Source organism: Microbacterium sp. (genome assembly GCF_044508325.1).
Taxonomy (GTDB): Bacteria; Actinomycetota; Actinomycetes; order Actinomycetales; family Microbacteriaceae; genus Microbacterium.
The window spans coordinates 1-56,228 of sequence record NZ_JBIQHX010000015.1 but is presented as its reverse complement, the minus strand read 5'-3'; the positions used below and the strand labels follow the sequence as shown (position 1 = coordinate 56,228).

Annotated in this window: 56 protein-coding genes (1 of these 56 running past the window's edge); 9 read left to right on the top strand and 47 right to left on the bottom strand. The window is 68.8% G+C overall.

Annotation, left to right across the window (positions count from 1 at the left end):
* Positions 1 to 1,004 carry the 5' portion of a histidine kinase gene (locus ACIWQI_RS12275; protein ID WP_396657778.1) on the bottom strand. The gene continues 754 nt to the left of window position 1, outside the view, so 1,004 of the gene's 1,758 nt are visible here — the first part of the coding sequence; it begins with the start codon at positions 1,002 to 1,004; its stop codon lies off the left edge, out of view.
* Between the two features lie 146 nt (positions 1,005 to 1,150).
* On the opposite strand from ACIWQI_RS12275, the gene ACIWQI_RS12270 reads away from it, so the two are divergent.
* Positions 1,151 to 2,539, top strand: coding sequence for an alpha/beta fold hydrolase (locus ACIWQI_RS12270; protein ID WP_396657777.1), 1,389 nt, complete (start codon positions 1,151 to 1,153; stop codon positions 2,537 to 2,539).
* Positions 2,536 to 3,729 (top strand): serine hydrolase domain-containing protein, encoded by a 1,194-nt coding sequence (locus tag ACIWQI_RS12265; protein ID WP_396657775.1) that lies wholly within the window; start codon positions 2,536 to 2,538, stop codon positions 3,727 to 3,729. Before ACIWQI_RS12270 ends, ACIWQI_RS12265 begins: the two co-directional genes overlap by 4 nt.
* Positions 3,730 to 3,735: 6 nt before the next feature.
* On the opposite strand, the gene ACIWQI_RS12260 is transcribed toward ACIWQI_RS12265, so the two are convergent.
* Positions 3,736 to 4,647: an EamA family transporter gene (locus tag ACIWQI_RS12260; protein WP_396657774.1), complete on the bottom strand. Its 912-nt coding sequence runs from the start codon at positions 4,645 to 4,647 to the stop codon at positions 3,736 to 3,738.
* Positions 4,644 to 5,954 carry a serine hydrolase domain-containing protein gene (locus ACIWQI_RS12255; protein WP_396657773.1) on the bottom strand — a complete coding sequence of 437 codons (1,311 nt, stop codon included), beginning with the start codon at positions 5,952 to 5,954 and terminating at the stop codon, positions 4,644 to 4,646. The genes ACIWQI_RS12260 and ACIWQI_RS12255 overlap by 4 nt, the downstream gene beginning before the upstream one ends.
* A 52-nt stretch (positions 5,955 to 6,006) precedes the next feature.
* On the opposite strand from ACIWQI_RS12255, the gene ACIWQI_RS12250 reads away from it, so the two are divergent.
* Positions 6,007 to 6,318, top strand: coding sequence for a DUF2470 domain-containing protein (locus ACIWQI_RS12250; RefSeq protein WP_396657772.1), 312 nt, complete (start codon positions 6,007 to 6,009; stop codon positions 6,316 to 6,318).
* Positions 6,319 to 6,381: 63 nt separating this feature from the next.
* A complete protein-coding gene (locus ACIWQI_RS12245; protein ID WP_396657771.1) occupies positions 6,382 to 7,041 on the top strand; it encodes a heme oxygenase (biliverdin-producing) in 660 nt (219 codons plus the stop codon).
* 42 nt (positions 7,042 to 7,083) lie between these two features.
* Here the strand turns inward: ACIWQI_RS12245 and ACIWQI_RS12240 are convergent, their stop codons facing one another.
* The gene (locus ACIWQI_RS12240; protein WP_396657769.1) at positions 7,084 to 8,448 is read right to left on the bottom strand and encodes an ATP-dependent RecD-like DNA helicase; all 1,365 of its coding nucleotides are present in this window, start codon (positions 8,446 to 8,448) and stop codon (positions 7,084 to 7,086) included.
* 44 nt (positions 8,449 to 8,492) lie between these two features.
* Here ACIWQI_RS12240 and ACIWQI_RS12235 point away from each other — a divergent pair, with 44 nt between their 5' ends.
* Positions 8,493 to 9,557 carry a hypothetical protein gene (locus ACIWQI_RS12235; protein WP_396657768.1) on the top strand — a complete coding sequence of 355 codons (1,065 nt, stop codon included), beginning with the start codon at positions 8,493 to 8,495 and terminating at the stop codon, positions 9,555 to 9,557.
* A gap of 20 nt (positions 9,558 to 9,577) precedes the next feature.
* Here ACIWQI_RS12235 and ACIWQI_RS12230 read toward each other — a convergent pair whose 3' ends face one another.
* The 28 genes from ACIWQI_RS12230 to ACIWQI_RS12095 all read right to left on the bottom strand — a co-directional run bounded on the left by ACIWQI_RS12230 (position 9,578) and on the right by ACIWQI_RS12095 (position 36,563).
* Complete coding sequence (locus ACIWQI_RS12230) at positions 9,578 to 11,548, bottom strand: cytochrome c oxidase assembly protein (protein WP_396657815.1); 1,971 nt, start codon at positions 11,546 to 11,548, stop codon at positions 9,578 to 9,580.
* A gap of 163 nt (positions 11,549 to 11,711) precedes the next feature.
* A complete protein-coding gene (locus tag ACIWQI_RS12225; RefSeq protein ID WP_396657766.1) occupies positions 11,712 to 11,999 on the bottom strand; it encodes an HU family DNA-binding protein in 288 nt (95 codons plus the stop codon).
* Positions 12,000 to 12,272: 273 nt separating this feature from the next.
* A complete protein-coding gene (rpsN, locus tag ACIWQI_RS12220) occupies positions 12,273 to 12,578 on the bottom strand; it encodes a 30S ribosomal protein S14 (RefSeq protein ID WP_396657765.1) in 306 nt (101 codons plus the stop codon).
* Between the two features lie 4 nt (positions 12,579 to 12,582).
* A complete protein-coding gene (rpmG, locus tag ACIWQI_RS12215; RefSeq protein ID WP_029145259.1) occupies positions 12,583 to 12,753 on the bottom strand; it encodes a 50S ribosomal protein L33 in 171 nt (56 codons plus the stop codon).
* Positions 12,753 to 12,989, bottom strand: coding sequence for a 50S ribosomal protein L28 (gene rpmB, locus ACIWQI_RS12210; protein ID WP_228179498.1), 237 nt, complete (start codon positions 12,987 to 12,989; stop codon positions 12,753 to 12,755). Before rpmB ends, rpmG begins: the two co-directional genes overlap by 1 nt.
* A gap of 144 nt (positions 12,990 to 13,133) precedes the next feature.
* The gene (locus tag ACIWQI_RS12205; RefSeq protein WP_396657764.1) at positions 13,134 to 13,841 is read right to left on the bottom strand and encodes a DNA-3-methyladenine glycosylase; all 708 of its coding nucleotides are present in this window, start codon (positions 13,839 to 13,841) and stop codon (positions 13,134 to 13,136) included.
* On the bottom strand, positions 13,838 to 15,265 hold the full coding sequence (locus ACIWQI_RS12200) for a hypothetical protein (RefSeq protein WP_396657762.1): 1,428 nt from the start codon (positions 15,263 to 15,265) through the stop codon (positions 13,838 to 13,840). The genes ACIWQI_RS12205 and ACIWQI_RS12200 overlap by 4 nt, the downstream gene beginning before the upstream one ends.
* Positions 15,255 to 16,061 carry a DUF1980 domain-containing protein gene (locus ACIWQI_RS12195; RefSeq protein ID WP_396657760.1) on the bottom strand — a complete coding sequence of 269 codons (807 nt, stop codon included), beginning with the start codon at positions 16,059 to 16,061 and terminating at the stop codon, positions 15,255 to 15,257. Before ACIWQI_RS12195 ends, ACIWQI_RS12200 begins: the two co-directional genes overlap by 11 nt.
* Positions 16,054 to 17,031, bottom strand: a complete 978-nt coding sequence (locus ACIWQI_RS12190) for a permease (RefSeq protein ID WP_396657758.1) — start codon at positions 17,029 to 17,031, stop codon at positions 16,054 to 16,056. Before ACIWQI_RS12190 ends, ACIWQI_RS12195 begins: the two co-directional genes overlap by 8 nt.
* Positions 17,032 to 17,086: 55 nt before the next feature.
* A complete protein-coding gene (locus ACIWQI_RS12185) occupies positions 17,087 to 17,575 on the bottom strand; it encodes a Fur family transcriptional regulator (RefSeq protein ID WP_396657756.1) in 489 nt (162 codons plus the stop codon).
* 17 nt (positions 17,576 to 17,592) lie between these two features.
* Positions 17,593 to 19,011 carry a GMC oxidoreductase gene (locus tag ACIWQI_RS12180; RefSeq protein ID WP_396657754.1) on the bottom strand — a complete coding sequence of 473 codons (1,419 nt, stop codon included), beginning with the start codon at positions 19,009 to 19,011 and terminating at the stop codon, positions 17,593 to 17,595.
* Positions 19,012 to 19,075: 64 nt separating this feature from the next.
* Positions 19,076 to 19,753, bottom strand: a complete 678-nt coding sequence (locus ACIWQI_RS12175) for a cyclase family protein (RefSeq protein ID WP_396657752.1) — start codon at positions 19,751 to 19,753, stop codon at positions 19,076 to 19,078.
* 28 nt (positions 19,754 to 19,781) lie between these two features.
* On the bottom strand, positions 19,782 to 21,206 hold the full coding sequence (locus ACIWQI_RS12170; protein WP_396657750.1) for an amidohydrolase: 1,425 nt from the start codon (positions 21,204 to 21,206) through the stop codon (positions 19,782 to 19,784).
* 130 nt (positions 21,207 to 21,336) lie between these two features.
* Positions 21,337 to 22,167 carry a creatininase family protein gene (locus ACIWQI_RS12165; protein WP_396657748.1) on the bottom strand — a complete coding sequence of 277 codons (831 nt, stop codon included), beginning with the start codon at positions 22,165 to 22,167 and terminating at the stop codon, positions 21,337 to 21,339.
* Positions 22,164 to 22,640 carry a hypothetical protein gene (locus tag ACIWQI_RS12160; RefSeq protein WP_396657746.1) on the bottom strand — a complete coding sequence of 159 codons (477 nt, stop codon included), beginning with the start codon at positions 22,638 to 22,640 and terminating at the stop codon, positions 22,164 to 22,166. Before ACIWQI_RS12160 ends, ACIWQI_RS12165 begins: the two co-directional genes overlap by 4 nt.
* Positions 22,637 to 23,401: an amidohydrolase family protein gene (locus ACIWQI_RS12155; protein WP_396657744.1), complete on the bottom strand. Its 765-nt coding sequence runs from the start codon at positions 23,399 to 23,401 to the stop codon at positions 22,637 to 22,639. The genes ACIWQI_RS12160 and ACIWQI_RS12155 overlap by 4 nt, the downstream gene beginning before the upstream one ends.
* The gene (locus tag ACIWQI_RS12150) at positions 23,398 to 24,426 is read right to left on the bottom strand and encodes an ABC transporter ATP-binding protein (protein ID WP_396657742.1); all 1,029 of its coding nucleotides are present in this window, start codon (positions 24,424 to 24,426) and stop codon (positions 23,398 to 23,400) included. Before ACIWQI_RS12150 ends, ACIWQI_RS12155 begins: the two co-directional genes overlap by 4 nt.
* Entirely contained in the window at positions 24,423 to 25,466 is a 1,044-nt protein-coding gene (locus tag ACIWQI_RS12145) for an ABC transporter ATP-binding protein (protein WP_396657741.1), read from the bottom strand. Before ACIWQI_RS12145 ends, ACIWQI_RS12150 begins: the two co-directional genes overlap by 4 nt.
* Entirely contained in the window at positions 25,444 to 26,145 is a 702-nt protein-coding gene (locus ACIWQI_RS12140; RefSeq protein ID WP_396657740.1) for an alpha/beta fold hydrolase, read from the bottom strand. Before ACIWQI_RS12140 ends, ACIWQI_RS12145 begins: the two co-directional genes overlap by 23 nt.
* Positions 26,146 to 26,147: 2 nt before the next feature.
* Complete coding sequence (locus ACIWQI_RS12135) at positions 26,148 to 27,242, bottom strand: ABC transporter permease (RefSeq protein WP_396657739.1); 1,095 nt, start codon at positions 27,240 to 27,242, stop codon at positions 26,148 to 26,150.
* Positions 27,239 to 28,111: an ABC transporter permease gene (locus ACIWQI_RS12130; protein ID WP_396657738.1), complete on the bottom strand. Its 873-nt coding sequence runs from the start codon at positions 28,109 to 28,111 to the stop codon at positions 27,239 to 27,241. The genes ACIWQI_RS12135 and ACIWQI_RS12130 overlap by 4 nt, the downstream gene beginning before the upstream one ends.
* A gap of 55 nt (positions 28,112 to 28,166) precedes the next feature.
* Positions 28,167 to 29,849, bottom strand: coding sequence for an ABC transporter substrate-binding protein (locus ACIWQI_RS12125; protein WP_396657737.1), 1,683 nt, complete (start codon positions 29,847 to 29,849; stop codon positions 28,167 to 28,169).
* A 194-nt stretch (positions 29,850 to 30,043) separates the two neighbouring features.
* Positions 30,044 to 30,661 carry a hypothetical protein gene (locus ACIWQI_RS12120; RefSeq protein ID WP_396657736.1) on the bottom strand — a complete coding sequence of 206 codons (618 nt, stop codon included), beginning with the start codon at positions 30,659 to 30,661 and terminating at the stop codon, positions 30,044 to 30,046.
* 14 nt (positions 30,662 to 30,675) lie between these two features.
* On the bottom strand, positions 30,676 to 31,146 hold the full coding sequence (locus ACIWQI_RS12115; RefSeq protein WP_396657735.1) for a RidA family protein: 471 nt from the start codon (positions 31,144 to 31,146) through the stop codon (positions 30,676 to 30,678).
* Between the two features lie 45 nt (positions 31,147 to 31,191).
* A complete protein-coding gene (locus tag ACIWQI_RS12110; RefSeq protein ID WP_396657734.1) occupies positions 31,192 to 32,658 on the bottom strand; it encodes an aldehyde dehydrogenase family protein in 1,467 nt (488 codons plus the stop codon).
* A 16-nt stretch (positions 32,659 to 32,674) separates the two neighbouring features.
* A complete protein-coding gene (locus tag ACIWQI_RS12105; RefSeq protein WP_396657732.1) occupies positions 32,675 to 34,138 on the bottom strand; it encodes a glutamine synthetase family protein in 1,464 nt (487 codons plus the stop codon).
* A gap of 58 nt (positions 34,139 to 34,196) precedes the next feature.
* Complete coding sequence (locus tag ACIWQI_RS12100) at positions 34,197 to 35,534, bottom strand: Rieske 2Fe-2S domain-containing protein (RefSeq protein ID WP_396657730.1); 1,338 nt, start codon at positions 35,532 to 35,534, stop codon at positions 34,197 to 34,199.
* Positions 35,535 to 35,615: 81 nt separating this feature from the next.
* Positions 35,616 to 36,563, bottom strand: coding sequence for a PDR/VanB family oxidoreductase (locus ACIWQI_RS12095; protein ID WP_396657729.1), 948 nt, complete (start codon positions 36,561 to 36,563; stop codon positions 35,616 to 35,618).
* 136 nt (positions 36,564 to 36,699) lie between these two features.
* Between ACIWQI_RS12095 and ACIWQI_RS12090 the strand changes: the two genes are divergently transcribed.
* Positions 36,700 to 37,419 carry a GntR family transcriptional regulator gene (locus ACIWQI_RS12090; protein ID WP_396657728.1) on the top strand — a complete coding sequence of 240 codons (720 nt, stop codon included), beginning with the start codon at positions 36,700 to 36,702 and terminating at the stop codon, positions 37,417 to 37,419.
* A 66-nt stretch (positions 37,420 to 37,485) separates the two neighbouring features.
* Here ACIWQI_RS12090 and ACIWQI_RS12085 read toward each other — a convergent pair whose 3' ends face one another.
* The 4 genes from ACIWQI_RS12085 to ACIWQI_RS12070 all read right to left on the bottom strand — a co-directional run bounded on the left by ACIWQI_RS12085 (position 37,486) and on the right by ACIWQI_RS12070 (position 42,832).
* Positions 37,486 to 38,892, bottom strand: a complete 1,407-nt coding sequence (locus tag ACIWQI_RS12085; RefSeq protein ID WP_396657726.1) for an aminotransferase class III-fold pyridoxal phosphate-dependent enzyme — start codon at positions 38,890 to 38,892, stop codon at positions 37,486 to 37,488.
* An 84-nt stretch (positions 38,893 to 38,976) separates the two neighbouring features.
* Complete coding sequence (locus ACIWQI_RS12080; protein ID WP_396657814.1) at positions 38,977 to 40,452, bottom strand: gamma-glutamyltransferase; 1,476 nt, start codon at positions 40,450 to 40,452, stop codon at positions 38,977 to 38,979.
* Between the two features lie 29 nt (positions 40,453 to 40,481).
* Complete coding sequence (locus ACIWQI_RS12075; protein ID WP_396657725.1) at positions 40,482 to 41,576, bottom strand: FAD-dependent oxidoreductase; 1,095 nt, start codon at positions 41,574 to 41,576, stop codon at positions 40,482 to 40,484.
* Positions 41,573 to 42,832, bottom strand: a complete 1,260-nt coding sequence (locus ACIWQI_RS12070; RefSeq protein ID WP_396657723.1) for an aminotransferase class V-fold PLP-dependent enzyme — start codon at positions 42,830 to 42,832, stop codon at positions 41,573 to 41,575. Before ACIWQI_RS12070 ends, ACIWQI_RS12075 begins: the two co-directional genes overlap by 4 nt.
* Before the next feature lie 100 nt (positions 42,833 to 42,932).
* On the opposite strand from ACIWQI_RS12070, the gene ACIWQI_RS12065 reads away from it, so the two are divergent.
* On the top strand, positions 42,933 to 43,742 hold the full coding sequence (locus ACIWQI_RS12065) for a class II glutamine amidotransferase (protein WP_396657812.1): 810 nt from the start codon (positions 42,933 to 42,935) through the stop codon (positions 43,740 to 43,742).
* Here ACIWQI_RS12065 and glsA read toward each other — a convergent pair.
* Together glsA and alr are read right to left on the bottom strand one after the other, a co-directional pair.
* Positions 43,671 to 44,912, bottom strand: a complete 1,242-nt coding sequence (glsA, locus tag ACIWQI_RS12060) for a glutaminase A (RefSeq protein WP_396657722.1) — start codon at positions 44,910 to 44,912, stop codon at positions 43,671 to 43,673. The genes ACIWQI_RS12065 and glsA overlap by 72 nt on opposite strands.
* Positions 44,913 to 44,919: 7 nt before the next feature.
* Positions 44,920 to 46,056, bottom strand: coding sequence for an alanine racemase (gene alr / locus ACIWQI_RS12055; RefSeq protein ID WP_396657721.1), 1,137 nt, complete (start codon positions 46,054 to 46,056; stop codon positions 44,920 to 44,922).
* A gap of 180 nt (positions 46,057 to 46,236) precedes the next feature.
* Here alr and ACIWQI_RS12050 point away from each other — a divergent pair, with 180 nt between their 5' ends.
* Entirely contained in the window at positions 46,237 to 46,728 is a 492-nt protein-coding gene (locus ACIWQI_RS12050; protein ID WP_396657719.1) for an Lrp/AsnC family transcriptional regulator, read from the top strand.
* A 6-nt stretch (positions 46,729 to 46,734) separates the two neighbouring features.
* Here the strand turns inward: ACIWQI_RS12050 and ACIWQI_RS12045 are convergent, their stop codons facing one another.
* From ACIWQI_RS12045 to ACIWQI_RS12015, 7 genes are all read right to left on the bottom strand, one after another.
* Entirely contained in the window at positions 46,735 to 47,595 is an 861-nt protein-coding gene (locus ACIWQI_RS12045; protein WP_396657717.1) for a metal ABC transporter permease, read from the bottom strand.
* Entirely contained in the window at positions 47,592 to 48,404 is an 813-nt protein-coding gene (locus ACIWQI_RS12040; protein ID WP_396657715.1) for a metal ABC transporter ATP-binding protein, read from the bottom strand. Before ACIWQI_RS12040 ends, ACIWQI_RS12045 begins: the two co-directional genes overlap by 4 nt.
* Positions 48,401 to 49,354: a metal ABC transporter solute-binding protein, Zn/Mn family gene (locus ACIWQI_RS12035; protein WP_396657713.1), complete on the bottom strand. Its 954-nt coding sequence runs from the start codon at positions 49,352 to 49,354 to the stop codon at positions 48,401 to 48,403. The genes ACIWQI_RS12040 and ACIWQI_RS12035 overlap by 4 nt, the downstream gene beginning before the upstream one ends.
* A gap of 64 nt (positions 49,355 to 49,418) precedes the next feature.
* Entirely contained in the window at positions 49,419 to 50,813 is a 1,395-nt protein-coding gene (locus ACIWQI_RS12030) for a dihydrolipoamide acetyltransferase family protein (protein WP_396657712.1), read from the bottom strand.
* A 116-nt stretch (positions 50,814 to 50,929) separates the two neighbouring features.
* Positions 50,930 to 52,039, bottom strand: coding sequence for an alpha-ketoacid dehydrogenase subunit beta (locus ACIWQI_RS12025; RefSeq protein ID WP_396657711.1), 1,110 nt, complete (start codon positions 52,037 to 52,039; stop codon positions 50,930 to 50,932).
* Positions 52,036 to 53,160, bottom strand: coding sequence for a thiamine pyrophosphate-dependent dehydrogenase E1 component subunit alpha (locus ACIWQI_RS12020; RefSeq protein ID WP_396657710.1), 1,125 nt, complete (start codon positions 53,158 to 53,160; stop codon positions 52,036 to 52,038). Before ACIWQI_RS12020 ends, ACIWQI_RS12025 begins: the two co-directional genes overlap by 4 nt.
* Positions 53,161 to 53,164: 4 nt before the next feature.
* Positions 53,165 to 54,271, bottom strand: coding sequence for a histidinol-phosphate transaminase (locus tag ACIWQI_RS12015; RefSeq protein ID WP_396657709.1), 1,107 nt, complete (start codon positions 54,269 to 54,271; stop codon positions 53,165 to 53,167).
* A 174-nt stretch (positions 54,272 to 54,445) separates the two neighbouring features.
* On the opposite strand from ACIWQI_RS12015, the gene ACIWQI_RS12010 reads away from it, so the two are divergent.
* The gene (locus tag ACIWQI_RS12010; protein WP_396657708.1) at positions 54,446 to 55,033 is read left to right on the top strand and encodes a hypothetical protein; all 588 of its coding nucleotides are present in this window, start codon (positions 54,446 to 54,448) and stop codon (positions 55,031 to 55,033) included.
* A gap of 19 nt (positions 55,034 to 55,052) precedes the next feature.
* On the opposite strand, the gene ACIWQI_RS12005 is transcribed toward ACIWQI_RS12010, so the two are convergent.
* Positions 55,053 to 55,430 (bottom strand): type II toxin-antitoxin system death-on-curing family toxin, encoded by a 378-nt coding sequence (locus tag ACIWQI_RS12005; protein ID WP_396657706.1) that lies wholly within the window; start codon positions 55,428 to 55,430, stop codon positions 55,053 to 55,055.
* The gene (locus ACIWQI_RS12000) at positions 55,427 to 55,999 is read right to left on the bottom strand and encodes a virulence RhuM family protein (RefSeq protein ID WP_396657705.1); all 573 of its coding nucleotides are present in this window, start codon (positions 55,997 to 55,999) and stop codon (positions 55,427 to 55,429) included. The genes ACIWQI_RS12005 and ACIWQI_RS12000 overlap by 4 nt, the downstream gene beginning before the upstream one ends.
* Positions 56,000 to 56,228 lie beyond the last annotated feature (229 nt).

The following is a 56,228-nucleotide window of genomic DNA, read 5'->3' as shown; positions in this document are numbered from 1 at the left end:
CCGGCGAGCAGGATCTCGACGCTCGAGCGTCCGCTGGCAGGATCCGGCAGGGCGGTCGACGCACCGGCCGCGTCCACCCAGCGTTCGCTCTCCTGCAGCCAGAACACGAGCTCGACGGAGTCGTCGCCGAGGAACCGACCCAGCGCGTCGACGAGCGCCGGCCGGGCGCCGCCGGTGTCGCCCAGCCAGGCGCTGAGCTCTTCGAGCTCACCGGTCCGGGCGAATCCTCCGCGAAGCACTCCCAGCGCGAAGGCGATCGGCACGCCCGCGAGCACGATGAACTGCAGAGCGGTGCTCGTGATCGGCGACAGACCGAGCAGCGGCTCGATCACCGTCGACCGAGCCGGGATGAACAGCACCGCCAGCATCCCGTACGCGAAGAGCGGGCCGAGCACCCTGCGATGCGCCGGGTCGGCCCTGGCCAGGCGCCCCGCAAGGATCACCGCGGTGGCGACGGCGACCGCGAGACCGGCGGCGCGCTGGACCCACTCCCCGGCCAGGATCAGGTCCGGGCGATCCGCGATGACCAGCGGCTCAGGAGCGGCACCGTCGAAGAGGTAGAGCGGCGCCTGCAGCACCAGCGAGACCCCGTACGCGGCGATCACCGTCACCAGGGACGCGCGCCCCCGGAGCCGTCCGGACGGGAATGCGTGCAGCAGGTGGATGGTGACGGCGAGGACCGTCGTGGCGAAGATCACGCCGAGGACTTCAAGGCCGGGGATGCCGGTGTTCGCCAGGCTTGCGGCGTAGACGGCGAATCCGCCGATGACGATGAGCGGACCCATCCGGTTGCTGGGGCGACGCCGCCAGGCCAGGATCCCCGCCGCGACGTAGACCCAGAAGTCCACCATGAGCAGCAGGTGCAGCCACCACAGATCGCCAGCGGACGGCAGCACCAGGGCCAGCTGGACGGCGCCCAGACACGCGACGCAGCCGGCCAGCAGCCACAGTGCCAGGTTGAGCGATCGCGCGCGCTGCGAGCGTGCGGCGCTGGGGTTGCCCATCTGACGAGCGTACGGCGCATGCCGGTGCGCAGACGATAGACCCAGGCCGCCAACGACTGGCGACTCAGGTCTATCGCGCGTCATCCCCGATCCGCGGACGCTGGAATGGCCGGGACCGAACACGATCATCAAGGAGCGGTGGAACCATGAGCAAGCAGCGGACGGGCCTGGTGCGACGGAACTTCCTCCGCGGTGCACTCGCCTCGGCGGTGGTCCTGCCGATCGGGACGGCATTGGCTGCCTGCACGGTCAGCGCGTCGGGATCGACAGCGCCTTCCGCATTCGGCGCCACAGGCACGGCTGCGGCGCTGAAGCGCCCGCGCGGGGCCCTCTTCGACAGCGCGTTCCACGATCGCTTCGGGCAATGGCCGCTGGGCTACATCTCCAGCGGCGGGCCGGAGATGGGTGACATCATCGCCGTGGCAGACGTCGTCGGCGCCGGTGACGATTCGGCCTTCTACGACGCCTGGATCGCCTCCGGCGACACGTACAACGCTGACGCAGAGGCCGCACTCGCCGCCGGGCATCGAGTGAGCGCCAGAGCCCTCTTCCTGCGCGCCAGCTGCCTGTACGCCGCCGCGTACCACCCGCTGTTCGGCACGCCAGTCGATCCGCGCCTGCTGGCGGCGTTCGACAAGCAGATGACAGCCTTCCAGCGGGCGATGGAGCTGTCCGCGGTCCCGGTGCACCCGATCGAGATCCCCTACGAGGACACGAAGCTGCCGGCATATCTGATTCCCGCCGTCGGCCACGAGGCCGAGGTGCGGCCGCTGCTCATCCTGAACAACGGCTACGACGCGACGATCACCGACATGTACTTCGCGTCGGGGGTCGCCGCGCTGCGGCGCGGGTACCACATCCTGATGTTCGATGGCCCGGGTCAGGGGGCGATGCTGTACAAGCAGGGACTGCCGCTGCGACCAGACTGGGAGGTCGTCGTCTCGGCCGTCGTCGACTACGCCGAGAAGGTCAGCGTCGTCGACCCGAAGAAGATCGCGCTCAGCGGCTGGAGCCTCGGCGGCTACCTCGCCCCCCGCGCCGCAACCGCGGAGCGCCGGCTCGCGGCATGTGTCGCCGACCCCGGGCAGTGGGACATCGGCGAGGCGTTCCAGGGCTTCGCACTGAAGCTCGGCACCAGCAAGGAGGCGGTCGCCGACCTCGACAAGCTGGAGGACAAGACGATCGATGCCATGTGGTCGGCTATCCAGGAAGACCGCGAGCTGTACTGGAGCATCGTGCAGCGCGGATTCTGGGCCAACGACGTCTCCGATCTGCGCGCATTCATCCATAGGTCGATGCAGTTCACGCTGAAGGACAAGGTCACCGAGATCCGCTGCCCGACGCTGCTGACCTCGGCGGAGAACGATCCGCTCGCCGACGCCACGAAAGCCTTCTACGACGCGCTGACCTGCCCGAAGAAGCTGCTCGCGTTCACCGCGGCCGAGGGGGCCGGCGAGCACACCGAGATGAACAACCGCTCGCTGGTCAACCAGCGGGTGCTGGACTGGCTCGACGAGACATTGGAGATGCGATGAGATCACCGCTGGACACGCGGCGCCACGCCCGACTGGCAGCGCTGGCCGTGGCATCCGCGCTGGTGCTGGTGTCCGCAGGCTGCAGCGCTGAGCCCACGCCCGCGGACTCCGACTCCACGACGAGCCCCACCCACACCCTCGACGCCGCGACGATCGAGCAGTTCCAGAAGGCGCTGGACGACACCCGCGCAGCGGGAGGCTTCCCCGGAGTCATCGCCACGGTGATCTCGCCGCAGGGAACCTGGATCGGCACTTCGGGCGTCGCGGCGGCGGGCACGGATCGGATCCCGACGCCGACCGACAGAACCCGGGTCGGGAGCCTGACCAAGACCATGACCGCCACCATCGTGCTGCAGCTGGTGGAGGAGGGCGAGGTCTCCCTCGACGACACCATCGAGGAGTACGTCCCCGGGATGCCCAACGGCGACATCGCCACACTGCGCCAGCTCACCGACATGAGCAGCGGCATCCCCTCGTACACGGGCGACCCGCAATGGCAGCAGCAGGCGTTCGCCGACCCCGAGAAGCACTGGACCCCTGAGGAGCTCGTGGGCTTCGTCAAGGACGCACCGGCCGACTTCGCGCCCGGCCAAGGATGGGCGTACTCGAACACCAACTACGTGCTGCTGGGCATGGTCATCGAACAGGTCACCGGGCAGCCGATCACCGACGTCTTCGCACAGCGGATCTTCGAGCCGCTCGGGATGACCGACACCTCCTTCCCGACCGACACGAATGCTCTCCCCGATCCGCACCTGGACGGCGTGACCGGCCAGGGCCAGCCGGACGGGCAGACCGCCGATGCGACGAACTTCAGCCCATCGATCGCGTACACCGCAGGTGAGGTGATCTCCACCCTGGAGGACCTGCAGAAGTGGGGGGATGCGCTGTTCACCGGTGAAGGCATCCTGAACTCGGACACCCAGCAGCTGCGCCGCGAATCGGTCATCCGCGACATTCCGCCCGCCTACTCGGACACCGTCGGCTACGGATTGGGCATCGGCGTCCACGGCGATTGGTGGGGCCACGACGGGGCGATCCCCGGATACACCACGTCGCTGTCGTACAGCGACGCGCTCGACACGACCATCATCGTCATCACCAACAGCGATGTGCCGTTCGACATCGCCGGTGCGACGGCGACCCCCGCGCCCGCCGTGCTCGCGGCCTTGACAGCCCTGCTCGACTGAGGCCGATCAGGCGACCGGCTCGGCGAAAGGCTCGTCCGGGGTCTCGGTGGCGGCACGGCGGCCCGCGGCATCCCGCTCCGCCCGCGCCGCGGCACGCACGGCGCCCATGCTCGCCGCGATCACCAGGCCGATGCCGACGAGCTCCAGCCAGTTCAGGTGCTGAGCGAGCAGCACCCACCCGGCGAGGGCTGCGGTGGCAGGACCGAGGCTCATCAGGATCGCGAAGGCGGATGCCTCCAGCCGCCGCAGCGCGATCAGCTCGAGCGCATACGGGATCGTCGAGGAGAGCACCGCGACGGCGGCGCCGAGCCCGATGAGCACCGGATCGAACAGGGCGGGCCCGGCATCGGCGATGCCGAACGGCAGGGACAGCAGCGCACCGAAGGTCATCGCCCAGGCGAGGCCGTCGAGCTTCGGGAACTCCCTGCCCACGCGGGCCGAAGCGAGGATGTAGAAGGCCCAGCTCACCGCGGCGCCGAGCGCGTAGAGCACGCCGATCGGGTCGAGCCGCTCCCAGCCGCCGCCGGCCAGCGCCGCGACGCCGGCCAGGGCCAGGACGGCCCACAGCCACGCCGACGCGCGGCGGCTCGCCACGATCGACAGGGTGAGGGGTCCGAGCACCTCGATGGTCACCGTCACGCCGAGGGGGAGGCGCTCGAGCGCGAGGTAGAAGAGCCCGTTCATCACGGCGAGCACGAGCCCGAAGCCCAGGACCGCGAGCCATCCCGCGCGGGTCCGGCCGCGCAGCGACGGCCGGGCGATGATCAGCAGCAGCACCGCCGAGAAGACCAGCCGGAGCATGACCATTCCGAGCGGTCCCGCCTGCGGGAACAGCTTCGTGGCCAGCGACGCGCCGACCTCCTGGCAGGCCAGGCCCACGACGACCAGCGCGACGGCGACGCCGGCGCTGCGGGTCACGACTCCGGGACGGGGCAGATGGCCGCCTTCGCGATCACCTCGTGGTACTGCTCTGCCGTCCACGGCAGGCCGAACTCGGGGGCGGTCTGGCCGGCCGCCGCCGGCGCCTTGGAGGCGATCGCCGCGAGCTCCCAGGCGAGGTAGGCGGGGGTGGCCGACGAGGCGGCGGAGTTGTTCAGCACCACGGCGACCGTGAGTCCCGTGCCGGGGTCGGCGAATGCCCCGGTCAGGTAGCCGGGGACCGAACCGTACTGGCCGATGAGCGATCCGGCCTGGAACGCTCCACCGGTGTAGGTGAACCAGGAGGCGCTGCTGACAGGCTTGGGGTCGGACCAGCGGTCCTGCGCGGCCGATCCCTCCTCGGCGAGGGCACCCACCGCGAGAGCCTGCATGTAGCGGCCCAGGTCGTCGATGGTGGAGACCACACCCGAGTCGGTGAAGCCGGTCGTGGTGGACACCGGCGTCATATCGAGCGGCTCGGTGCAGTTCATCACGCCCTCGGCATCCTTCACGGTGAGGTTGCCCGACAGCGCGCTGCGACCCGCCCACTTCCCCTTGCCCTCGGGGAGTGTCGTGTGCTCCAGGCCCAGCGGCTCGAAGACCACCTCGGCGAGCAGCTCGGAGGCCGGCTTGCCCGTCACGCGCTCGAGCGCGAGCCCCAGCAGCACATAGCTCGCATCGGAGTCGCGCCAGGCGACCCCGCGCTCGGTGCGCTCCTGTCCGAGTCCGTAGGCGGCGAGCTCACGGGGGTTCCACGCGCGCGTCGGGTTCGACAGCCACAGCGGCTGCAGACGGGCCTGGTACGAGCCGATGCCGGCCGTGCCGTTGCACAGCTCGAGAAGCGTGACGTCGATGTCGGGGATGCCGCTGACATAGTCCGACACCGGGTCGTCCAGCGCGACCAGCTCGTCGTCCACGGCGGCGTAGAGCGCGTCGCAGGTCATCGCGCGCGTCACATCGCCGATCCGGAACGTCATGTCGGTGCTCACCGGGGTCTCCGAGGTCGGCGAGACCGTGCCCACTCCCGTCACCCAGGTGCCGCTCCACGGCACCCACACGCCCACGATCGCCCCCGACGAGCCGGTGGCCGCCATCGCGTCGGCCACAGCCGTCTGCAGCTCGGTCAGCGTCGGCTCGGGGAGCTGGCCCTCCACCTGCGACGGCGCGGGGATCTCGATGGCCGGATCGGGCGCGCAGGCGGACAGCGCGAGCCCGGCGACGGCGAGCGCTCCGAGCGCGGCGACGGCGCGTCGCTGCAGAGTGCGTGCACTCGAGCCTGCCGCCATTTCACCCCCGTGGATCTTCATCGAGTGTAGACGAGCGCGGGCCCGTTCCCCGCCCGATCGCTACGGTTGGAGGATGCCCCACAGCTTCGAGCCCGCCGTCGTCGCCGCCGTCCTGCGGCACATGAACGACGACCACACCGACGACAGCATCCTCATCACGCGCGCCTTCGGTCCCTTCGACGACGTCGTGACCGCGACGATGGTCGGGCTCGACGGCGATGGAGGGGACTGGGAGGTCGAGCGTCTCGACGGCACGCTGGCGCCGGTGCGCGTGTCCTGGCCGAGCGGCTCGATCACCGAGCGGCCCCAGATCCGCCGCGAGGTCGTGGCACTGTACGACGCGGCCTGCGCCCGCCTCGGCGTCGAGCCGCGACCACACGACTAGGTGCCGGACACCGGGCGGGGCCGCGGAGTTAGGTTCTGCTTACCTGAAGGTATAGTGGGCTCCATGGCCGACCCGATCCCGTTCTCCACCGCGCTCCGAGAGCGCTCGTCCCGCGCCCACTCCGGCAGCGAGAGCGCCGGCTTCATGGCCGGTCTGCTCAAGGGCGAGGGCACGCGCGAGGACTACATCGCGCTGGTGACCCAGCATTACTTCATCTACCAGGCGCTCGAGGCGGCGACCGACCGCATGCGCAGCGACCCGGTGGCATCCGCCTTCATCACCGACAAGCTCACCCGCCTCCCGGCGCTCGAGGCCGACCTCGAGTTCCTCGTCGGGCCCGACTGGCGCGAGCAGATCCGGCCTCTGGAGACCACCACCCGCTACGTCGAGCGCATCAACCGCGTGGGCGCCACCTGGCCGGGCGGATTCGTCGCGCACCACTACACCCGCTACCTCGGCGACCTGTCCGGCGGCCTGCACATCGGCAAGGTGATGGCCCGCCGCTTCGGCTTCGAGACCAACGGCATCGGCTTCTATCTCTTCGACGAGATCGCCGACCCGCGGGCCTTCAAGGACGTCTACCGGGCGCAGCTGGACGCCGCGCCGTGGGACGAGGCCGAGAAGGAGCGCGTCATCGACGAGGTGCTGCTGGCGTACCGCTTCAACACCGAGCTCTTCGAGGAGCTCGCCCGCGCCGGCGATCAGGCCATCGCCGTCGCGTGACGACGCGTCGGCTGCGACTGCGTATCGACTCGCGTCGGCCGCTCAGCGTCCGGGAGCGGCGGACATGAAGCGCTCGACGTCGGGGTCGACCCGGATGTCGCTCGGGCGCAGCGGGCGGGTCAGGTACAGACCGTCGAGGGATGTCAGCCGGCTCAGCGCCACATAGGTCTGGCCCGGCGCGAAGGCGCCCGACCCGAGGTCGATGACCGCGCGATCGTAGGTCTTGCCCTGCGACTTGTGGATCGTGACGGCCCACGCCAGCCGCAGCGGGAACTGCGTGAACTCGGCGACGATGTCGCGGCTCAGCGACCGCGAGCCGGGGTCGTACGCGTAACGGAACCTCTCCCACACGGCCGGCTCGACGTCGTGCTCCTCACCGTCGAGCTCGACGCGCACCGTGCCGCCGCGGATGCGGGTGACGGTGCCGATCGACCCGTTCACCCACCGCGGAGGCTCGCCGAACGAGTTCGTGTCGTTGCGCAGGAACATGACCTGCGCCCCGACCTTCAGCTGCAGCTGAAGGTCGGCGGGGTACACGTCGCCGCGCCCGAAGTCGCCGTTGATCTCCGCCACGGCGGTCTGGGCGCGCCCGGGCAGCGCGTCCAGATGCCGGCGGTTGATCGCGTTCACGATGTCGTTGCGGGTCGCCAGCGTGATGATGGGCGGCTCGTCCGGGCCGGGCTCCGGCGGCCGCCGCGCCCCGGTGTCGTTCAGGATCTGCGCGATGTCGGCGGTGACCCGCCCGTGCCGCACCGCGTTGAGCATCGCGGTGAAGCGCGGGTCGGACTGGCGATGGATGTCGCGCAGCTCGCGGATGTGGAGGTCTGCGCCGTACGTGCCGACCTCCAGCAGGCCGTCTCCGCCATCGGCCGGGTGCCCCGCCCACACGTGCGCGTCGAAGAACCAGAACGAGCGGTAGTGGTCGCGGACGTAGCGCGCCTCGTCGCCGCGCGGCGGAACCGGCGCGAGCTGGTACGGGTCGCCGAACATCACCACCTGTACGCCGCCGAAGGGCTCGCCGCGCCGGCCGCGCGCCCGCCGCAAGGCGGAGTCGACCGCGTCCATGAGGTCGGCGTTGACCATCGACACCTCGTCGATGACGAGGGTGTCGATCGCGTTCAGCAGCTTGCGGGTGACGTCCGACTGCGGCTGCTCCGTCCGGCCGATGAGGCCGATCGGCAGCCGGAACAGCGAGTGGATGGTCTGCCCCTCGACATTGAGGGCAGCCACCCCCGTGGGGGCGCAGACGGCGATCTGCTTCGAGGTGTTCCACGCCAGATGCTGCAGCAGCGTCGACTTGCCGGTGCCGGCGCGACCGGTCACGAAGACGTGGTCGCGGGTGTCCTCGATGTGGCGGAACAGCGCCTCCTGCTCGGGAGCGAGGGCGGGCACGGTCACCCGATCCATGCTTCCACAGCATTCCACGAGCCGGCGCTTCCTAGACTGGGCCTGTGGACCAGGGGGCGGTTGGTGACGCGGGCGCATCGCGCCCGCGCGGCCGTCTCGCCCTCGACCTCACGCTGCTGGCCGTCGCGGGGGCTCTCCTGCTCGGCGCCTTCGGCGTCGGAGTGGCGTTCCTGTACCAGCAGCTGTACAGCCCCAAGGCGTTCGTCGAGAACTACCTCTCGCTCCTGAGCGAGGGGCTCGCCGCCGACGCGCTCGCCGTGCCCGGCGTCTCGGTGAATTCGGCCGACCTGGAGTCGTCGGGTCTTCCGCGGTCGGCATCTGATGCGCTGCTGCGCCAGGCGGCTCTCGGATCGCTCTCCGACATCCGCACCTTCGCCGAGACCACCGAGGGCGATGTCACCGAGGTGCGCGTCTCGTACACCGCCGGCGGCCACCCCGGATCGACCACCTTCCTCGTCGAGCGCAACGGCTGGATCGGCGTCGCACCGGCGTGGCGCTTCGCCCGCAGCCCGCTGGCGGTGCTCGATCTCACCGTGCGCGGCTCGATGCAGTTCCAGGTCAACGGCTTCGAGGTCGACAAGCGTCAGGTCTCGCCCGACGGGGTGGATGCCGCGCCCCTCGACCCCGTGCAGCTGCTGGTGTTCTCGCCCGGCGCGTACCGCATCGCCGTCGACACGGCGATCTCTGCGACCTCGGGCGTCGATGTGCTCGCCGACCAGCCGCTGGCCAACGTCCCGGTGCAGATCCAGGCCGAGCCCACCGAGGAGTTCGTCGCGGTCGTCCAGCAGCGGGTCGACGAGTTCCTCGCCGAGTGCGCGACGCAGCGGGTGCTGCAGCCGACGGCGTGTCCGTTCGGATTCGTCGTGACCGACCGCATCGAGGGCGACCCGGTCTGGAGCATCGCGGAGAATCCCGTGATCACCCTCACGCCCGACGGTGGGAACTGGACCATCCCGGCGACGTCCGCGAGCGCACACATCGACGTCGACGTCGTGTCGCTGTTCGACGGCACGGTCAGTCACGTCTCCGAAGACGTGGAGTTCCTGCTCAGCGGCACGATCACCGTGCAGCCGGACGGCTCGGTCTCGATCCGGGTGGCCGGGGCGTAGCGCCGGCGGCGGCATCCCGATCACTCGCCCCGGCGCGCGTCCTCTGCTGCCAGCTTCGCGAGGTAGGCGTTGTACTCGGCGAGGTCGGCATCGCCTGTGCGCTCGGCCTGCCGGTCGCGCCGGCGCTGGATGCGCTCGTCGCTGCGACTCCACTGGATCGCCACCGTGACCCCGAGCACGAGAGTCGGCAGCTCCCCGATCGACCAGGCGATGCCGCCGCCGACATACTGGTCCTCCAAGGGCGGCGCGCCCCACGTGCGACCCATCGCGCCGAACCATTCGGCGAGCATGAGCCCGGACTGCATCATGATCGCGATGCCGAAGAACGCGTGCATCGCCATGATCACCAGCAGCAGCGCCAGTCGGCCCGGATACGGCAGGCGGTAGGGCACCGGGTCGATGCCGATGAGCGTGAGCACGAACAGGTACCCGGTGACGAGGAAGTGCACGATCATCCACTGGTGGCCGAGGTGGTCGTACATGGCCCAGCGGAACAGATCGGTGAAGTAGAACATCCACAGGCTGACGATGAACAGCCCCGCGGCCACCCACGGGTTCGTGATGACGCGCGCGTATGGGCTGTGGACGGCCCACAGGGTCCACTCGCGTCCGCCGCGGGTGCCGTCGTCGCGCTTGCGGATCGCCCGCGCGGCGAGGGTGATCGGCGAGCCCGGCACGAGCAGCACCGGGATGACCATGCCGAGCAGCATGTGGCCGATCATGTGCACGCTGAACAGGTACTCCTGGTACACGTTCACCGGCCCGCAGGTGACCCACAGCAGAAGCAGCAGACCCGCCGTCCACAGCACGGTCCGGTAGAGCGGCCACCTGTCACCGCGCTTGTGCAGGCGGCGGACGCCGGCGTAGTAGAAGAAGAGGGCGAACGCGACGAACAGCAGCCAGAACAGGTCGATGTCCCACGCGGTGAGCCAGCGGTCGATGGTGAGCTCGGGCGGAACCGGCTTGCCGGTCAGCAGCTGCGCCGGGCTCGGGATCGCCGGCAGCGTCTCCTCCAGCGGCGGCGCGGTGCGGCTGAGGGCCACCGCCGCGCCGCTGGCGACGCCCATGAGGGCGAGCTCGAGGGCGACCAGTCCCCAGAACGGACCGCTGCCGGACGCGCCGGACGAGGGCGCCAGACGCCCGAGCAGCCGCCGGCGGTACCAGGCGCCGAGGGCGCCCATCGCCACCAGCGCCGCCACCTTGACGGTGAGGATGAGACCGTACGGCGAGAGGAGCGCCTCCCACTCCTGCAGGGCGATGATCGAGCGGGCGACGCCCGAGACGGCGACCACGATGAACGCGAACAGGGCGATGCTCGAGTAGCGCGCCATGAGGGTGGCGAGCACCTGGCGGTCAAGCACCGGGCGCACGATGACCGCGAGCACGAGGCCGCCGAGCCACAGGGCGGCCCCGACGGTGTGCAGCGCGAGCGAGGTGACCGCGGTGTCGTGGGTGCCGAGGTCGCCGCTGTGCCCCTGCGTGGCCATCGGCACGAGCGCGACGATCGCCAGGATCGCGACCAGCAGGGTCGGCGTCCACGACCGTACGGCGAAGGTGAGCACCGTGAGCACGGCACCGGCGATGACGGTGATCAGCCAGGCGCGCCCGAGCTCCTGCTCGGTGAGGAAGCGGCCCAGCTGCGCTCCGAACTCGGGCCCGGCGTCCAGCTGCGGGTTGAAGACGTTGAGGAACGTCAGGAAGGCGGTCAGGCCCGCAGCGACCGTGAAGATCGCGGCGGAGAGGGATGCCACGCCCAGCGCGGTGTCGAACGCCCTTGTGCCGGCCTTCAGCGCGAACAGGGCGAGCACGAGTGAGCCGACCATGCCCGCGGCGGTGAGGTTCACGACCAGCTGCGCGATCGGCAGACCCCAGCGCACCACCGGACCCGGGTCGTCCAGGCGCAGCGGCGCCGCGCCCCCGCCGTAGGCCAGCAGGATCAGGAGCACGACCAGCGCGACGACGACGAGGATCGCAGGGCCCAGGGCGCGCAGCGCGCGGGGCCGGTTCGGCGACGCCGTCGGGTCTCCGCCCGGCGCGCTGACGCGGGGCGGAGCGGCTGTGGGGATCACCCCTCCAGCCTACGTTTCCGCCGGGCGGCCGGTGCCACGCAGAAGGGGGATGCCTCGCGGCATCCCCCTTCCGGTGGCTCGGGTCTTACTTGACCGCGGCCTTGAGCTTGGAGCCTGCGGTGACCTTCACGCGCTTGCCCGCCGGGATCTTGATCTCGGCACCCGTCTGCGGGTTGCGGCCCGTGCGCGCAGCCGTGGCGACCTGCTCGAAAGCGATCCAACCGGGGATCGAGACCTTCGAGCCCTTGGCGACGGCCTCCGCGACCGTGGAGAAGAGGGAGTCGAGCACGCCGGACACTGCGGCCTGGCTCTGACCGGTCGCGCTGGCGATGCTCGCGACGAGTTCGGTCTTGGTGATGGACTTGTCGGCCATGTGATGTCCTCCAAGGCGGCGGATCCGCCGCCTCTGTTCAATGCGGACCGGATGAACGTTCGCCCCCCGGCTGGTCGATCGACCGCGTCGAATGTATCAAGAAACCGCGGAATCACGCGGATTTTCAGGCATCTCCGGCCATCTCTCGGGCGTGTCGCGGTGGCCGTGTGGCCGATGTGACGAATGTGACGAACGCCTCGGGCACAGACGCCGAAGGCCGGACCCCGATGCGGGGGTCCGGCCTTCGTGAAAGCGATGGTTTCGCCGCGGTGCTTACCAGCTCGACTTGGTCACACCGGGCAGCTCGCCCTTGTGCGCCATGTCGCGGAAGCGGACACGCGAGATGCCGAACTTCGACAGCACGCCGCGGGGGCGGCCGTCGATGACGTCGCGCGAGCGCAGTCGCACCGGCGACGCGTTGCGCGGGAGCTTCTGCAGGCCGATGCGAGCGGCCTCGCGCTCCTCGTCGGTCGACTTCGGGTCGACCAGGGCCTTCTTCAGCTCGGCGCGCTTGGCGGCGTAGCGGTCCACGACCTCCTGGCGCTGCTTGTTGCGGGCGATCTTGCTCTTCTTCGCCATGAGCTCAGCGCTCCTCTCGGAATTCGACGTGCTTGCGCACGACGGGGTCGTACTTCTTCAGCACGATGCGGTCGGGGTTGTTGCGGCGGTTCTTGCGCGTCACGTAGGTGTACCCCGTGCCGGCGGTCGACCGCAGCTTGATGATCGGACGGACGTCCTGAGCCTTCTTCGCCATCAGAGCTTCACACCCTTCGCGATGAGGTCCTTCACGACCGACTCGATGCCGCGCGCGTCGATCACCTTGATGCCCTTGGCGGACACGTTCAGGGTGACCTTACGACCGAGCGAAGGCACGTAGTAGGTCTTCTTCTGCACGTTCGGGTCGAAGCGGCGCTTCGTCCGGCGGTGCGAGTGCGAGATGTTGTGACCGAAGCCGGGAACTGCTCCGGTCACCTGGCACACTGCTGCCATGAGTGATGTCTCCTCTGTACCGTGACACCGGACGATGCCACCCAAGATCCCTTGTCTGCACCCCCGGGCGCCTCGTCTCACGGAGACCCGCTGAACGACCGACAGGGGTACGAACTGCACGCTGGAGTGCGTGCAGACAAAGAGTCAGTCTAGCATGCGTGCAGCATCGGCCGCGCCGCGGCCCCAGCGGAACGCCGACACGGTCGGGTCGCCGGGGATCCAGAAGCGCCAGGGGTAGGCGTCGGTCCCCGCGATCCCCGCCACGCCGACGCGGGGCCCGGTCGCGAAGTCGGCGACCGGCTCGGACCGCAGCCACAGCCGGGCCACCGCGCCGTCGCGCGGCTCCCCCGCCACCGCGTCGATGCCATCGTGCAGGGCGTGCCGCAGACCCAGCGCATCGCCGACCCGGCCGGGCCCGCGCGCCAGGTCGCGGTCGACTCGGGCCGCCGGGCGGCGGGTGCGCGCGACATCCACGCCCTCGACGATCTGTCCCGCACGCAGCAGCACTCCGCCCGCCTCGCCCTGGGCGCCGCACACGACGTTCACGCATGAGTGGATGCCGTGGCTCAGATACACGTACAGGTGTCCCGGCTCACCCCACATCGTGGCGTTGCGCGCGGTCGGGCCCATCCGCGCGTGCGAGCCCGGGTCCGGAACCGGTCCCGTGCCGCGGCCGTGGTACGCCTCGACCTCGGTGACCCGCAGGGTGACCTCGGCGCCGTCGACCGCCGTGCGCAGGTGCGCACCCAGCAGCAGCGGTGCGACCTCGAGCGGCAGCGGCACGAGGTCGGCGCGGCGGGCCGGGCGGAGCCGGTCGCCGCGCCCGTCGACGGGGAGGGATGCCTCGCTCATTGCGACAGCGGGGGCGGGGTCAGGCACCACGACAGGTCGAACCCGGCGAGGGCGGGCAGGGCCGTGCCGTCGGCGAGGTCGACGATGTGCGTCTCGACGGAGCGGGGGATCGGCATGAGGTAGGCGTCGTACGGGTTTCCGACGAGATCGGGCGCGACCGTGATGGCGACGTAGCGGCCGCTGGGCGACACGCACGTCTGCAGCACCGCGTCACCGGCCGGGGCGGTGAACAGCCTGGTCGGCGTGCCGTCGCCGGAGACCCGGTGCACGTGCGTGCCGGCGTCGTCGCCGTCGAGCACGAGGTGCTGGCGCACGGTGTCGGCGCCGAGGCCGGTGCCCGCGGTCGGGATCGGCGTGACGACTCCCTGCAGTCCGTCGACCGCGGCGTCCACGAGCGGCTGCGACGTGCCGTCGGTGAGGTCGACCTCGACGAGGCCGTCGGGGGTCTGCACGACCGCCACCGAGGAGCCGCGGGCGATGCCGTCGATCTGGATGCCGGTGCCCAGGTCGACGGCACCCGATCCGTCGGCCGCGCTCAGCAGCAGCCGGCCGTCGTAGGGAAGCATGAGGATGCTGTCGGTGTCGGGCACGAAGCGCCAGTCGGCGATGCGCTGCTCGTCGCCGGGCACCGTCACCGCAGTGGGCGCGGCATCCGCGTCGGCGTCCCTGGCCGAGGCGATGTAGAGGGCGCTCTCGAGCGTGCCGCCGCTGCCCAGGTCGGCGTCCGAGAACGTGTAGCCGATGAGCTCGCCGCGGTCGGCCGCCTGCAGCGACATGACCAGTCCCTCGCCGGGCAGGGCGAGGTCACGCGGGTTCTGCCCGTCCAGGTCGGTGACGATCAGCCGCGCGTGACCGGCGTCGTCGAGGGTCGAGATCACGAGGTGGGCGCTCGTGGCCCGGTAGTCCTCGATGTGGTCGGCCTCGAAGATCGTGTGCGCGCTGCCGCCCAGGTCGGTGCGGAAGATCGTGTCCATCCGATCGGTCCGCTGCAGCAGATACGCGGTGACCGGCGGAGTGGTGAAGGTGCGGGTGATGGTGGCGGCAGGTCCGCCGCCGACGCCGGTGACCTCGCGCACCGTCACCGTGTAGTCGGTCTCGTCGTGCAGCGGCAGCGCGAAGCGAAGCCCGATGTTCCGGCCGGAGGTGTCGACGGTGAACGGCGCGTCCGGGGTCACCTCCACCTGAGTCGGATCGATCTCGCGCAGCGCCTGGTTCGTTGTGATGATGAGGCGGGAGCCGGAGGTCGCGACCGCCGCGGCCGGATCGACCTGCACGTCGGTGACCCGCGGACCCTGGACGGCGCTCGCCGCGGCACCGGCCAACCCGAGCACCGCGAGGACCCCGAGCACCCCGGCGAACGTGCCGAGGTACGCGCGCCGGCGCCGCGCGTCGCGGCGGCGCCGCCGGGTCGGCTCAGTACTCATACGGGTCCTTCGGCTCATCGATGAGCGTGACCTCGGCGGCAGCGACCTGCAGGGTGCCGTCGGTCGCCGAGCGCACGGTGCCGGTGACGGTGACCCACTGCCCCTCGACGAACTCGGGGGCCGCGCTTCGCTCGGAGGCCGCGCTTCGCTCGGAGGCCGCGCTTCGCTCGGGGGCCGCGGCGATCGGAAGGCTCGCCACTTGGGCGTCGATGACGCAGTGGGTGATGACGAGGCGCGTGAGATCGAAGGTGCCGTCCTCGCCCGGCGTCACGAAGCCGGTGAGCGTCACCTCTGTGCCCTCGAAGGCATCCGGATTCGTCGCCGTCGCGAACACGCTCGCCCAGTCTCCGACGCCGAATGCCGACGTGTCGCCTCGCGTGGCCAGGGTGACCAGCTCGGTGTCGCCGAACAGCGGGGCCGCTCCCACGTCGCGGCTGGCCGCGACCTCGGCGGAGAGGGATGCCGGCGGCACCAGCAGCGCCGCCACGACCACGCCGCTGGCGACCACGCCGCCCGCCACCGACGCGGCGAGTCCCACGCGGCCCGAGGCCGAGGCGGCGTGATCGTGGCTGTGATCGCCGCCGTGGTCGTGGCCGTGGTCCTGTTCAGCGCCCAGCGGCAGCGCGAACGACGCCACGGCGCCCACCAGCAGCAGCACCGCCATCGGGATCGCGAACCAGTTCGACGAGGGACTGATGTACAGCGCGAGCCGGTCGGTGAGAGCGAGCACGATGGTGACCACGGCCAGGGCCGAGGCGAGCCCGACGCCCAGCCAGCGGGTGGCGACGCTAGACAAGGAGGTTCACCCCCACCCCGATCGCGAAGGCGGACAGCAGCACGATCGCGACGACCCCGGCGATGAGCCGGGTCGTGAAGGTGGTGCGCAGCAGGGCGATCATCTTGACGTCGACGATGGGGCCGACGATGAGGAAGGCGACGATCGCGCCGGGCGTGAACGTCGAGGCGAACGACAGCGCGAAGTACGCGTCAACGTTCGAGCAGATCGCGACGACCATCGCGAGCGCCATCATCGCGGCGATCGAGTAGACGGGGTTGGAGCCGATCGCGAGGAGGGCGTCGCGCGGCACGAGGACCTGGATGGCGCCGGCCAGCGCCGACCCGATGACCAGCGCCGGCATCACCGCGCGCAGCTCGATGATGAACTGCGCGAGCGTGCGCCGCCACTTGGTCCCCGGCGCCCCTCCCGGTCCCTGGGCCTGTTCCAGGGCACAGGTGTCGCGGAAGCGATCGGTCAGGAGCGCATCCGGGTCGGGATGCCGGCTGTACAGCCAGCCGATGAGGTTCGCGATCGCGTACCCGCCGAGCAGGCGGGCGATGAGGATGCCGTCGCTGAACCCGAAGGCCTGGTGCGTGGTGATGATGACGATGGGGTTCACGATCGGCGCGGCGATGAGGAACGTGAGCGTCTCGGCCGGCGCGAACCCGCGCATCAGCAGACCGCGGGCGAACGGCACGTTGCCGCACTCGCACACCGGGATCAGCATGCCCAGCAGAGACAGCACCATCCGCCGCGCCCATGCGCGTTTGGGCATATACCGCTCGATGACGCCGGCCGGCACCCACACCTGGACGACGATCGACAGCACGACGCCCAGCGCGATGAACGGAAGCGATTCGATGAGGACGCTGAGCGCGAGGGTCAGGCCGTCCTGTGCGCGGGTGGGCAACTCGGGCATGAACCCGGGCACGACCGCCACGATGCCGAACAGCACGGCGAGCACGCCCGCGCCGACGCCCACCGCCATCCAGCCCCGCGACGAACGCCCGATGCGGGGCGGCGTTGCGTGCGGGGCGCCGGCCTCAGCCGTGCGCACGCTCGGTCACCGGGGCATCCGCCTGCGCACGGGCGCAGGGCGTGCACAGCCCGAAGATGTCGACCACATGCTCGGCCTGCGTGAAGCCGTGCTCGGCGGCGGTGCGCCGCGCCCACTGCTCGACCTCGGTCGCCTCGATCTCGACGGCACGGCCGCACGAGCGGCAGATCAGGTGGTGGTGGTGGCCGGGGGTCACGCAGGCGCGGTAAAGCGCCTCGCCCTCGGGGCTCTGCAGCGAGTCGGCCTCGCCTTGCGCGGCGAGCCCGGCGAGCGCACGGTACACCGTGGCCAGGCCGATCCCCGTGTTCTCGTCGCGGAGCGCGGCGTGCAGGGACTGCGCGCTCACGAAGCCCCGCGCCTCGGCGAGGGCCTCGCGCACGCGCTCACGCTGCCACGTGTTCCGCTGCACCTTCTGCTCGACCACGGCCCCCACCCTACCCGCGGCCACCTGGGCGGCGGCGGAGAGCTCCGGCATCCCTCATCCGGCCCGGGTCACCCCAAGTCGGACGCGAGCTGCTCCGCCGCGCGCCACGCCAGCGCCTCGACCGTCTCCACCGGTCCGCGGCCGCCCGTGGTGGGGAAGGTCGAGGACCCGACCACGACGAGCCCCGGCACCGTATGGAATCTGCCGTATGAATCCACCGAAGAGGTCAGTGGATCGGTGCCCATACGCACGCCGCCGTACAGGTGGGTACCCACCGGCTGCGGTGTCAGAGGGGCGCCCCAGGTGTGTGCGGCGCCGGCGGCGCGCAGCCATTCCGCCATCCGCTCTGACAGAAGGCTCCATCGCTGGTGGTCGTCTGCATGCAGCTGGTAGGTGATGCGCGGAACTGGACGTCCGATCGGATCGCGGTGCTCGGGGTCGAGGTCGACCATATTGCTGGACCTCGGCAACTGATCGGGTTGTGCCCACACCGCCCCTATCGACGCGTGACGCTCCCGCACCCATGTGCGCGGATCAGCGCGGACACCGAGCTGCAGCCCCGCAGCCATGCCCTCCGCTCGAGCGGAGTCCCAAGGCCCGGTCATCGCCGCCTGCAAGATCGAACCCCCGATGACATCTCGACCGGCCGCCAGATTCCGGTCCCCTTCGAAAACAGACACCGCGGTGGCCGTGGCGGGCCCGGCGGCATCGCGCCCCAGGTCCAGACCGGGAAAGAACCCATGAACGACGAACGTATTGTGAGACATGAACCAGCGGCCCACGGTTCCTTGCCCATCGATGCCGGAGAGCAGCAGAAGCCGGATCGATGGAATCACCGAACCGGCGAGCACGACCGCATCGCACTCGAGCGTCCGTGATGCGCCGTCAGCATCCACATAGCGGACACCGGATGCCGCGCCGGAGGAGCTTCTCAGTATCTCTGTGGCGACGCCCGGGATCCGCTGAATCGGGAGCGGCTCCAAGAGCGGCGACATGTCAGTCTCAGCCGCAGCAGGCGCCGCGAAGGGCCGCCATCCGAGGCCCACCGCTGCGGCCGCCATTCGGTCGGTCCAGCCGGTCCCGGGGCGGGGCCCTACCCTGGTGAGATCCTCGACGCGCTCGTAGTATTCGTCCAGCTCATATGGCTCGATCGGCCAATCCATCAAGTCCACATCCGGTGGCATCTCCGGGCCGTCCGCGCTGCGGTTCAGACTCAGAGCGCGTACGGCCCACGCATCGAGCCGATAGGCCTGCGGCGCCGCGAGCCGCTTGGACCCGCCCACACCATCGGCACCTGCCGGCCAGGCACCGAGTTGGGCGACGTCGCCGGCGTGCGACCGAACCGTCGGTCGCGGAGAGATCAGCCGAGACCGGGCGCTGACTCCCATCTCGGCTTGGATCGCCACCACGGACCGCCCCGCCCGCGCGAGGATCCGTGCCGCGACGATCCCTGCCGGACCGAGACCGATGACGACGGCGTCAGGCACTTCGCATCCCGGTCATTCCCGCGTCGAGCAACGACTTGGCGCCGACTCGCCGTCGCTTGACGGACTAGTCCTCGTCGCCGGGTCCGAGCGGCAGAAGCACTGTCGGCGCAGGCGCTGCCTCTCGGCCTTCGAACGGCACGGGCAGGCAGACCATGCGGTAGTCGCCGGCCTCCACGTTCGCAAGGTTCGCGTTCTCCAGAATCACAACCCCCGCCGAACACAGGATGATGTGTGTCGGCCAGTCGTCTGTATGCTTCGGGGCCTCGATCGTCATGTAGTCATTGCCGGCGAACCGCACACCGCGGTCTACCAGCAGCTGCGCTCCCGTCGGACCCAGCCCGACCCAGGTCTCCGACTTCTCGTTCCTGGTCAGGGCGTCCGAGGAATTGCGGGTCTTGAACAGCACGCGCTTCGCATCGCCCAGGCCGGCCGACTCCAGGTCCTCCGCAGTGATCTCCTCTTCGACGTGCTGGAGATCCAGCACCCGCACCCGCCCGACCGTGTCGTCGAGGCTGAGCTGATCAACCGTCGCCGAATCATCGATGAAATGCGACGGCGCGTCGACGTGCGTACCCGTGTGCGCACCGATGAGCCACCGGGATACATCGGAATAGAATCCGTCCGCCCTGGTCTCGACCATCTCGTAGGTCGGCCGCCGCCCCCAGTGGAGCATCTCCGGATGGATCGGAATATTGATATCGATCGGCTCCATCTCCTGGATTCCCTTCCCTTCACTTTGCATCCTATTCTACATGCAATGCATCCAATTTCTATCGAACTGCGGTGCCCCCGAGCACTGCCTCCACTCGAGCGATCTGACCATCCGGGCCGAAGCTCCCGAGGAGCAGGTCCGCCCGAACGCCCGGCGAGAGCTTTCCCGCGTCACGGCCGATCACGGCGGCGGCGTCGCCGGTATAGAAGCGCAGCGCCGCGTCCAGCCCCGTGCTCGGAACGAGTTCTCGGATAGCCACCAACGGGTCCAGTTCGCACCCCGGCCCATCGCTGCCGCCGCCCACGAGCGCGCCGCTGGCGAGCCAGTCTGCGACGCGCACGATCTTCTCATCTGCCTGGGGGCCGAATCGAGCCTGCAGGCCGCTACGCGCATTGTGATGAAGTGCCGGATGCACCGAGACCCCGATCCCGAGGCGTGCCGCTCGCTGCATCGACGATCGCTCCTGTTCGAGGTATGCGTGAATCAGGTGCATTCGTCCCCGGGGCCACGGCGCCCCGGACGAGGCGCTCTCGAATGCGTCAAGGGCGAGTTCGACAGCCCGTGGTCCCACGGTGTGCACGGCGAGCCCCTTTCCCCGCTTCCAGGCCCAGTCGGCGTAGTCGTGGAGAGTCCTCGACGAGGTCACCTGCATTCCAGGGGAGCCGGTGTCCGGCCAAGGATCGCGCCGCAGGGCTGTTCCGAGGCCTCCGGCCCCGTCCAGGAACAGCTTCACCGGCCCGAGACCCAGCTGCTCGGGCGCGGCCTCCGCCGCTCCCGTCTCGAGCGCCTGCTGCCACAGTGCGTCGGGGTCGATGTGGTCGCCTCCCAGCGGGAAGACGACGGTCCGCACGCGAAGCACCCCCCGCCGAGCGGCTTCGGCATACGCCGCGATCTCATCGATCGAGAGCGCCGGATCCGCCACCGTCGTCACACCTACCGCGAGCAGTCGCTTGTGCGCCGCGCTGATCCAGGCGCACACCTCGTCGAGCGAAGGTGAGGGGATGACACCCTCTACCAGAGCGGCTGCGGGGCGCTCGCACAGCAACCCGGTCGCTTTGCCGTCCGGCCCACGGTCGATGTGTCCTCCGGGTGGGTTCGGCGTATCCGACCCGATCCCCGCCAGTTCGAGCGCGGCGGAATTGGCGAGGGCGTCATGCCCGCGCCGGTCCAGGTACAGCGGACGCCCGGCTGCTGCCGCATCGAGCTCCGCGAGGCTGGGGAGTCGGCGCTCAGCGAGATCGCTCTCGGCGACGCCGGCGGAGCCGAGGATCCATCCCCCCGGCGGCACCGTCTCCGCCCGTTCCCGTATCGCCTGGCACATCGCGGCGACGCTCGGAGCGCGATCCAGGTCCAGACGGAACTGGGCTCGCCCAAGCCAGAGCGCGTGGATGTGCGAGTCCACGAACCCGGGAAGCACGACATCCGCCTCCCGGACTTGTGAACTGTCGGGCGCCTCCGCGAGAACCTGCTCGCGCGAGCCCACGGCACGTACGACACCGCCGGCGACCGCGACTGCTTCCGCCCATCCCGATTCCGTGCCGGTGAACACGCGACCGACGTAGACGTCGGCAGAGCTGCTCTCAGACCCGCTCATCTCGCCGTTCACGCCGCGGTCATGCGCGGTTCGCGCGATCCGGGGCCGGCTCGCGGATCGCCGCACTGATCGCACGCGCAGTGGTGAGCACGCAGCGATCGAACTCGGCCCGACCGTGCTCGGCGTTGGCCTCGTGCACGTCACGCCCCCACACGCCGGTCTCACTCACCTGATCCATCCGGTAATCCCAGAAGGAGTCCACATCCCGGTGGCCGACGGCCACGCTCATGTCCACCAGGTCCGGGCGGAGGTGCAGCATGACGCTCGTTTCGAAGTAGTTCGCGTGCATGAGGGCCCGGCCGAACTGCACCTTGCCGTCGACCTCCGGACCCGGATACATCGTGACGTAACCGAGAGCGCGAACGCGAGCATCCGGATGCCGCACCCGCAGTTTCTCGGCCGACACATCGAGCGCACCGTTGTTCCAGATGTGTCCGTTCAAGAGGATGAACTGCCGGACTCCGCTCACGTAGAGGGAATCGATGAGATCCTCCATGACCTGAATCATCGTCTCAGGCCGCAGCGACAGCGTGCCGGGGTAGTCCCCGTGTGATCCGGACACGCCATAGGTCACCGTGGGTACGACCGGTACGCCGGTCAGCGCGGAGACCGCATAGGCGACGGCCGTGTCGATCTCACTGTCGACGCAGAGCGGCAGGTGCGGGCCGTGCTGCTCTGTCGCTCCGACCGGAATGATCACCGCGCCCGTCGCATCCACGACCTCTCGGATCTTGGGCCAGGGGATCTCACCCCAGACAACCGGCTCGCCAGAGCCGCCCAATTGCGCAGCCAGCTTCTCGACGTCCAACCCCGTAGCCGGAAGCCTTCCTCCGCCAGCGTGTGCGTTCACCACATTCTCCTTCTCTTCATCGGCAACAGCTCGCGCGCGAGCATCGGTTCGACCTCTCCGTCGCTGTCCGTCGGCGCCGCCCAGACTCGCGCTTCGGGGGCGTAGTCGGTGATGAGCTCGGCACATACTCCGCACGGCTCGATGAGGTGAAGCGTTCCGGTGGGACGACGCAGCACGCTCACGATGGACGCGACTTCGAAGGGCTCGCCCCGAGTCGCGCACCCAGCCAGGGCCGCTCCGAGCGCGACACCCTCGGCACAGACCGAGCTGCGTCGCGAGGAGCCTTCGACATGCACACCCGTGTAGATCCGTCCCGAGGACGTGCGAACCGCGGCAACGACCTCATGCCGGCCTGAGACATAGATCCTCTCGAGGAGGTCTCGGGCCACGATGACCAGTTCGCGGTCGTCCGGGGTCATGCTCCGGGGCGGGTCGCGCAACTCGGGTCGAGTCTGGGGCTGCGGGGTGCTCACACCTCCATCCTCAGGATGCGCGCGAAGTTCAACCCCTCCACCAGTGCGCGATCCGCTTCATCCGGAATGGCCTTCGCGATCTTCATGCGCTCCAGGTCGAAGTCCGAACCGGGCCACTCCGAACCGAGGAGGATCTTCTCGGGACCGACACGGGCATATGCTCGCTTCACATCGGCGATCAGGGTCGCCGATGTCTCCAGGTAGATGTTCGGACGGCGCTCTGCCACGATGATCGCTTCGGGAACATTCCACACCGCGCCCATGTGAGCGATGATCGTGGGCACGTCAGGGTGGTCCTTTGCGATCTCCTCGATCGCCAAGGGTGCGCAGAACGCGTCGTCAAGAGCGTTGATCAGCACCGGCAGGCCAAGACGAGCACAGGCGCGGAACACGGGATCGAGCAACCCGTGGTCTGCGACGTGGTAGCCGTGCATGCTCGGGTGGAGCTTCAGGCCCTTGATGCCCATCTCGGCCATCCGCTCGATCTCCTGGATGGCATCATCAGCCTGCGGCATGACCTGCCCGAAGCCGATGAAGCGGTCGGGGTGATCGGCCACGAGTCCCGCGATGAAGTCGTTCTCGATGCGCTGGGCCAGGGAGCACACCATCGCCATGTCGACGCCTGCAGCATCCATGCGATCCAGGATCCGGCGCGGGTCGAACGGCACATATGTCGGCGGCTCTTCGCCGGGACGGGCGCCGGTCAGGTAGTCCGAACGACCCCGCACGTCTTGGGTGGTGTTGTAAGCGTCGATGATCATCGAATCACGTCCTCCTTGTATCTCTTGGTCTTCCACGCGTCGGCTTGCTCGCCGTCTGCTTGGCGCGCCGCCGCGGTCTGGATCTGGAGCGGGAAATGGCAGCTCACCTGTCGCCCGTTCGCAGTCATCCGAAGCTCCGGCGTTTCGGTGACGCAGCGCTCCTGCGCATACATGCATCGGGAGCTGAACCGGCACCCAGGCGGCGGGTTGCCGGGGTTCGGAAGTTCGCCGCGGAGCACAATCCGCTCGCGCTTCTCTTCACCGGGAGCGCCGAGTTCCGGCACGGCAGACAGCAGGGCCTCACTGTACGGGTGAAGCGGGCCGGCGAAGAAGGCGTCTCGATCAGCGATTTCGACGATCGTCCCCAGATACATCACCGCGATGCGGTCGGCGACGTGCCGAACGACTCCGAGATCATGGGAGATGAACAGGACGGTGAGCTGCTGCTCCCGCTTCAACTGGACCAGGAGATTGATGACCTGCGCCTGCACGGAGACGTCGAGCGCGGACACGGGCTCGTCGGCCACGATGAAGCGCGGGTTCGGTGCGATCGCTCTGGCGATTCCGATGCGCTGCCGCTGACCGCCCGAGAACTCGTGCGGACGGCGATCACCCAGCCCCGACAGTCCCACACGGTCGAGCAGTTCCGAGGCCTCGGCCAGCGCCTCCTTCTTCGTCCGCTTCCGCAGGTGCCGCAGCGGGTCAGCGACGATGTCCCTCACCGATCGGTGCGGGTTCAGCGAGCCGAGGGGATCCTGGAAGATCATCTGCAGGTCAGCGCGGGTCTTCCGCAGCTCGGCACCACGCATCTTGGAGAGCGCCTTGTCTCCGATGCGCACCTCGCCAGACGTTATCGGCTCAAGCCGCAGCAGCGCCCGGCCGAGCGTCGACTTTCCGCATCCCGACTCTCCCACGAGCCCGAGCGTCTCACCCTCGAGGATGCTCAGGTCCACGTCGGCGACTGCAGTGAGCGACTTCCCGTACGTCACTCTGAGCTTGTCAACACTGATCAGCGGTGAACTCATGCTTCCCCCATCACTCGAACCGATGCCGTCGATCCAACCGGCACCGTCTCGCCGAGCCAGCAGGCGGTTCGATGACCCTCACCGTCACGGCTCTCCAGTGTCGGAGCTTCGCGACACTTGTCGTGGGCGAAGGCACAGCGAGGGGAGAACGAGCATCCTTGCGGGCGTTGCGCGCCGAGGGGCGGTGCGCCCGGGATGGCGGGCAGCAGGTCGGGCACCGCACTGGAGATCTTCGGCGTCGACGCCATGAGGCCCTGCGTGTAAGGGTGCTGAGCGTTATAGAGCACCTCATCGCGCGGTCCGATCTCGACGATCCTGCCCGAGTACATCACGGCCACACGATCAGCGATGCCGGCGACGACGCCAAGATCGTGCGTGACCAGAATGATCGACGTGCCGTGCTCGCTCTGCAGTCGCTTCAGGAGGTCGAGGATCTGCGCCTGAATGGTGACATCCAAGGCCGTCGTCGGCTCGTCCGCGATGAGAACCCTCGGATCGTTTGCCAGCGCGATCGCGATCATGGCGCGTTGACGCATGCCGCCGGAGTACTCGTGCGGATATGCGCTGAAGTTCTGTTCTGGGCGCGCGATGCCCACTTCCCGCAGGAGGTCGATCGCCATCGCTCGAGCTTCTGACTTCGAGACCCGCTGGTGCTGGCGGATCATCTCGACGACCTGGTCTCCTACACGTTTGAGCGGGTTCAGCGCCGCCAGAGCATCTTGGAACACCACTGCGATGTCGCGCCCACGAACGTCGCGCATCTCACGTTCCGAGGCAGCCACGAGGTCACGACCTGCGAAGTCCACGGACCCCTCGATCCGGGTGCGCCGCCCGCGATTCAGGCCGACGAATCCCATCGACATGGCCGACTTGCCGGAGCCGGACTCACCCACGAGCGCAAGCACCTCACCCGGATACAGCTCGAGATCGACGCCATCGACCGCCGGGATCACCCCTTCCCTCGTCGCGAAGCCGACTTTGAAGTCCCGTACCGTCATGATCGGCTTCGCCGCGGTGTCACTCTGTGTGCTGGTCTGCATAGCGCACCTCCCCGATGGCCCGCTCGATCACATCGACCACGACCTGCGGTGCGACATGCGGCAGGAAGTGACTGGTTTCGACTTCGACCGTCCGAGCTCCTGCGCGGCCGCTCATGTCACGCTGGATCTCGGCGGGAAGCGTCCTGTCAGCGGTCGCGATGATGCTCCAGGTCGGCTTCCGTGCCCACGCGGGCGATGCCACCGATTCCGTGAATATCGCATTCTCGGAGAGTCCGAGTTCAGAGCTCAGCGCCTCGCGCAAGCCTTCCGGGACGTCCGGTGCGATCTGCTCCCAATACTCGGGTGAGCGGTGGGTGAACCAGCCGCCATTCTCCGTCCGCCGCATGTAGCGGGACGCCTCGGCCGGCGCGTACCGCTCGACGATCCCATTGACGGTCTCCCCGGCATCCGGCATGAACGCCGCCACGTAGATCAGCGCCTTCACCGACTGATGATTGCCCGCCTCGGTGATGACCGCGCCACCGTACGAATGCCCGACCAGGATCACGTCTGCGTCCAGGCTGTCGATGTGGGCGGTCGTGCCTCGGACGTCCTCGGTCAGGCTGGACAGACCATTCTGTATCGCAGTCCATGAGTGTCCGCGGCTCTGAAGCAGCGGGATCACCTCGCTCCACGTCTGCGGTGTTCCGCCAGAACCATGGATCAACAGGATGTGCATGCCTATGCCTTCCGGAGCCTGGGGTCGAGCACCAGATACAGGAGATCGACGATCACGTTCGTGAGGATGAACAGGAACGCGACGATCAGCACAGCGCCTTGGACCAGCATGTAATCGCGCTGGTTCACAGCACTGACGATGAGGTTGCCCACCCCCGGGTACGCGAACACCATCTCTGTGATCACCGAACCGCTCAGGAGTGCCCCGAACTGGAGACCGAGCACCGTGACGACGGGGAGGGCCGAGTTGCGAAGGACGTGTCGACGGAGGATCACCGGCTCGGACAGGCCCTTCATCCGAGCTGTGCGGACGAAGTCGTCGTTGAGAACTTCCAAGACCGATGCGCGCGTCATGCGGGTGATGAATCCTGCCATCGCTATGGCAAGCGTGGTCGCCGGGAGTATCAGGTGAACCAGCCAGGGCCCGATGAGTTCGGGGCGGCCCTGGATGATTGCGTCGATCAGAACGAAGCCGGTCGTCGGCACATAGCCCAGAGAGGCGGGCATGCGCCCGAGCACGGGGAGCCAGCCGAGGCCCACCGAGAAGATCATGATCCCCAGGATCCCGAGCGCGAACCACGGGAGTGAGAAGCTCACCGTCGAGAACCAGAGGATCACATTGTCGGTCGTCCGCCCGCGTCTGACTGCGGCGATGATTCCGGCGATGCCCCCGACCAGCACGGCGATGAACATCGCCGCGATCGTGAGTTCGAGCGTTGCAGGCAGTCGAGTGGCCAGCACGGTGGTGACATCTTGACCCGCGAAAGCGGAGTACCCCAGATCGAGCCGCAGAACCGCGCCGATGTAGTCGAGGTACTGCAGCCACAGTGGTTTGTTGAGCCCGAGCTGCTCGGCGATGTTGTCGATGTTCTCCTGCACCTGCTGCTGAGTGAGTCCATCGGTGCCGGCGGTTCCCAGTGCCGTCGCGGGCGAGCCGGGCACGAGGCGCATGCAGAAGAACACCACGGTGATCACGGCAAGAACCAGGAAGGGAACGACGAGCAGGCGACGGAGGATCACGCGGCCCAGCCCGCTCCGTCGGCTGGCAGCCTTCGGGGCGCGGAGCAGCAACGTCTTCGTCTGGGACGCGGTGCTCACAGATCCCTCCGAACGTCGAATCGATCTCTCAGGTCATCGCCCACGAAGTTGCAGGCGACCACGAACATGAGCGTCAGGAGCGCAGGCAGAAGCACCAGCGACGGCGCACTGTAGATGAACTGCTGTCCGTCCTGCACCATGTAGCCCCAGTCGGCAGTCGGCGGCTGGATTCCCAGGCCGATGTACGACATGCCGGCAGAGAACCCGGCGGCGATCGCGATCGTGGTCATGCACTGCACCAAGAGAGGGCCGGTCAAGTTCGGCAGGATCTCTGCGAACAGCATCCGCGGGGTGCGCACTCCGGACAGTGCCGCAGCCTTCGTGTAGTCCTTGGCCGCCTCACGGGCCGCCAACGCGCGAACGAGTCGGGCGAAGTTCGGGGCCATGGCGATCGCGATTCCGATGATGAGAGCAGTCGGCCCCGGCTGCAGCATGGATACAAGGAGGATGATCAGCAGGATCGATGGGAACGCAAGCACCAGGTCCGTGCCGCGCATGACGGCCTGCTCCGTCCATCCCCTCGCGTAGCCCGCGATGAGCCCCATGAGTGTCCCCACCACCGCCGCGATCGCCGTGGACGCGAGCGCCACGCCGATGAGGGGGCGAGCGCCATAGACGAGCCGTGTGAGCACATCACGCCCGAGGTCGTCTGTCCCGAGCGGATGACCGGGACTTCCGACCGGCAGGAATGGGTCGCTTGTCTGCGCGGTCGGGTCGGTCGTCACCAGAATCGGGCCGATGAGAGCGACGAGGATCAGGCCGACCATCACCACCCACGCCACCAGGGCGGTCCAGGTGGAGCCGAACGGCCGGCTCCACCCGGACCTGCCGACCCGAGCCGGCGACGCAATCGATGCTGTGTTACTCACTTGCGAGTCCTAGCTGCAGGCATACGCGCGATCCGAACGCGCCTCCGGGTTCGGATCAGCCAATGCTGGCCTTGTCCATGTAGCAGCGGTGTGCAGCCAGCGCATTCACGTTCATGCCCTTGACGTTGTTCTGGCTTGCGACCGGGTTGGTGAATGCGACCAGCGGGGCAACCGCGGCAACCTCGTCGGCGAACCGGCGCTGCATCGCGGTGTAGAGCTCCGTGCGCTCCGGTCCGTTCGGAGTCTGACGCGCCAGCGAGGTCTGCTCCCGCATGAATTCCGCCATCTCCTGGTACTCGTCGAGCGTCCCCCACCCGGCGACAGCCGTGCCGTAGATGCTGTCGGGTCCAGCCACCGCACCGACCATGTTGTCGGGGTCCGGGACATAGGAGTTCCGCTCCCAGATCATGAGGTCGTGGTACGGGTCCTCGGCATCCATCAGGCGCGAGAAGTAGGCCGATGGCTCCACGGTCTGCGTCTCCACCTTGAGACCGATCTCGATGAGGTTCTGCTCGATGATCTGCATCGCGGTAGGGTGCCAGCTGTCGCTCGCTGCGAGGATGCGGACGGTTCGACCAGCGGCCCCGGCCTCTTCGATCAGGGACTTCGCACGCTCGACGTCTCGCTTGGTGAGATCCGCGAGCGACGCATCGAACGACGGCTGCGGAGGCGGGATGAGGTACCCCTCCGGCTGGACCGCGGCCCCATAGAAGGCACGGGCGATGAGCGCGTCGCGGTCGATCGCAAGGTTGATCGCCTGACGCACCTCGAGTTCCGCCAATGCGGGCCGCCGGACATCCATCATCATGATCGCGTCAGCACCGAAGGTCGATTCCTGAAGGGTGATGGTGCTGCTGCTGCGGATCTGGTCGAGCGAGGAGAAGGGGGTGAACTGCGTTGCAGAAAGCTCCCCGCTGTTGAGCGAGCTGACGATCGTCGCCTGATCTTGAACCTGCTGGAAGACCAGGCGGTCCACGAACGGCTTTCCGTCGATGAAGTCCTCGAACGCCTCGAGCACAACCTGCTGTCCGGCCGTCGCAGACGAGAACTTGAACGGCCCGCTGCCCACGGGCGCCTTGCCGATATCGGCACCGAGCTCCTCGATGGCGGCGGCCGACAGAATCCGCCCGCCGACATCCGACATGCGTGCGGGGAAGGTCAGATCGGGGTTGATCAGGGTGAACTTGATCACCTTCTCGTCAAGGGCCTCCATCTTCGCAACGTTGAGTCCCGTGGCGGCGAGCTGGCGGGAGGCACCCGTAGGCAGCGTCGGGTCATCGGGATCCCACTGCCGCTTCAGCGAACGCTCGACGTCCGCTGTCGTCATCAGATTTCCGTCGTGCATCATGATGCCGTTACGAAGCGTGAAGACGTACTCCATGCCATCCTCGGAAACCGTCCAGTCCGCGAGGTCCGGCTTCGCCTCCGGCGAGTCGAAGTCGATCTTGGTCAGGCCGCGGCAGACACTGTCGACGACCATCCAGTCTCCGAGGCTCGTGTAGAACGCAGGGTCGAAGACGGCGTTGGTAGCATCGATGCCGAGGGTGAGGGTGCCTCCGGCGGCTCCCGTTGCCGCGCCGCCACCGGTCTCGGGATCTATCCCGCACGCGGAGAGAAGCGACGCGAGACCGAAGGAGAGCCCGACGACTCCGGCACCCTTCAGGGCATCACGTCGGCTCAGCTTATAATCCTTCATCGCCACGATGAGGCCACCGGGAGAACTCTGCGGTCCTGTCATTTCAAGCTCCTTCGCTTAGAACCAACTACTGGAAGCGCCACGGCTTTCGAAGAGTGTATCCGAAACGTCACAGGTATAATACATAATTGGCGAGATTGCATCCATTTGGTGTCGCATTGGCGCGCGCGGGTGTCGCTCGCAGGTGCGCGAGCAGGTGACATGCGTGGCCGGCCCGCATTGCGCCCGTAGTGCACTCAGCCCACCGCGACATCGAGTTGCCAGCGAACGGCGCGGCGGGCATCAGGGGCGACGTCTTGCCGCGATATCACGGCCGACGAGTCCGCGATGATCAGCACATCCGCCACTCGCCCGCTGAAGGCGAATTCCGGGTGGATGTCGTCGAAGAGCGATCGGCATCCCCAGAGAAGGGGCCCGCGCGCGTTGAGGACAGGGGCCCCGATGCGGACCGAGCCCTCAGCATCGCCGTCAGCCCGGCCACGGCGACGAACCGCCAGCGTCATGCGGGGCTCAGACAAGGGTCCGGGAATCCGTGCGACGAGTTCGTACCACGTGCCGCCCTGCAGCGGCGGGGTCAGGCGCAGGACCGCCGGCCCCGACTCCGTGCCGACGACGAGAGAGGCGCGTCCCTCGGGATCCAGGCCAAGAGACCACCCCGTCGCATGCTCCGCATGCGCGAGGGCGACCTGCGGGAGTCCGTGTGCGCCTGCGGGCTCTCCGGCCTGGATGAATGCGCTCACACACAATCCCATTGGGCCGACGCGCGGTGCCGGCTCGATTCGCACATACGCGGGGCGGCTCGCCTCGACGATCAGATGCGCCTCGGGGGGGTGCGCCAGCAGGTGCTTGCTCATCACTGCCGCACCGATCAGTATCGGAGGCTGAAGATTACCTCGACCTCGACCGGCGCATTCATCGGCAACGCGGCGACACCGACCGCCGACCGGGCGTGCGCCCCGTCGTCGCCGAAGATCTCCGTGAGCAGCTCGCTGGCACCGTTGACCACGACGGGCTGCCCGACGAACTCGGGATCGCTGGCGACGAAGCCGGTCACCTTCAGAACTCCACCGAGCCGGTCGATGCTGCCGACTGCCGCGCCCGCCGCGCTCAGGGCATTGAGCGCGCACTGGCGTGCCAGCTGCCCGGCCACCGCCGGGGGGACAGACCCCTCACCGTCCCCCACCCGACCGGTCGCGAGGATCACTCCGGAATCCATCGGGAGCTGACCGGAGGTGTAGACGAGGTCACCGTGGACCTTGGCCGGTACATAGGCCGCCACTGGCGCCGCGACCGCAGGCAGCACGATGCCCAGTTCGGCAAGTCGTAGCGAGAGGATCATTGTCGCTCCTTGTTCCCGGGGTCCGTTTCGGCAGTCGCACGCATGTCACGCCTCCGGGACGGCGATCACGACGCTCTTGGGCTCGAGGAATCCGCGCAGACCCTCGTCGCCGAGATCCCGTCCGAGGCCCGACACGCCCACCCCGCCGAACGAGAGAGCGGGGTCGAAGATGTTGTAGGTGTTGACCCAAACGGTGCCGACCTCCAACGCCTGGGCCATGCGGTGCGCGCGTCCGAGGTCTCTGGTCCAGACGCCCGCCGCCAGGCCGTAGTCCGTGTCGTTCGCGATGCGGATCGCGTCCGCCTCATCGTCGAAGGGGATGATGCCCACGACCGGACCGAAGATCTCCTCGCGTGCGATGACCATGTCGTTGGTCACATCCGTGAAGAGCGTCGGCTCGACATAGTAGCCCGTCTCACGGGTTCCTCCGCCGTGGACGAGAGTCGCCCCCTCGTCCACACCGGTGCGGATGTACTCCAGGACACTGTCGCGCTGCTGCGCAGAGACGACGGGTCCTACCGTGATTCCCCCGGCCAGCCCATCGCCGACAGGCACCTTCGCGACCGCTGCAGCCATCCGCTCGTTCATCTCGGCCAGGATCGAACGTTGCACGAGCAGGCGACTGCCTGCGGTGCACATCTGACCGGAATGGCCGAACGATGCCCGCATCGCGGTGAGGACTGCGGCATCGAGATCTGCATCTTCGAACACGATGTTGGGATTCTTGCCACCGAGCTCGAGGGTGATCCGCTTGAACTCCTCCGCCGCAGCATGCGCGACGGTGCGTCCGACCTCGGTCGACCCGGTGAAGGTGATCTTCGCGATCCCCGGGTGCTCGGTCAGAGCAGCGCCGATACGGCTGTCACCGGTGAGCACGCTCACCACACCGTCGGGCACCCCTGCGCGCTGCAGGATGTCGGCCATCTTCAGAAGCGTCAGCGGTGTGTACGAGGCAGGCTTGGCCACCACCGGGCAGCCTGCCGCCAGCGCCGGTGCGATCTTGAAGGCCGCGGTCATGAAGGGGAAGTTCCAGGGCAGGATCACCGCCACCGGCCCGACCGGCTCCATCGTCGTGTACACATGGTGTGCGCCGCCGTCGATCGGGACGACCGTGCCATCGATCCTGGACGGTGCCCCGGCGAAGTGACGGAACGTGCGCGCCGCGTTGCCCACGTCCGCGCGCGAGCGCTCGATGGGCTTGCCGTTGTCGCGGGTCTCGAGGATCGCCAGGTCTTCGAGTTCCTCCTCGATGAGGTCCGCGACCCGATGAAGGATGCGTGAGCGCTCAAGGGGTGCGATGCCTCGCCACCGCTTGTCCGCATGCGCCGCGACGGCGACCTCCACCGCTCGATCCACGTCCTCCGAGGTCGCCTGGGCGACGGTCGTCAGCACCTCGCCGGTTGCCGGGTCGGTGACGGTGTGCACCTGGCGGTCGCCGGCCGGCACCCATTCTCCCGCCAGGAAGAAGGGCTCGTAGTCGGGCAGCGCCTGGACTGTCGATCGGATGCTCATGCGTACTCCTCGCTTCTCAGAAGATCCCGATGTATTCGCGCTGCTCCCAGTCGGAGACATGGCGCAGGTAGCGGCCGAACTCGGCACGCTTGATGGTCGCGTACCACTCCACCACGGTCGTGCTCAGCGCCTCACCGAAGACAGCGTCGGCCACAAGCGCGTCGACGGCCTCGCCGAGCGTGGCTGGAAGTGCCGCTGCGTCGGCGCTGTAGGGGTCGGTCGTCGGCTCCGGAGGAGTCAGTGCGCGATCGACGCCGTCCATGCCGGCGATGAGCTGCGATGCGATGTAGAGGTACGGATTCGCCGCGGGCTCGCCGGATCGGTTCTCCAGGCGCGTGGCGGGATCCCCCATTCCACCGACCACGCGGATCATCGCCCCCTTGTTGTCGACACCCCACGCGATGCGGTCGGGTGCGAGTGAGTTCGGCTGATACCGCTTGTAGCCGTTGACGGTGGGCGTCGTGAAGGCAGCCGCAGCCGCGGCGTGCGCGAGAAGTCCCGCCAGATACGACTGAGCCAGCGGCGAGATCGTCGAGCCCGGCTCTTCAGGCATGAACACGCTCTCCCCTGTGTGCAGATCCGCCAGGGACTGGTGCAGGTGCCACCCCGTCGAGGCTCCCTGAGCACCCTGCGGGCGCGCCATGAACGTCGCGTGGTAGCCGAGGCTCGCCGCGATCGATCTCACCGCGGACCGGCACAGGATGATGGCGTCCGCGGTCTCCGCGGCGCCGGCGGCATCCATCGTGATCTCGAACTGACTCGGCCCGAACTCGAGCTCGATCGATCGGAGGGGAAGATCCAGCAGGGTGAGGCCACGATACAGCGCGTCCACAAGGGGCTGCATCTCGTCGAGACTCGCCTCGTGGAGCAGCTGCGAGCCCCGGGTCGTGGGCGCGACGGCCATGGAGGCGCCGGGCCTGCCCGGCACCGACAGATTGTCATCCGCCAGCGGTTCTCCGGCGGCGCGGAACACGTGGAACTCCAGCTCGGCGCCAACGGTCATCGAGTAGCCCCGCGAGGCGAGTGCGACCAGCTCGTTGCGCAGGATGGTGCGGGTGCAGAACGGCACCGGTGCCCCGGTGGGGAAGTACAGGTCGCACAGCATCCACCCCGTCCGGGGCGCCCACGGCAGTACGCGGAAGGTCGTGGGGTCTGGGACCAGGACGATGTCGCCGGCGCCGCGGAAGCCGGGGACGCCGACACCGGTCTCGGAAGAGAAGACCGCGAAGACGGACTGGCCCGAGGTGTCCTTCAGCAGGAGCGAACTCGGTGCGGTGACGCCGTTCTTCAGAGCACCGGTGAGCGCACCCCGTGCGATCGTCTTGCTGCGCACGATCCCGTGCTGGTCGACGAAGGCGAAGCGCACCATCTCGATGCCCAGCTCATCCACGACACGGCGCATCTGCCCGAGGGCCGCGTACTGCGCCTCGGTCCACAGCCCGTGGTTCCCGATGAATCCCGCGACGTCGACGGAGCGCATCGGGCGAGCAGAGACGCCTCCTCCTCCCTCGAAGACCGGGCGCTCATCGGCGTTGCGCTCATGCATCGACCGCGACCTCAGCATTCTGTCGTCCGCCGGCCCACGGCGAAGCCTCGCGGCGCTGTCGCTCCCGTTCCATCCAGCGCGTCTCCCACGCATCGTTGGCCGCGACGGTGTCCACCGCCATCGGCCCGGTCAGCTGTGCGGCCTCTTCCTCGCTCAGCGGGTGAGAGGGCGTCTCCCCTCCGGCGGCGAACGCGTCGATGGCGCGCAGGAGCATGCGGCGGTTCGCGGTGACGGCGCGGTCGGAGACGCCGAGACGCTCGACGGTCCGGTCCTGGACGGGGCCCATCGACTCCACGGCCCACTGGTCGTGCACGTTGATGTCCAGCCCCATGCCGGTATAGGTGAGCTCGTTCTGCTCCTGAGGATCGAATCCCCAGTTGTTCGAACGGTTGCGAACCGGACGGTACTCGGGCAGGGTCACACCCTCGAGTCGCTGCTTGAGCAGCGTGTCCTTATCCGTCTCCTCGGCGAAGTCGTACCAGATCATGTACCAGTAGTGATGGTGGTCGTCGATCGGCACATGCCATTGGGTGAAGACCTTGGTGTTCCCGAACGGCACGACGAAAGCGTTCGGGAACATCAGGTTCGTGATGCGCACGTGCTTGATGTCCTCGGTGAGCTGGCGGAGCGCGAACACGCGCAGTCCGTGGTCGGCGGTCTCGACTTCGATGTCGGGCCGGTAGTTCTCGCCGACGAGCATCGACAGCTTCTTTCCGGTGCCGGCGACCTCTTCGGCGAACTGCTGGCCGTACATCTCCCGGGGGTCCTCTTGGATGAACCGGTGGAGGAACGACACATGGCTGGGATCGATGCCGCCCTCGAGGCCCTGCAGCCAGTTGCACTCCCAGAGACCCTTGAAGGCGAAGGTGTACTCCTCGGGCGCGATGAAGCAGTCGTAGTGCGGGAACGGCGGGGGGTCGCCGGCGCCCATGTAGGTGAAGATGATGCCGTTGCGCTCGACGCACGGGTAGTTTGCGATGCGGATCTTGCCGAGGAACTGGCTGTGGTCCGGCTCGGCGGGCTGCTCGATGCAGCGTCCCTCACCGTCGTACAGCCAGCCGTGGTAAAGGCATCGGATGCCGTTTTCCTCCAGCCTGCCGTAGGACAGATCCACTCCGCGATGCGCGCAGAAGCGGCTGATCAGGCCCCAGCCCTCGCGCTTCTTGAACAGCACAAGGTCCTCGCCCATGATGCGCACCTGCTTGACCGGCCGCTCGCCGGGCATCTCCGAGACCAGAGCGGCCGGCTGCCAGTAGGACCTCAGCAGATTCCCCAGCGGCGTCCCGGGACCTGACTGAGTGATCTTGTCGTTGTCTTCCTGCTTCAGCATGCCGGTGTCGCCTTTCGGTATCCGATATGGAGATTATTGTATCCACTTCTCGTGATATGTCCATGCATCGAGCGAGGACTCCTACGCGTCGAGCACGAGCAGAGGGCATGCTGCCCGGGAGACGCACACCATCATGCAGTCGCCCCGCTCGCGCTCCTGCTTGGTGAGGACGAAGTCGCGGTGCTCGATCTCGCCGTCGATGACCCGGGTCTCGCAACTGCCGCAGATGCCCTCCTCGCAGTCGCTGAGGACGTCCACTCCGGCCTCGCGCATGACCTCCATGATCGACTGGTGGGGCCGGACCTCCGCCTCGAGGCCGGATCGCTCCAAGCGGATCATGAACGGCCCCCCGGGCTCGTACTCGACCTGCGGCGCCTGGAAGTACTCGATGTGGAGGCGGTCGCTGTCTTCGCCGACGATTTCCCGCAGGGCGGCCAGCATCCGCTCGGGACCGCACGCGTACACCATCGCAGTCGGGTGCTGCGCCAGCTCGACGGCGAGGTCGGCGCGCTCGTCTTCGTCACGGGCCACGATCGTCACGGTTCCGCCGTCCAATGCCGCGATCTCGTCGAGGAAGGCCATCCGTCGGCGCGACGCCCCCAGGTACAGGAGCCTCCACGTCGCACCCGCCGCCTGCGCTTCCCGCAGCAGCGAGACAATCGGAGTGATACCGATCCCACCGGCGACGAAGAGATACTCGGGCGCCGGCTCGAGGCGGAAGTGGTTGTGGGGTCCCCGCAGGACGACGGTGTCGCCGGGCCGCAGCCGCTCGTGCACCGCCTGTGACCCGCCGCGACTCACCGCCTCCCTCAGAACCGCGATGCGATACCGACCTGCGTCCGGTGGGCCGCAGAGGGAGTACTGTCGCGTGGGAGCGCCCGGAATGGCCACATCGACATGGGCGCCTGCTGTCCACTCCGGAAACGGGCGGTCGATCGGCTCCAGTTCGAGCGAAAGGATGTCGTCGGCTTCGAGCACCATGGCACGAACCCGTGCGGTGAAGCCGTCCGTCGCATCTACACTGGCCATGGTTGGATCCTATCACGCTCTGTATGGATCCAATATTGAAAAGTTGTGCGCCATCTGTCGACAATTGGCTTGGGAAGTGTGTGGTTCTGCTACGGTTGCGACGCCGCCGCCTCGGGGGAGAAGAACAGGAGATCGCATGTCAACGCTGGCAGAGCTTTCGTCGGATGCCTCGGGCCGTGCGCTCGTCGACAGCATCGCGGTGTCGATCCGTGACCGGATCATGTCCGGCCAGATCCCCATCGGCTCCCAGCTGCGCCAGGCGGAGTTGGCGAAGGACTTCGGGGTCAGCAGGACTCCGATCCGGGAAGCCCTCCGCCAACTGCAGGCCGGCGGGCTCATCGATGTCGTGCCCAATCGGGGCGCCGTCGTGCGGATCCCCTCCCCCTGGGAGGTACGGGAGGCATACCAGGTCCGGGCCGAACTCGAAGGCCTGGCCGCAGCGCTGGCCGCGGGCCAGATCTCACGCTCGGACGTCGAGACCCTGCGCAAGGCGAATCGCGCGATGTACGAGCGCTCCGCGGAGGAGAGCGCGAACCCTGCGGAGGCGACGACCGGCAGCCGGCGCGAGAACGACCTGTTCCATCACACGATCGCTCAGCTGTCGGGTAACTCCCGCCTGTCCCGCTCCATCGACGAGATCAACGAGACGTTCCCGCGCAACGTCTCGGCACAGCTGCTCGTGGGCGACAGCCGCCACCGTGAGGCCAACTTCGACGAACACGAGCGGATCCTCGACGCCCTCGAGCGCGGCGATGACGAGACCGCGCGCGCGGAGATGCGCGACCATGTGCTCAAGGCCGGCGAGCAGCTCGCGCGCTGGTATGAGCGCCGCTCGTCGACCGTGTTCCGCGGCTGACGCCGAACCGAAGGCGAGGACCCGCGCACTCTGCGTGCGCGGGTCCTCGCTGTAGATCCCGGCGGGTCAGCCCGCGGAGACCGGCTGCGCGACGTCCGCACGACTCCAGCCCTGAGCTTCCGCGACCTGTCCGAACACGTCGCGGAGATTGTCACGGAGGAACTCGAACTCGGATGTGTCGGCAACCAGAGGCAGTCCGATGAACATGAGCGGGCGACCTCCCTCGACCATCACACGACAGAGCACACCTCTGGCGGCCAAGGGGGCGGCGACCGCCGACGGGCCGTACACCTCGCCGAGTTCCGACTCCGCATACTGCGTGCCGTCCGGACGGAAGCGGGTCAGCTCGATCGCGTAGAAGAACCCTGCACCGCTGACGGAGACGACGTTCGGGATGTCCTGGAGTGACTCCAGCGCCGCTCGCAGCTCGCCTTCCTTGGACGCGACATACCCCGGCAGATCGAGGCGCTCCATGATGTCGAAGGCGCGCAGGGCGATCGCACAGGAGACCGGGTGTCCGCCGAAGGTGTTCCCGTGGTTGACGATGACGCCCGGCTTCGAGAACTCCTCGTGCAGCTTCTCGGACAGCAGGACCGCTCCCATCGGCGCATTCGCCGCGGAGAGGCCCTTGGCGACCGTGATCATGTCGGGCTCGAACCCGTACCGGGTACTGGCGAACCATGCGCCCACGCGGCCGAAGCCCGTGATGACCTCGTCGGTGACGAGGAGAATCCCGTACTTGTCGCACAGGGCGCGGACACCTTCGCCGTAGCCTGCCGGCGGAACGAGGCAGCCACCGTGGTTCTGCAGCGGCTCCACGATGATCATCGCGATCGTGCTCGGATCCTCCTCGAGGATGCGCTCCTCGAGGTCAGCGAGCAGGAATGCCGTGAACTCCTCCTCGGTCTCCCCTTCGGGCCGGTCCCCACGGTAGGTGTTGCGGAACCGCGTGCCGCCGGGCACCACGGGCTCGAAGGTCGTGCGGTAGTCGTCCAGCCCCATGAGGGCGAGCGCCCCGAGCGTCGTTCCGTGGTAGGCCAGACGACGCGAAAGAGCCTTCCACCGCTTCTCGCCGCGCAGCTGGAAGTATTGCCGCGCGAACTTCCACGCGGCCTCGACGGACTCACCGCCACTGGGTGTGAAGAAGACGTGCTCGATGCCCTCCGGGGCGTGGGAGATGATCCGCTCGGCCAGTTCGATCGCGACCGTCGATGCACTGCCCCAGATCGCCTGGTAGCCGAGTGTGCGCAGCTGCTCACCCGCGGCCTCGGCGAATTCGTCTCCGTACGAGTAGCCGAGGTTGGCGCAGAACATGTTCGACACACCGTCGAGGAATCGCTGGCCGTCGGAGTTGTACAGGTAGCAGCCCTCACCGCGAACCATCACGTTGATCGCGGACGCATCCGGATTCGCGAAGTGTCGCCACAGATGGCTGGTCGCCGCGGCGCGATACTCCTCAGTAGTCCTTGCCATGTCACTCTCTCCTCGCTTACGCACACGACGACGTGCGCACTCTTGGATCCAATCCTATATGAAATGAATCCCATTCGGAAGGCGTCAGCCGCAGATCACGCCGCTGCCGTCTGCTCGCGGATCGCTGGCGGCCTGGAGTCCACCGGCGGCTGCCCGGACGATCTGGACGTGACCCGCCTCATCGACGCGGCCCGGCAGATCGACGACCGGAAGCCCGACCTCGGCGGCACGCTCCCGCACGTCGTCGCCCACCCCGGCTTCCGCCACGAGCGACAGCTCGGGCTGGCCGAGATCCTTGTCTCCGACGATCCACCGCGGACGGGCAAGGATCTCGTCCAGCGACTGCGCGGGATCGGCTGCTGCGGGAAGCAGCTGGGCGAGGATCCACGGCTGCGCACGCCCGCCCTGGCAGCCGGCGACGACGAGCGTTTCGCTCGACTCCACGATCGCGGGACACAGCGTGTGCGGCGGACGCGCGCCGGAACGGATCACCGCGGGCGAGGCGGGATCGACGCTGAATGCGCTCCCGCGATTGTGGAACAGGATGCCTGTCTGCGGATCCATGAGGCCGGATCCGAAAGTCTGGTACACGCTCTGCACGATGGTCACCCCCCAGCCCTCGTCGTCGAGCGCTGTCACGGCAGCTGTGTCGCCCAGCGGGCGTGGCTCGGTGAACGGAACCGGCGGTGCGTCGGAGCTCAGCGAGAGGAGCGCCTCCACGTCGACATCGGTGACCCTCGGGTCGCCGAGGAGCGCGCCGCGTGCCTGCACGCCTCGGACGGCCGCATCGACCAATCGCGATCCCGTCGGTCGCGCCGAGGTGCCGGTCGACGCGTGCGCGACGACGCCCAGGAGCACGGCGCCCACCGACGGGGGCGGCGCAACCGACCAGGTCCGGTCGCCCACGCGCCTGGTCAGCGCGTCGACGACCTCTGGCTGGAACGCAGCGAAGTCCTCGGTCGCGTGGGTGCCCCCGGCGGCACCCAGCGCTTCGACGAGCGCTGCCGCCGTGGTGCCACGATAGAAGTCTTCGGGATCCTCGGCGAGACGCGACAGCGTTGCGGCCAGCGCAGGCTGCGTGAGGGACTCACCCTCTTCGCGCACCCGCCCGTCGACGGCGAACACCTCGCGCATCCCCCGATCCGCCAGCACCGCGTCGGCCCGGGAGGCCAGCGCACGCGCCAGTCCCGCGCTCACCGGCGAACCTCGCCGTGCCGCCTCCGCGGCTTCGGCGAGGGCCGGTCGCAGACCGCGCCTTGCGCCCATCCCTTCGATCGCCCTCCACCCGGCGAGCATCCCCGGCACTGTCACCGCATGAGGACCCTGACGTGGCACCTCAGACCATTCCCCGGCGACGTCGTCCACCCCTGCGGGCGCAGTCCCGACCGCGAGTAACGCCGTTGTGTGTCCCTGAGGGGATCGCACCAATGCGATGAGATCACCGCCGAGAGCGCACTGATGGGGATAGACGACGGTGAGCATCGCCGCGGCGGCGAGCGCCGCGTCCAGCGCGTTGCCTCCTTCTCGGACGGCACGCTCGCCCGCCGCGAGCGCTTCCATGTGCGGGGCGGCAACTGCGACAGCCATTCTCAGACTCCTCGTCGGGCGGTGGAAATGAACTCGAGATCGTCGCGCACGGCGCCGACGGCGAGATCGGCGAGCGCTTCGCCCACGGCCGGTGCGAACTTGAATCCGTGTCCGGAGCAGGCTGCGGCGACGATGACCTCCGGGGCGCGCCGCAGCTCTCCGATGACGAAACGCATGTCCTTCGTCATGGTGTAGAGACAGCCGGCCAGCTCATCGGGAGTCACGTCGATTCCCGGGACGAAGGTGCTCATGAGCGTCTGCAGGTGCGCGGTCTCGGCAGCGGTGGGCGGTTCAACCGGCAACCGCGGGTCCCACACCGCCCCCGCGTCGACTCCCATCTTGACACCGTTGCCGGCGGCGTCCGGGAGGCAGAAGGTCAGCCCCTCGTCTCTGTCGACGGAGAAGGCTCCGAGCGACGGGGGCATGCCGATCGGCTGTCCTGGAGAGACGGTGAGCGTGAGGATCCGCCAAACCTCCAGGAACGGCGCGAGCTCCGGCACGAGCGTGCCCATCCAGCTGCCGGCCGCGATCACGAGCCGCCGGGCACGCAGCTCGCCGCCGTCGGTGCGGATCACGGCGATCCCATCACGCGTCTCCCAGGACTCCACGACGACGCCCCAGCGCAGATCGGCGCCGCGGGACTGCGCGACGTCGCGGAATGCGCCGAGCGAGCGCTCTGCTTCGAGGATGCCGGCGGAGGGGTCGTAGACCGCGCGATACCCGGCGGGCACGGCGAAGCCGGGCATCAGCTCGCGCATCTGCGCAGGGTCCTCGACCAGGATGCAGCCCGGCCCCTGCAGCTGAGCCTCGCCCCGATGCGCATAGAGCCCGCCGGTCTGATGGATCAGGGTCTCGCCGACTTCCTGCGCCAGCTGGTCCCAGCCCTCGAAGGTGCGAGCCACGAAGTCGTTCCACACCGGATTCGGGTAGGCGCGCCGAATCATCCGCGTGCGGCCGTGCGAGGAGCCGCGGGTGTGGTCGGGGCTGAACCGGTCCAGACCGATGACCTCCACGCCGCGACGGGCGAGGCTGGCAGCCGCGGCGCTGCCGTGGACTCCGAGTCCGAGGACGACGACCTCGGCATCGAGTGTCGTCACGCCGTCCCCGCCTCTCCCGCACTGATCGCCGCGATGCTCGAAATGAGCGCATCGACATCATTCTGATCGTTGTAGACGTGGGGAGAGATCCGGACCACTGACGGGATGCCGCGATCGCCGAGATCCCACTGCCCGTGCGTGGCTGGGACGGAGACCGCGCTGATCTGCTTCGCGGCGAGTTCGCTGACCACCTGTGCGGGCGCGACTGCGTCGATGACGAACGTCACGATCGCCGCGTGTGCGCCGACGGGGTCGGCGACCGTCACGCCCGGGATCTTGCGCAGCGCCTCGCGGATGTCGGACGCCGTCTCGGACAGCCACACCTCGGTTGCCGGCATCCCGCGAGTGATTGCCTGGCGGAGTGCGACGCCCATCCCGAGTCGCGCCGCGACGTTCGCCTCCCAGGTCTCGAATCGACGGGCGCCGGCAGCGACCTCCCAGTCGAACGCACTGTGCCATTGGGCTCCCCGCACGTCCGGAGCCGTGGGGAGGTGCTCTGCGGCGAAGGCGGCGTCGACATACGCCAGCGCGGTCCCGCGAGGAGCCCTCAGAAACTTGCGCCCTGTGGTCGCCAGGACGTGACAGCCGATCGCCTTGACGTCGATGTCGAGCTGCCCCACGGACTGGGTCGCATCGAGGATGTACGTCGCACCGTGCTTGCCGGCGACGCGGCCGACCTCGGCGGCCGGCTCGACCAGTCCCGACGATGTCGGGACGTGCGCCACGGTGACGATGGTCGGACGCCCGTCGGAAAGCATCTCGTCCAGCGCCTCGATGCTGATCCGGCGCCCTTCGTCCGTCGGCGCGACGACCAGTTCCACCTCCGTCGCGCGATTCATCGTCATGAGATGCAGCGCGTGGCTGACATAGGTGCTGCGTGATGCGACGAGGCGCGTGCCCGGCGCAGGGGCGAGCGCATCGAGCAGGACGCGGAGCCCCGTCGAAGCGCTGTCGAAAAGGGCGATCTCGTCCGCCCGTGCGCCGAGGAGCTGCGCGGCCGCGCTGTAGACGTCCTCCACCTCGTCTCGCGCGCGTGCGGCCGCCTCGTAGCCGCCGATCTCCTCTTCGAGTCGCAGGTGGGCGATGACCCGCGACACGACGGGAGCCGGCGGCAGTGCCGATCCCGCCGCATTGAAGTGGTGGGAGCGAATCGCTCCCAGTGTCTGTGCGCGCTCGTATCCGACATCGATGCTGTCGGGGAACGCGGGAGATGCCGCGTGGTCGGAGCCGGCGTCGGCCGTGGGCACCGATGTCATGCGCTCTCCCTCTCTGAATCAGCGGATCCAAAACTATCACATGTGGATCCATTATGCTCGCAGTCGCGCCGTTCCGACGATGGGAGTCTCCGTGTCACGCATGATCGCCTCCGTCCGGACCGTTGCGACGAACGAGACGGCCGCGCTCGGCCCCGACCGTCTCCGGCAGTTCCTCGCCCTCTCCCGGCTCCACTCCGACGGGTGGGGAACGGCATGGACGGATCCGCAGAGCGGTGAGGTGCGCGTCGCGGGCTCGGCCACCGAATCCGCGTCGACCGGGCTCCCCCCGCAGCTTGATGTCGGCTCCGCGATGCGCGTGTCGTATCTGCGCTTCGCCAGCCGCGGCGCACCACCCGCGCCCGACAACATCCAGCCGTTCCTGCGCGACGGACTGGCTTTCGCCCACAACGGGCTCCTGGCTCCACGCGACACCGCGCTGCGCCTCCTGTCGCCCACCGAGCGCAGGGGCCTTCGAGGAACGACCGACAGCGAGATCTACTTCGCACTCGTGCGACGCGCCCTCGGGACTGCCCTCGTCGCCGACCGCATCCACCCCGCCGCGCGGCTGGAAAGCCTCGCGAGCGCCGTCGCGGGACTCCGCGAGGGCTTCCCGGAGGCTTGCCTCAACGCCCTGCTGCTTGCTCCCGACGGACTGTACGTGATCTGCTCGGCAGGATCGGCCGCACCACCGCTGGCCGCGTTCGCCGCGCGCGGCTTCGGGCCGGAACGTCTTCCACCCGGTCACGATGGGTCCTACAACACGATGTGGACGACCGTATCGTCGTCGGGGGCGCGCCTGGTCACCACCACGGGAATCGATCTGGAAGGGTGGCAGCGTCTACCCGCGGACACCGTCTCGCTCATCACGGCTCACGGAGACCGGCAACTCCCCATCCCCCCAGCCCCGTGACTGATCGGCGCGACTGCCGGGCACGATCCGGACGCGCCCGGGTGAGAGCTGCGCCTGGCAGGTGAGGGCCTCCAGAGCGGCGGGATGCACGCGTCGCGGTCTGCGCAGCTCCACAGTCACCACGCGTCCGTTCTCGAGCTCCTCTTCGATCATGACGAGCACGCGGCCGACGGAGCTGAACGTCAGTTGACCGCCGATGACCAGCACGCGCTCGTCCCCCACCTCCCGCACACGGATCCGGGGCTCGGAGAGACCCTCGTGCTGCTCGAACGCGTGCATCCCGAGACCCCGCGACAGGGACTCGAGAAGCGCGACCGCGCGGACGCTGTTCCCGTGGCGATCCAGACGCGGACTGAAGGCGGCCACGCCGAACTGCGACGGCGCGGTGGCGAGAACCGCTCCGCTGATGCCGCTCTTCGCGGGCACGCCGACACGAAGCATCCATTCGCCGGAGTAGTCGTACATGCCGCAACTGGCCATGATCGACATGACGTCCCTGGCCACGGACTCGGACACCACCCGCGCTCCGGTGACGGGATTGACCCCGCCGAAAGCCATGGTGGTGGCCATGACGGCCAGGTCGCGCACGGTCACACGCACCGAGCACTGTCTGAAGTACGTCGTGACCGCCGCATCGACGTCGCCGTCGATCACCTCGTAGGAGCGCAGCAGATGCCCGAGCGCTCGATTGCGATGCCCCGTCGCACGCTCCGAGGCGTAGACGCGCTCGTCCACCTCCAGCGCCCGGCCGGCGAAGCGCTCCAGCGCGGTGATGACCCCGTCGGTGCCGAATGCGTCGGCCATGAGACCCGTCGTGGCGATCGCCCCCGCGTTCTGCATCGGGTTGGCCGGCCGTCCGGTCCCCGGTTCGAGACTGATGGCGTTGAACGGTTCGCCGCTCGGCTCGACCCCCACCACCCGCAGCACGTGTTCGCGGCCGAACTCCTCGAGCGCCTGCGCGAGGATGAACGGCTTGGACACGGACTGGATGGTGAACACCGCTTCGTCGTCCCCGGCCGAGGCGATCCGCCCCCGCGCGCCGCCGATCGCGGCGCCGAGCAGGTCGGGATCCATCTCCGAGAGCGCGGGGATGTAGCTCGCGACCTCTCCGTCCGTCCTGTCCCTCACCGCATCCAGCCGCAGCTGCAGCATCGTCTCGATGGCTCGCATGCCCGCCCTAACCGCCGACGGCGACACGTGCCACGCGCCGGCCGACGCGGGTGACGATGTCGTAGTTGATCGTTCCCGCGGCGTCCGCCCAGTCCGTCGCGGATGCGACACCGTCGGCCGGGTCGCCGAAGATGACCGCGACGTCGCCCACCTCGACCGGGGCGTCCCCGACATCGACCACCAGCTGGTCCATCGCGATGCGGCCGGCCACCCTGTGCCGGCGACCGCGGATGGTGACCGAACCGCCTCCAGACGCCTGCCTGGGCACGCCGTCCGCGTAGCCGAGCGGAACCAGGGCCAGTGTCGTCGGCCGCGGCGCGCGGTACGTGTAGTCGTACGAGACCCCCTGTCCGGTCGGAACCCGACGCACCGCGCTCACCGCCGCGCGCAGCGTCATCGCCGGCCTCAGGCCGAACTCCTCTGCCACGCGACCGGTCAGCGGCGACAGACCGTAGATGCCCACCCCCACACGCACCGCGTCGAGCCGGGTGGGCGGCAGTGTGAGCGTCGCCGCTGTGGCCGCGAGGTGGGTCAGGGCGGGGCGAAGTCCCTGACGCCGGGCTGTGGTGAGCGCCCGCTCGAACGCCGACAGCTGCGCCAGGTCGTCCTCCGGCGAGGCGCCGGACAGATGGCTGAGTATGCCCCGCACGCGAACGCGGCCCGCCACCTCCTCGGCCCGAGCGCATGCGCAAAGTCGGCTCCAGGCGGAGAGAGCAGCACCCGAGCGCGACAGACCGGTGTCGACCTTGAGGTGCACGAGCGCGGGAGCCGCGGACGTGGCCGCCGTCGCCGCCGACCGCAGCTGGCTCTCGGATGAGATGCCGAGCTCGACTCCGGCTGCGACGGCGTCGTCGAAGCCCGACTGCGGCCCGTGCAGCCACGCCAGGATCGGGACATCGACCACTCCCGCCGAGATCAGCTCGAACGCCTCGTCCAGGTCAGCGACACCCAACCGTGTCGCTCCCCCCGCGATCGCCGCACGTGCGGCGATCGCGGCTCCATGTCCGTAGCCGTTCGCCTTCACGACGGCGATGAACTCGCCGACGCCGGAATGTGCCTTCAATCGGGCGACGTTCGCGCTGATCGCCCCTGTGTCGATCAGCGCCTCGCGCGTGCTGGTGAGCGGTCTCTCGCTGCCCCTCATCGCAGCGAAGCGAGCACGTGGGCCGAGTGGGCGCCGACCAGATGAACCATTGCATCCTCCTCGGTACAGGTTCGTTCGCCTAGTATGCGAAAATCGGTTGATGCGAGCGATATCTCGGCGGTTTCTGTCTCCGTTCGCCACAGCGAGTTCGGTTTCTTTCGCTCTCGCCGGGGTTGAGCGATGACCGGGGGGAATCCTGCATCCGAGATCCGGCTCGACGGATTGGATCATGCGATCCTGCGGGTCCTCGAACGAGACGCCCGGATCTCGAACCGCGAGCTCGCGGAGCGTGTGCACGCTCCGGAGTCGACCTGCCACAAGCGAGTGCGCGCACTGGTCGCCTCCGGAGTGATCACGGGGTTCCACGCCGAGATCGACCCGGCGGCGCTGGGATTGGCGATCGAGGCGATCATCATGATCCGCCTTCACGCCCATGCGCGCGGAGACCTCCGCGGGTTCCAGCGTTACCTTGAGAGCCTCCCCGCGACTCGTCGCGTCTACTTCGTCGCCGGCGACCGCGACTTCCTCCTGCATGTGGCGGTCCATGACGTCGACGACCTGCGCGCTGTTGTCTCCGACACGATCAGCGTCCGCCCCGAAGTGGCCGCGACGAACACCAGCCTCGTCTTCGACTACGCGCTCAGGCGGCGCACGCGGGACACGGTCGGGTGATCTCCCTCATCCGGCCCGGGTCACCCGGTCGCGACGCCCCCCGGCGATGCGGCAGACGAGGTAGATCAGAAACGAGATGGTGGTGATGTAGGGGCTCACCGGCAGGGTGCCGGCGACGGCGAGCAGGATGCCGCCGACGGCCGAGACGACGCCGAACACCGCCGCGAGAACCGGCACCGCGACCGGCCCGCTCGAGACGCGCATGGCCGCGGCCGCCGGGGTGACCAGGAGAGCCATCACCAGCAGCGCCCCGATGATGTGCACCGCGACGGCGACGATGAGTCCGAGCAGCAGCATGAACCCGAGCGAGATCCAGCGCGTGGGCACACCGCGGGCAGCCGCCGACTGGGGATCGAGGGAGTCGAACCGCAGGGGGCGCCAGACGAGCAGCAGGGCCACGAGCACCACCGCGCCGATGCCGATCAGCCACCCGAGGTCGCCCGACTGCACCGACACGATCTGCCCGGTCAGCAGGCTGAACCGGTTGGCACTGCGCCCGCTGTACAGCGAGAGGAAGAGGATCCCCAGGCCCAGCCCGAACGGCATGAGCACGCCGATCACCGAATTGCGGTCGCGCGCCCGCGCGCCGAGCACGCCGATCACGGCCGCGGCGATGAGCGACCCGATGATCGACCCCGTCACGACGTCGAATCCGACCAGCAGCGCGAGTGCGGCCCCGGCGAAGGAGAGCTCGCTGATCCCGTGCACCGCGAAGGCCATGTCGCGCTGCATCACGAACACGCCGATCAGCCCGCCCACGAGCCCGAGCACCGCACCGGCCCACACCGAGTTCTGCACGAGCGCGAGGATCGCTCCGTAGTCGGCGAGCCCGCCGACCATCGCGTCGAGGATGTCGTCCCAGCTCATTCGTGCTCGTCATCGTGATGGTGGTGGGATGCCTCGGCGTCCGGCGCACCGACGACGACGAGCCGGTCCCCCGCGCGCAGCACGAACACCGGCGCGCCGTAGAGGTCGGTCAGCACCCGGGAGTTGAGCACCTCGTCGGGATCGCCCAGCGTGAACCGCCCGCTGGCGAGGTAGAGGATGCGGTCGACCTTGCCGAGCACGGGGTTGATGTCGTGGGTGACCAGCAGCACGGCCGCCTGCGTCTGGCGGCGATGCCGGTCGATGAGATTGACGACGGCGTGCTGGTTCGCGAGATCGAGGCTCGTGAGCGGCTCGTCGCACAGCAGCAGCCGAGGGTCGTCGGCGAGCGCCTGACCCACGCGCAGGCGCTGCTGCTCGCCTCCGGAGAGGTCGCCCACCGGCCGGCCCGCGAAGCTCTCCGCACCGACCGCGGCGATGAGCGCGTCGACCCGCTCGCGGTCGCCGCGCCGGGGGATGGGAAGGCCGAAGCGGTGCCCGTCCACGCCGAGGGTGACCAGGTCGCGGCCGCGCAGGGAGGTGTCGCGCGGCAGCGGACGCTGCTGCGGGATGTACCCGATGCGCCGGTTGCCCGGGCGCTGCACGCGCTCACCCAGGGCGACGATCTCGCCGCCGCTGAGCCGGTCCAGGCCCAGGATCGCCCGCAGCAGCGTCGTCTTGCCCGATCCGCTGGGTCCGAGCACCGCGATGAGCTCGCCCGGTTGGGCTGTCAGGTTCAGGCCGCTCCACAGCTCGCGTCCGCCGCGGTGCAGCGAGGCATCCCGGATCTGCAGCGGTGACGACGCCGTCACTGCAGGGCCGACCGCAGAGCGTCGATATTCTGGGCCATCCACTCAAGATACGTGGTGCCGGCGGGCAGCGTCTCGGTGAACTCGACGACGGGGATGCCGCGGGCCTCCGCCTCGTCGATCACCTGGGTCGTCTCGGCACCGCCGGTCTGCGCGTTCGCGATCACGACCCGCACCTCGCCGGAGTCGAGGAGCTCGAGCGCTCGCAGAAGCGTCGCCGGGGCGACATCCAGCCCCTCCTCGACTGCCTCGCTGAAATCGGGCGGGGCCACGTCGTCGAGCCCCGCCGCGGTCACGAGCCGCAGCGCGACGGGCTCGGTGACGAACACGTGGGCGCCGGCGTGCTGGTCGGCGAGGGCGTCGAGCCGGTCGTCGAGCTCGGCGATGCCCGACCGGAACGTCTCGAGGTTCGCGGCGAACGTCTCCGCGTCGTCCGGGCTCAGCGCCTCGAGCTGCGATGCGATGCCGGCTGCCAGGCCCGCCATGGCCGCCGGGTCGTACCAGACGTGCTCGTTGAAGCCCTCGACGTGATCGTGGTCGTGGCCGGAGTGCTCGTCGTGGTCGGAGTCGTCGTGCGCGGAGCCGCCGGGCCAGTCTGTCGAGAACTCGACCGCCGTGAGCACGGGCGCGGTGGTGCCGCTCGCCTCGATGAGCTGGTCCATGAAGGCGTCGTAGCCGCCGCCGTTCTCGATGATGAGGTCGGCACGGCTGACCGTCAGCTGGTCGCGTGCGCTCGGCTCGAACTCGTGCGGATCCTGGCTCGCCTTCGCGATGATCGCGGTCGCGTCGATCGCGTCGCCGCCGATCTCCTGTGCGATCTGGGCGTACACGTTCGTCGAGGCGACCACGGCGATGCGTCCGCCGTCGGCGCCGGAGGCGTCCCCGCCCGCGCAGCCGGCGAGGATGAGAGCGGATGCCGCGAGCGCCGCGATGCCGAAGGGTGGGTGTTTCACGAGCTCACTCTACAGCCTAATGAGAATCATTCTCAACACTGACGGCGGGCTTCGGCTTGGGCGGTCAGTCCAGGAGGAGGGCGGGCTCCTCGAGGATGGATGCCACGTCGGCGACGAACCGGCTCATGCCGTCGCCGTCGACGACCCGGTGGTCGAACGACCCGGCCACCGTCGTCACCCAGCGCGGGCGCACCTCGCCGTCGACGACCCACGGCTTCTGGCGGATCGTGCCGAGCGCGATGATGCCGGCCTCGCCGGGGTTGATGATCGGGGTCCCGGCATCCATCCCGAAGACGCCGATGTTGGTGATGGTGATCGTGCCGCCCTGCTGCTCGGCCGGCGTGGTGCGTCCTTCGCGCGCGGTCAGGGTCAGCCGCTCGAGCGCCTGGGCGAGCTCGCGCATGCTGAGCTCCTGCGCGTCCTTGATGTTCGGCACCAGCAGTCCTCTGGGCGTGGCCGCCGCGATGCCGAGGTTGACGTAGTGGCGCACCCGGATCTCGGCGCCGTCGTCCCCGTCGATCCACGCCGCGTTGACCATCGGCGTGCGGCGCACCGCCCAGATCACCGCGCGCGCCATGATCAGCAGCGGAGACACCTTCACATCGGCGAAGTCGGGCGATGCCTTCAGGCGCCGGACGAGCTCCATCGTGCGGGTGGCGTCGACGTCGGTCCAGACGCTGACGTGCGGCGCGGTGTACGCGGAGCGCACCATGCCGGAGGCCACCGCCTTGCGCACACCCTTGACGGGGATGGTCTCCTCTCGCCCCTCGGCGGGCTCGGAGAACTGGGCAGGCTCCCGCCCCTCGGCAGGCTGGGGGGCCGCCATGTCCTCACCGCCGAGCGCCACCGGCTCCGACGGCGTCACCACGGGCACGGGGATGCTCTCCTCGCGGACATCCGGCCACTCCGGCGTCTCGATGTTGCGGAACACGCTCGCCTGCGACGCGTGCCCCAGCACATCCTCGCGCGTGACCTCACCGGCGGGGCCCGTCGGTGAGACGTCCGCGAGGTCGACGCCGAGGTCACGGGCGAGCTTGCGGATCGGCGGCTTGGCGACGACGCCGACGGAGGCCCGGACGATCCGTTCCGGCTGCGGTCGCCGCCGCGACTTCACGGCACCTCCGGTGCCGTAGCCGACGAGCACGGCGCCGTTCTCGGCGGGTTCGGCGGCGGACGGGGATCCGTGCGCGGTCTGGCCGACCGAGGCATCCACTCCCTCGGCCGCGGCGATCGTGATGATCGGAGCCCCGACGTTCACCGTCGCGCCCTCGGCGACCAGCAGCTCGCCGACGACGCCCGCGAACGGCGACGGCAGCTCGACGAGCGACTTGGCGGTCTCGATCTCGACGATGACGTCGTCGACGGCGACCTCGTCGCCCGGGGCGACGCGCCATGAGACGATCTCGGCCTCGGTGAGTCCTTCCCCGACGTCGGGGAGGAGGAAGGTCTGTGTGCTCATCGGGTCATCCGTTCTTGCGGGGCCTGCACAACTCCTCCAATTCCGGCACGAGTCCGGCCGAACCGCCGGCTTCGGCGCCCATCGCACTCAGATCGAAGGAGTTGTGCGTCGTCACGTCAGTACGCCAGGGTCCGGTCGACCGCCTCGAGGATGCGGTCCGGGTCGGGCAGGTACACGCCCTCGAGCTTGGCGGGAGGGAACGGCGTGTCGAAGCCCGACACCCGAAGCACCGGGGCCTCGAGCGCGAAGAATGCGCGCTCCATGACGGTCGCCGCGACCTCCGAGCCCAGCGAGGTGAACCCGGGCGCCTCCTGGGCGTAGACCATCCGGCCGGTGCGGCGCACCGAGTCGAGGATCGGCCCGTAATCCACCGGCGACAGCGATCGGAGGTCGATCACCTCGCACGATGTGCCCTCCGACTCGGCGAGCGCGGCGGCCTGCAGCAGCGTCGTGACCATCGCACCGTGGCCGACGAGGGTGACGTCGGTGCCGCGGCGCACCAGACGCGAGGCGTGCAGCGGCATGGCGCGGGCGTCGGTGTCGACCTCGCCCTTGGTCCAGTACCTCGCCTTCGGCTCCAGGAAGATCACCGGATCGGGCGAGGCGATCGCATCCTGGATCATCCAGTACGCGTCGTTGGGCGTCGAGGGGGAGACCACCCGCAGCCCGGGCGTGTGCGTGAAGTACGCCTCGGGGCTCTCCTGATGGTGCTCGACCGCGCCGATGTGCCCGCCGTAGGGGATGCGGATCACGACGGGCATCTGCACCGCGCCCTCGTGGCGGTTCGTGATCTTCGCCAGCTGGGTGGTGATCTGGTCGAAGGCGGGGAAGACGAATCCGTCGAACTGGATCTCCACGACCGGGCGGAACCCGCCCATCGCCAGCCCGATCGCCGTGCCGACCAGACCCGACTCTGCCAGCGGTGTGTCGAGCACCCGTTGCTCGCCGAACTCCGCCTGCAGACCCTCGGTCACCCGGAAGACGCCGCCGAGCCGGCCGATGTCCTCACCCATGAGCAGCACCCGGTCGTTCTCGGCGAGAGCACGGCGAAGGCCCGCGTTCAGGGCACGGCTGAAGGGGAGAGTGGATGCCGCGGGCACAGGTGCCTGCGGGTCGGTGCGTTTCGTCTCGGCGCTCCGACTCGCCTGCGGCTCTGCGTTTCGACTCGCCTGCGGCTCGCTCAACGACCGGGACGACCGGGCGGGGTCGGTGCGGATCTCCGTCATGCGCCCTCCTCGAGTGACGCCTCATACGCGGCGAGCCACCGCTGCTGCTCCGCGACCAGCGCATGCGCGTCGGCGTATACATGGTCGAAGACGGTGTCCCGCGGGATGTCGCCCAGCGCGTTCGTGCGCTCACGGGTGTCTTCGGCGACGGCCTGGGCCTCGGCATCGACCTCCTGGAAGAACCCTCCCGACGCCCCGCGGCCCTCGAGGTATGCGCGCATGCGGGCGATCGGGTCGCGCCCCGCCCAGGCGGCCTCCTCCTCGGAGGTGCGGTACTTCGTCGGGTCGTCGCTCGTGGTGTGCGCGCCCATGCGATAGGTCACGGCCTCGATCGCCCGTGGCCCGCCGCCGGCTCGCGTCTCGTCGAGCGCCTGCCGGGTGACCGCCCAGCTGGCCAGCACGTCGTTTCCATCCACCTGCAGGCTCGGCATGCCGTAGCCCTCGCCGCGGTGATAGAGGGGCGCCCGCGCCTGCGTGGACACCGGCACCGAGATGGCCCACTGGTTGTTCTGGAGGAAGAAGACCTCGGGGGTCTGGTAGCTCGCCGCGAACACCATCGCCTCGTGCACGTCCCCCTGGCTGGATGCGCCGTCGCCGTAGTAGACGATGACCGCCTCGTCGCGGCCGGGGTCGCCGGTGCCGCATTTGCCGTCGAAGACGAGCCCCATCGCGAGCCCCGTCGCGTGCAGGGTCTGTGAGCCGAGCACCAGCGTGTAAAGGTGCGTGTTGCCGTTCTTCGGGTCGTACGGGTCCCACCCGCCGTGGGTCATGCCGCGCATGAGGCGGATGATGTCCATCGGATCCACGCCGCGGATGCGGCACACGACATGCTCGCGGTACGCCGGGAACACATGATCCTGTGGGCGGGCGGCGTGCGCCGAGCCCACCTGTGCCGCCTCCTGCCCGAGGCTCGGCGGCCACAGGGCGAGCTGGCCCTGGCGCTGCAGGTTCGTCGCCTGCTGGTCGAAGGCCCGGATGACCACCATGTCGCGGTAGAACTGCTCGAGCTCGGCATCCGTCAGCGCCTCGACGGCCGCGAGGTATGGCTCGGCGGCGGGGGTGGGCGTGAGACGGCCGTCCGCGGCGAGCACACGCACCAGTGCTGGATCGTCCGGGGTCACCGTTCTACGGTAGCTTCCGCCCGGGGTGGTCCTTTGGAAGAGTTCCGACAATGGATGCCGCGACCTGTAGGACCTTCTCCACAGCCTCGTGCTCGCCCACGGAGATGCGGATGCCGTCACCGACGAACGGTCGCACGATGAGACCGGCCGCGTCGAAGGCCTCGGCCGCCGCCATGGTCTCGGCACCGGTCGGCAGCCAGACGAAGTTGCCCTGCGCATCGGGCACGTCCCAGCCGGCCTCGCGCAGCGCGGCCGCGAGGCGATCGCGGCGCTCGCCGATGGTGCGCACCCGCTCGAGCAGCTCGGCTTCGACCTCGAGGCTCGCCAGCGCCGCCTCCTCGGACTGCGCGGTGACCGACAGCGGGATCGCCGTCGTGCGTGCGGCGTCCAGGACGCGGGGGTGCCCGATCGCGTAGCCGACGCGAAGTCCGGCGAGCCCGAAGGCCTTCGAGAAGGTGCGCAGCGCCACGACGTTGTCGTGACCGGCGGTGCCCAGCACCCGCATGCCGTCGACGGCATGCGGGTCGGTCACGAACTCCGCGTACGCCTCGTCGAGGATCACGAGCACATCGCGCGGCACGGTCGCGATGAACTCCTCGAACTCCCGCTGCGTGACGATCGGGCCGGTCGGGTTGTTCGGGCTGCAGACGATGACGGCCCGGGTGCGGTCGGTGACCGCGGTCGCCATCGCCGGCAAGTCATGCCGCGCCTCCCCGGCGAGCGGCACCTCCACGGGCGTGGCGCCGGCGACCAGCGCGAGCCCCGGATACGCCTCGAACGAGCGCCACGCGTAGACGACCTCGTCCCCCGGCCCGCACACGGCGAGCAGCAGCTGGGCGAGGATCGACACGCTCCCTGCCCCGACGTGCACGCCGTCCACGCTCACGTCGAAGCGTGCGGCGAGGGCTTCGCGCAGGCGGCCCGCCGTGGCATCCGGATATCTGTTAACGTCCATCCGCGCCCGCAGCCGGTCCACGACACCGGGCAGCGGGTCAAAGGGATTCTCGTTGCTCGACAGCTTGAAGGCGGCGGCACCGGCCTGCTTGCCCTGCCGGTACGGGGGCAGGGCGGCGATCTCGGGGCGAACGCGCACGGGGATGTCGTCGGTCACCCTCACGAGTCTAGGATGCGGTCTGCGCCGTGTCGGCTGTTGCGGGCGGGTTCATGCGACTGCGAGAACCCGCAGCCCCGCCTCCTGGCAACCGCGTGCCCCGATTGCCTTCACCGGGCGCTTCTGTCCCCCAGTGGTTGACAGCGCCGGGCGCCGTCATCCGCGTACTCTCTCATGGAAGCTGCCGAGGAGGCACCGAGTGCGCCGAATGAGTCGAACAAGCCGAGCCCTATTCCGCGGATCCGCGGTTCTATCCCTCGCCTACCCTTGTTGAGCGCGATGCCCCATCCTCGAGAATCGAGCTACGCCTGGGTACGTCCCGCAGTTGGGCTGGCGACGATCTTCGCGGCGTGGATCGCCGCTCTATACGCGGCGGTCAGCATGTGGATCGACACCCGCGGCGATGCGTTCACTCGTTGCTTCCTGGACAGTCAGCATCCCGGAGCCGTCATCGACGTAGACGTCCCGGCCGCAGCCTACGCGACGGCGTTCCCGGCCGGTCGATATTGCTGGTGGAGGGCCTCTGACGGCACGATCGCCGTTGAGCAGACCGGCTGGATCAGTACCTGGGTTGCGTTGGGTTTCCTCGTGCTTGCGTGTGTCGCTGTCTTGGCATTGATAGGGACCGAGTGGTGGTTTCCGGCTGCCCTGGGCATGCTGGTCGTCATCATCGGGTGGGTTGGGATCATCGTCGCGAGCGACACGATCGTCAGCCCCGTGTTCTGGCCCGAACTGCCGCCGACTCAGTATCCCCCTGGGTGAGAGAGTGCCATCAACACCGTCACGTGCCCGAGATCATCTTGACGAGCAGAGCGATCATCCGATCCTTCTCCTGTGGATTGCTCATTGCGACCATGAGAGCAATTGCGGCAACGGCGTTGTTCGAAACACGGGGGGCGCCTGTGGAGTCCGCGAGAATGCCGTTGCGGGCCAGGAAGACGACGAACAGAGCCGCGGCGCTGCGCTTGTTGCCATCGGAGAGCGGGTGGTCCTTCACAACGAGGTAGAGCAGGTTCGCGGCCTTCTCTTCGACCGTCGGATAGAGATCCTGGCCGCCGAAACCCTGATAAATCGCCCCAACGACGGCCGCGAGTGCGCTTCCGCGCTCCGAGCCGAAGAGCGAGTCTGACGGGAACTCGGCTGCGACATCTGCGATCACCGCGCGGGCCTCGTCGACCGTGAGCCCAGTACGGAACCGCAACGGGCGATGAATCCCTCGTCGTAGTCGCGCAGCATCGTAAGACCCGGGAGATACGACGCCAGCACATCGGCGGTTCCCGCGACGAGCTCGTCGGCAGATCGAGCCAGGATGCTCACGGCCTGGCCGAGCTGCGCGAGCCGCTGCTCGTTGAGCGCATAGCCCTGCATCAGGTATTCCCGCAGCCGGTCGGTCGCCCAGACCCGGAACTGGGTGGCGACGCTGCTCTTGACCCGATAGCCCACCGAGATGATGGCGTCCGGGTTGTACAGCTCCACGATCCGGCGCACGGTCCGTGTGCCCTCGCGACGAACTGTCAAGGAATCCTTGACAGTTGCCTCCCGAGACAGCTCGCCTTCACGGAATATGTTCCGCAGGTGAAGACTGATGTTCTGCTTGGTCGTCTGGAAGAGCTCAGCCACCTGGTCCTGGCTCAACCAGACGGTATCGCCCTCGAACGTCACCTCGACCGCAGGGCCATGACCCTCGCGCCGATAGACGACAACTCGTCCAGTGCGCAGTTCGGTCACGGGCGGCGGACTTTCGTGCATGTCACTCCAATCTTGCCCAGGAGGAACGGCGGTCGAATCATCGACGCATGATCACGGGCCACGGGTGGGCACAGCCCCAAAGCTACGGGCGCTGACACGCGGGCACCTCCCATCGATTGGCATCAGCGTGCGACACTGGCACGCATGGGCTTTCTCATCCGCGTCGTCATCAACGCGTTCGCGATCTGGGTCGTCACCCTGATCCCGG

Bases quoted from the DNA above. Each gene is read 5' to 3' on its own strand.
- ACIWQI_RS12270 (WP_396657777.1), top strand. From the start codon at position 1,151: ATGAGCAAGCAGCGGACGGGCCTGGTGCGACGGAACTTCCTCCGCGGT.
- ACIWQI_RS12265 (WP_396657775.1), top strand. From the start codon at position 2,536: ATGAGATCACCGCTGGACACGCGGCGCCACGCCCGACTGGCAGCGCTG.
- ACIWQI_RS12255 (WP_396657773.1), bottom strand. From the start codon at position 5,954: ATGAAGATCCACGGGGGTGAAATGGCGGCAGGCTCGAGTGCACGCACT.
- ACIWQI_RS12250 (WP_396657772.1), top strand. From the start codon at position 6,007: ATGCCCCACAGCTTCGAGCCCGCCGTCGTCGCCGCCGTCCTGCGGCAC.
- ACIWQI_RS12245 (WP_396657771.1), top strand. From the start codon at position 6,382: ATGGCCGACCCGATCCCGTTCTCCACCGCGCTCCGAGAGCGCTCGTCC.
- ACIWQI_RS12240 (WP_396657769.1), bottom strand. From the start codon at position 8,448: ATGGATCGGGTGACCGTGCCCGCCCTCGCTCCCGAGCAGGAGGCGCTG.
- ACIWQI_RS12225 (WP_396657766.1), bottom strand. From the start codon at position 11,999: ATGGCCGACAAGTCCATCACCAAGACCGAACTCGTCGCGAGCATCGCC.
- rpsN (WP_396657765.1), bottom strand. From the start codon at position 12,578: ATGGCGAAGAAGAGCAAGATCGCCCGCAACAAGCAGCGCCAGGAGGTC.
- rpmG (WP_029145259.1), bottom strand. From the start codon at position 12,753: ATGGCGAAGAAGGCTCAGGACGTCCGTCCGATCATCAAGCTGCGGTCG.
- rpmB (WP_228179498.1), bottom strand. From the start codon at position 12,989: ATGGCAGCAGTGTGCCAGGTGACCGGAGCAGTTCCCGGCTTCGGTCAC.
- ACIWQI_RS12205 (WP_396657764.1), bottom strand. From the start codon at position 13,841: ATGAGCGAGGCATCCCTCCCCGTCGACGGGCGCGGCGACCGGCTCCGC.
- ACIWQI_RS12200 (WP_396657762.1), bottom strand. From the start codon at position 15,265: ATGAGTACTGAGCCGACCCGGCGGCGCCGCCGCGACGCGCGGCGCCGG.
- ACIWQI_RS12190 (WP_396657758.1), bottom strand. From the start codon at position 17,031: ATGGCGGTGGGCGTCGGCGCGGGCGTGCTCGCCGTGCTGTTCGGCATC.
- ACIWQI_RS12185 (WP_396657756.1), bottom strand. From the start codon at position 17,575: ATGCCGGAGCTCTCCGCCGCCGCCCAGGTGGCCGCGGGTAGGGTGGGG.
- ACIWQI_RS12175 (WP_396657752.1), bottom strand. From the start codon at position 19,753: ATGCAAAGTGAAGGGAAGGGAATCCAGGAGATGGAGCCGATCGATATC.
- ACIWQI_RS12155 (WP_396657744.1), bottom strand. From the start codon at position 23,401: ATGATCATCGACGCTTACAACACCACCCAAGACGTGCGGGGTCGTTCG.
- ACIWQI_RS12150 (WP_396657742.1), bottom strand. From the start codon at position 24,426: ATGAGTTCACCGCTGATCAGTGTTGACAAGCTCAGAGTGACGTACGGG.
- ACIWQI_RS12145 (WP_396657741.1), bottom strand. From the start codon at position 25,466: ATGCAGACCAGCACACAGAGTGACACCGCGGCGAAGCCGATCATGACG.
- ACIWQI_RS12140 (WP_396657740.1), bottom strand. From the start codon at position 26,145: ATGCACATCCTGTTGATCCATGGTTCTGGCGGAACACCGCAGACGTGG.
- ACIWQI_RS12125 (WP_396657737.1), bottom strand. From the start codon at position 29,849: ATGACAGGACCGCAGAGTTCTCCCGGTGGCCTCATCGTGGCGATGAAG.
- ACIWQI_RS12120 (WP_396657736.1), bottom strand. From the start codon at position 30,661: ATGAGCAAGCACCTGCTGGCGCACCCCCCCGAGGCGCATCTGATCGTC.
- ACIWQI_RS12115 (WP_396657735.1), bottom strand. From the start codon at position 31,146: ATGATCCTCTCGCTACGACTTGCCGAACTGGGCATCGTGCTGCCTGCG.
- ACIWQI_RS12110 (WP_396657734.1), bottom strand. From the start codon at position 32,658: ATGAGCATCCGATCGACAGTCCAGGCGCTGCCCGACTACGAGCCCTTC.
- ACIWQI_RS12105 (WP_396657732.1), bottom strand. From the start codon at position 34,138: ATGCGCTCCGTCGACGTCGCGGGATTCATCGGGAACCACGGGCTGTGG.
- ACIWQI_RS12100 (WP_396657730.1), bottom strand. From the start codon at position 35,534: ATGCTGAAGCAGGAAGACAACGACAAGATCACTCAGTCAGGTCCCGGG.
- ACIWQI_RS12095 (WP_396657729.1), bottom strand. From the start codon at position 36,563: ATGGCCAGTGTAGATGCGACGGACGGCTTCACCGCACGGGTTCGTGCC.
- ACIWQI_RS12090 (WP_396657728.1), top strand. From the start codon at position 36,700: ATGTCAACGCTGGCAGAGCTTTCGTCGGATGCCTCGGGCCGTGCGCTC.
- ACIWQI_RS12085 (WP_396657726.1), bottom strand. From the start codon at position 38,892: ATGGCAAGGACTACTGAGGAGTATCGCGCCGCGGCGACCAGCCATCTG.
- ACIWQI_RS12080 (WP_396657814.1), bottom strand. From the start codon at position 40,452: ATGGAAGCGCTCGCGGCGGGCGAGCGTGCCGTCCGAGAAGGAGGCAAC.
- ACIWQI_RS12070 (WP_396657723.1), bottom strand. From the start codon at position 42,832: ATGACATCGGTGCCCACGGCCGACGCCGGCTCCGACCACGCGGCATCT.
- ACIWQI_RS12065 (WP_396657812.1), top strand. From the start codon at position 42,933: ATGATCGCCTCCGTCCGGACCGTTGCGACGAACGAGACGGCCGCGCTC.
- glsA (WP_396657722.1), bottom strand. From the start codon at position 44,912: ATGCGAGCCATCGAGACGATGCTGCAGCTGCGGCTGGATGCGGTGAGG.
- alr (WP_396657721.1), bottom strand. From the start codon at position 46,056: ATGAGGGGCAGCGAGAGACCGCTCACCAGCACGCGCGAGGCGCTGATC.
- ACIWQI_RS12050 (WP_396657719.1), top strand. From the start codon at position 46,237: ATGACCGGGGGGAATCCTGCATCCGAGATCCGGCTCGACGGATTGGAT.
- ACIWQI_RS12045 (WP_396657717.1), bottom strand. From the start codon at position 47,595: ATGAGCTGGGACGACATCCTCGACGCGATGGTCGGCGGGCTCGCCGAC.
- ACIWQI_RS12030 (WP_396657712.1), bottom strand. From the start codon at position 50,813: ATGAGCACACAGACCTTCCTCCTCCCCGACGTCGGGGAAGGACTCACC.
- ACIWQI_RS12025 (WP_396657711.1), bottom strand. From the start codon at position 52,039: ATGACGGAGATCCGCACCGACCCCGCCCGGTCGTCCCGGTCGTTGAGC.
- ACIWQI_RS12010 (WP_396657708.1), top strand. From the start codon at position 54,446: ATGGAAGCTGCCGAGGAGGCACCGAGTGCGCCGAATGAGTCGAACAAG.